Source organism: Bartonella sp. AP36NXGY (assembly GCF_042195865.1).
Lineage (GTDB): Bacteria > Pseudomonadota > Alphaproteobacteria > Rhizobiales > Rhizobiaceae > Bartonella.
In genome coordinates this window covers 1-57,671 of sequence record NZ_JBHIPD010000012.1, presented here as the reverse complement: position 1 = coordinate 57,671, position 57,671 = coordinate 1, and the positions used below count along the sequence as shown (strand labels likewise).

Here is a 57,671-nt window from a genome sequence, read left to right as displayed (position 1 = left end):
TATTTATTTTAAATCAACATGTAGCCAATTCAATCAGATTTTTGCAACAGTCTTAATCGAAAATGATGTAAGCACCCTGTTTGTTCACATTACAGCTTTTACATATTATGAAAAATTCACTGCCTTAATATTTATCATGATTGCCTATCATCTCAAGCGAACTTTCTCTCCATTATATAGAGGAATAATCTTTTAAAGTCTTCAACCGCAATTGTTGGTTGTATTGGATTATACAATTATAATAGAAAAACCAATTCTTGAAAAAACTTGAATAAACAGTAAATTTCCATGAATATCTACTAAAACCAAATAGATAAATTTTTATCTGTATCAAAAATACCGAAGCGCCATGATTACAGTGTGGTATAATTCCAAATCTTCAGTTAAAGCTCTTTATATAAAGTATATCCCTTCAACTTATCTTCATACGATTAACAACCTTTTATAATTGATTCTTAAAGTTTCTAAAAATATCCTATTGTAAAGGCCAAACCCACATAAGCATTGGAACAGCAATAATAACGATCAACACCGCCAATGGAGCACCTAAACGTGGATAATCACTAAAACGATATCCTCCTGGCGCCATCACGAGCATATTACTTTGATGTCCAATAGGTGTAAGAAACTCACAGCCCGCACCAATTGCAACAGCCATCAAAAAAGCTTCAGGCTTATAATGAAGGGAATGAGCAAAACTTGACGCAATTGGTGCTACCATCATCACTGTTGCTGCATTATTCAAAAATGGCGTAACCAACATAGCTGTCACCAACATAAGCGCTAAAGCACCGGATGGCGGGAAAAATATTGCCAATTGGCTCAGCCATTGACCAATGAGATCCGTACATCCTGTTTTCTCTAACGCTTCACTCACTGGAATAAGAGCCGCTAATAGCACTAATATTGAGCCATCTAATGCCTGATACAGATCACGCGCGGGCAAAACACGAAAGATCACCATTGCAGCAGCAGCAGAAAAGAAAGAAAAAGCAACTGGAACAATATGAAAAGCTGTAAAAATAATTGCTATAAATAAAACAGCTAAAGAGATGAAACCATGTCGTAAATTTCCAAACACAATATTTCGTTTTGCTAGGGGCAAGCATTTCAATTCTCTTAATAAATTTGGAATAACTGCATCCTGTCCTTGCAAAACAATCACATCTCCAAGATGGAAAATAATATCATCAAGTCTTCCCCGCACCCTTTCATGTTGACGACTTAACGCAAGCAAATTTACATTATAGCGATCAAATAAGGAAAACTCTTTCGCACTAATACCGATAAGAGGTGAATTATGGGTAATGACTGCTTCAATAATATCAATATCACTGTCCTTATCACCTGCAACAATAGTTCGCCCCTTAGAAAACTCTAAACGAGCAGAATTCATCACGCTATCTAACCCTGTATGTGATCCTTCCAGCAAAATAATATCATTTTCAGACAAAACAAAATCTGGTAATGGTGAAATAGATACTTTGTTTCTGATGATTTGAATCACCATAACATCACCACTTGATGGCTTAACCAAATCAACAATATTTTTTCCCACAATCGGTGAATTTATTGGAATATGTACTTCTGCAACATAATTACGAATATCAATGGCATCATCAAATGATACACCTGAACGCACACGCACAGGCAAAAGCCAATAAAAAAGAACCAAATATACAACACCAGCCGTCGCAACAACCGCACCAACTGGTGTAAAATCAAACATAGTAAAAGGTGTTCCTGCTAAACGTTCTTGCATCGCTGAAATAACAACATTGGGAGATGTTCCTATCTGTGTCATAAGCCCCCCCAACAAAGAACCAAAGGCCATGGGCATCAAAAAGACAGAAGGAGAAACCTGAGAACGACGTGCAAACTGAAAAGCTATCGGAAGCATAATCGCCAAAGCACCAATGTTTTTAACAAACATTGATAATACGACAACAGAAAGAACCAAAAACGCTAATTGAAGACGCACCGATTTCACGTCTGGCCATATCCGTTGAATAATAAATTCCATTATACCAGAGCGAGATACAGCCGTACTGACAACAAACACACTCCCCACGATAATAACGATATCATTACTAAAACCGCTAAAAGCTTCCTTCGGACTGACAAGACCAAGGGCACAAGCTATTAATAAAGTACAAATAGCAACAAGATCATAACGAAATCGATCCCAAATAAAAACAACCATCATGAGACCAATGATCGAAAAAGCCATTATTTGATTTTCTGTCATAACACTTACCTCTCCCCATTAAATTATAATGAACAAGAACATATTTTTTATGTTTTAAATATTCCTATAAACAGCAGCAAGATAAAAGCAGACATCGAAATATTTTAGGATAATTTTAAAGTGATAAAAAATTATGATGCGCATAAACTTGCCTCTCCTTATTATGCGTGCTTTTCTATAAAGTGCTGAACCCAAAGAAAATTGATAAAAGTTGATAAAGCTATATTGCAAAAAAGATGAGAATAACTCTAATATAGAGAGTAGATAATTGTTGAAACTGGTACACGCTATATTTAAACCTTTGTCGTTGCTTAAAAGAATTTATCTTCACTCTCAATTCAAAGAGTGATAAAAATGAAAGAAGAAAGAATGGTCAATCTTAATAGTGGGTATCAAAGTAACCTCAGATATTGGCTCACTTGCATTATTGGATTTGTTGCTATCTTGGCAATTATAATTGTTGGTGGATTTTATATTGCAAAACCCTATCTTGACAGTTTTGTAAGAAAAGAAATAGCCCGTCATTCCATAAAAGCCGAAACATCTGAAGTAAGCATTCTAGGTAAAATCAATTTGAAGAATGTGACAATACCTGTTCCAGCTGGTACATCACTTAAAATTGGTGCCATTTCTGCCCGTCCTCCTCTTTCCTTTATTCCCGGAACTTTTACATTTTATAATGTTGATTTAAAGTATAATAATATTCATGTGCAAATTCCCCAAATTTCTCTTCGGAATGTATCCTTAAAAGAAAAAGATAGAACGATAACATCACGTCTTTTACAATCAATGATGCGTATTGAGCTTTCCTCAATTATTGCTCCCAATATACAACTTTCTATAGAAAATAAAAATAACCGAACAGAAACGGTTGAAATCAAGAATTTCCAGCTTTCTGATTTTAGAAATAACCATATCCATTCAGTTAGTATCAAAAATATGGATCTTAAAACGATCGTAGCAAATGGTGCCAAACAGATGCAACTTATGGCTAAAAGTAATACAATAAAAGCCCATGATATCGACATCAACTATGCCTACTCTATCATTTTTGGAAAAAACAATGCTCTCAATCAAGGTAAAACCGTTACTGGCCCCATTTCTTTGAATAATATAAGTGTCGATATTTTTGAAGAAGCAGAAAAAAACAGCTCTTTCTTCCTTGGGCAGTTTAAAACATCTGGTTTAAAGATGAAACCGCTTGAGCAAACTCCTGAAAAATTAATCAAAGCTTATCTTAATGCAAGAAAAGAGAATAATAAAATCGCTGAAAAAGTAGCACAAAATGGTCTTCTTCTAAACATACTGCTCGCCATTACCTCAGCGGATGCCAAAGTTGATAATATCACCGTTGATATACCGCAGTTGAAAGCAACGCTCGAATCATTCCAATTCAAACCAAGTTTGTGGAAACAACCTATCCCTAAAAAGCTTTTTCTTTCTCTCAATAACCTTTCCGTTTTACCTAAAAAAATGAATGAAAAAGACTTAGAGTTCTTCAAAAATCTGAACTTTGAGCGCTTTAATGTTTCAGGAAAAATTGATATTTCTTACGATGAAAAAAAACGTATGCTCTTTCTTGATACAATGTCTTTCAATATGAAAAACGTTGGATCTGGGAACATCTCGGCTAAGGTTATTGATGTTGATGAAAAGCTTTTTTCTGGTCAGAAAAATATAATGATTGCTGCGTCTCAAGACCTTGGCATCAATGAAATTGATATACAATATACGGATGCAGGTTTCATTGATAAGCTTTTTTCTTATCTTGCGCAAAATCTTAATGACAGCCAACATGATCTAAAAAAGGAACTTTATGACGATTTCTATCTAATGATGACGCAGACCCCAAAAATTCTGCTAAAAAATCATGACGAAGCAGAAAAAATTTCAAAATCCTTAGGAGAATTTGCTAAAAATCCACAAACATTGATCGTTAAAATTAAAGCAAAAGATAATAAAGGTCTCGCAATAGTTGATCTCGAATCTGCTCTACAAAATGATCTATCTAAGGCTTTAAGCAAAGTACATCTCACTATTAAAAATGAAGCGTCGCGTTAAACATTTTGTGCTTTAAACATGATGATCTTGTCTATAAATTAAGAACTTTATTCCTCTTTTTTCTTTTGTATGATACAGAAGGTATCATACAAAGTCATTTATACAGAGAGTATAGAATCTAAAATTGACGATGCTTGGAGTTGTTCATGTCTGATTTATCTTCAAATCGCCTGCCTAATCGCGCTTCTCGTGTCACTAATCAAGCGCTTTCTGCTATCGAGCGTTTTCTCCATATTGAAGCTCTTAGTGGTGTTGTTCTTTTATTAGCTGCTGCTTCTGCACTTATTTTTGCCAATTCTAAATATGCTGCTTTCTATGAATCTTTTTGGCATACACCTCTTGGCTTTAATTTGGGTCATTTCACTCTTTCATGGGATTTACATTTCTGGGTTAATGATGCCCTTATGACTATTTTCTTTCTCGTCGCAGGAATGGAAATTCGACGCGAAATTCATGAAGGGGCTCTTGCCGATTTTAAACAAGCAATCTTACCAATTGTTGCTGCAATAGGGGGCGTTTGTGTTCCTGCAATTATTTACTTTATCTTCAATTTTAACGAGGGACATATCCGCGGTTGGGCTGTGCCAACAGCAACAGATATTGCCTTTGCTCTAGGTATTCTTGCTCTTCTAGGGAAAAAAATTCCCTCTAATCTTCATATTATTCTTCTATCATTAGCAATTATTGACGATATTATCGCTGTTCTTATTATTGCTTTTTTCTACTCAACAAACATTGATCCTAGCGGTTTAATGATTGCAGGAGCGGGTATTGCTTTGGTACTATTTTTTCAGTGGATCGGGCTTGCATCAGCATGGCTTTACATTTTACCTGGTGCAATCATTTGGTGGGGTTTAATGGTAACAGGCGTTCACCCATCGCTTGCTGGCGTAATCTTAGGGATGATGACTCCCGTTCTTCCTACCCGTACTCTTGTAGCGCCACTCACCATGCTCAGTAACGCTATGCAAATTCTTCAAGAAAAAAATACAAAAACAGATCTGCATCATATTTCAACAGCATTGAAAAAGATGCGCAAAGGACAACGGGCCATGATTGCCCCAGTAACACGTGTTCAAAAAGCATTGCATCCATGGGTTGCATACGGTATCATGCCAGTTTTTGCCTTCGCAAATGCAGGAGTAAGTTTTGCAAACTTTGATCTTTCTTCTGACAAATCATTCTTGATTGTTCTGGGTGTTGTCATTGGTCTTTTCATCGGTAAGCCTCTTGGTATTATCACTGCCAGTTATATAGCTGTAAAATCAGGACTATGCCGCCTACCCCCTCATATGACTTGGACAGGTGTTTTACTCATTGGTTTTTTAGCAGGAATTGGCTTTACAATGTCTATTTTTGTTTCAATGCTCGCTTTTAAAGATATTATTCTGCTTGATGCGGCAAAAATTGGGGTCCTTTGTGGCTCAGGTTTATCTGCCCTTATCGGTCTGGGATATGGATTTATTTATATTAAGCGCAATAAAGGAATTTCTCATAGTTCCTAACAAACTAACTGAAAATACATTTTTATGCAGAACTTTTAAAAAGCGATTTCGCTCATTTGTTGGGTTCGGACGATATTTAATGTAAAAGCTGTTGTCTCGCCTCATCTTTACACTTATGAAGGAGAAAACTAACATCATCATACTATTTACGAGCCTCTAATGTTACAACACCTTTGACTCTTAAAAAGACTTATAAGAGATATTTTTATTCCTTTCTTCAATATTCTTTTACTCATGCACCAGCTCCACTCATGATATGCACAGAAATGATTTTAATTGTTTCAATATAAAAGGCTTCGTGGTTTCAGAAAAGCTGCCTTTCGTCAGGACTATTATTCACTATAAAAAAATTAATTATTATGAATCAATATCTTATGTTTAATCATACGAAACAGATAAGAATAAGCAAAATTCAATAATCAGTTAAGTAATTCCATGGTTTATTTTTTTTCAATAAACCACCCTCCTCGTTACTGATTTTATTGCGGTATTCTAAATAACTTTAATTTTTATCTGCTTAAAAGCACATTATTTTTGGATAAAAAATATTTAATTTATCATTATAAATCTTGAATGGAGTCTAAATATCGTATGATTTCTTCATTTCAAATCTGTACATGATAAATCAATCAAGACTATTCTCTTACACGTCACAAGCCGGTGAGAAATATGGATTATTTGAAGAAAGAAGACTGCTTCACCATATCCATATAAGCGCTGTTCAACAGGAAAACTAAAAATTAAATGATGACGACCAGCTGACACCTTTGATCTAAGTAAAGGAGATGGTGGTCCCCCATAAACTTTACGTTACGCCATCCACAGGCGCCATAATGTGGGGGCTTGGGGAGAGAGATATTTTTTCAAAACAAGCACGTAAATTGGCACTATAATAGCGTTTTGTTTTACGTGAAAGGTATATACGATTTAAATAACGCAATAAACAAAAACGTGAACCAATGTGTAATATCCATTATTTAAAAGATATTGCTGTCAATACCTTTGAAAATTGTAAAGCAGAATTAAAAGGAAGTTGTAAAATGGAAGTTGGTTTTCACTTTTATGGCTTCATATTCTCACCCAATTAGGTTTTATCTCCATTTCAGAAATTACCCCACCAGGTATACGCAACATCCTTATTCCTATCTGGCATACAAAAACAGGAGTTGCTCGTAGGCCCCTTATCCGTCTCAATATACCATCAAATATGCATCTGCTCTGACATTAGATATTGATACAGGTAACAAAAAACAAAAGATTTATTTGGAATAACAACGTCATAACATCACTATTAAATTGACAATGGAGTGGAAAAATATTCCCGTTTTTTATCATCGACACATCGCTTGTCTCACTCCATGAAAGAATTAAACTTGAAGCATGCTTCCATAGGGAGCACTCTAGTTTACGTAATTAACTCGCGGAAAAAAAGAAAACCCTAGTCATTTAGACTATTCTAAAACATATGATTGGTGGAAAAATAGAGCATATATATCGTTGTTCTCCCCTTTTTCCGCTCTTATTTGATATTTATTTTCTTTTTGTTTAAAGAGCACGCTCTATATTTCTTAATATCATAAATACTCTTCATAGATAATTTAAAAAGCAATATTTCCGAGACTTTCAAATTGTACAACGCCACATAAAATACAAGAAGGGTAAAATAATATGGCTATATTTCTCACAAGAAGAGCTTTACTTACAAAGACCACCATTTGCAAAATATGTAAACATGATAAGAAACTAGCACAATATACTGCAAAAACGAAAGAATGTATTTCATGTGTGATTGGCAGTATGACACAGAAAATACTTATAATAGAGTAGTTAAGGGAAGAAAGTTAACCTAAAGAACATATGGAGGTATCAAAAACTTTGAAAATCTTAATCATAATTCAAAAAAGAGAAATAGACATGAAAAAAATTTAAGTAATAAAATCATAAAAGAAACACACTGTAACATTATCATTATTTTATGAAAAGTACTTCTGAAGAAGCTATAAACGCATAAGACATGGTAATTTTATAACTTATAGTGCAACATAAATATTATCTATAGAGATATATTTTTTATTGCCTCGTAATACGGAAAAAATTAAATTTTCAAGATATACATAAAGTCATAAACAATCATTTGATGACAAACTAAACATCTCTAGAAAATACATCATCAATTCTATTTTGGTAATTCCGTCACTAATCCAATGAGCTCCCATTTCTCTAAGATTTATAATATTAAATCTGTATTCACGAGGCTGTCCCTCATGTAACATGCATTCTTTGAATAAACGCAGTGCATTGTTCCTTAGTTCTATTAAGGCTTATCGTAAAGTCTTCTCCATCTCACTCTATAGGCTCTAAAACGTTTATAGACGGCATATTTTATATCCCTTCTTAAACAGTTTTTTACCCAAACATCTTTCTCTTGTAATGTATAAGTGACCATTTTAAATTCATCATGAACAAGTTTAAAATGAGAGAGTCCTGCTGTATTAAATATTCCATTTAAGTTAAAATATAAATATCCTTAACAAAAATTATTAATATATATTAAAGCTTTACGTTATTGAAACTCTGTTGAAACTAAAAAATACTTATCCCTTATCAAGTGCATAAACAGCATGTAATGTTCTAACCGCAAGTTCAGTGTAAGCACTATCAATCAAAATAGAAATTTTAATTTCTGAGGTCGTAATTGCTTGAATGTTAATACCCTTTTCAGCCAAAGCCTTAAATGCTGTAGCGGCAACACCTGCATGGCTACGCATTCCAATACCAATCACAGATACCTTGGCGAGATCGCTTTCAAACTGGAGAACATCAAATCCAATTTCTTTGCGATTCTTTTCAAGAAGTGTAACGGCTTTTTCTACATCTGATGATGGTACAGTAAAAGTCATATCAGTTTTTGAGCCATCTTCAGAAATATTTTGCACAATCATATCAACATTAATGCTTTCTTCAGCCAAGGGACCAAAAATTGCTGCCGAAATCCCTGGACGATCGGCAAGCCGACGAAGGGAAATTTGTGCTTCATCCTTAGCAAAAGCAATACCAGTAACATTTTGTTGTTCCACAATTTCATCCTCATCGCAAATAAGTGTTCCAGAAGAACTCATTGGATCCTCCATGCCTAACGCATCAGGATCCTCAAAACTTGAACGCACAAAGGTACGAACCTTATGAACCATTGCCAATTCAACAGAACGAACCTGTAAAACCTTTGCACCAAGAGAAGCCATTTCTAGCATTTCTTCAAAAGCTACTTTTGGTAAACGACGCGCTTTCGGCTCTATACGTGGATCCGTTGTATAAACACCATCCACATCCGTATAAATATCACAGCGATCAGCTTGTACAGCAGCGGCTATAGCAACAGCACTTGTATCTGATCCCCCACGCCCTAAGGTAGAAATCCGGTTATCCGGAGATAACCCCTGAAAACCAGCAATAACGGCAACCTGACCTTCCTGAAAACACTCGATTAAAAAAGATCCATCAATATTAGTAATACGTGCACGGCCATGCGCATTGTCTGTATGAATAGGAATTTGCCAACCAAGCCATGAACGTGCATTCACCCCCATTTCTTGAAGTGTCAAAGCCAACAAACCTGACGTAACCTGTTCACCAGAAGCAACCACAACATCATATTCACGAGCATCTCTATGCATAGAGGAAGCACCACTTGTCCACTGAACAAGTTCATTCGTTTTACCAGCCATCGCAGATACGACAACGGCAACCTCATTGCCTGCATCAACCTCTCTTTTGACATGCCTTGCAACATTATGAATACATTCAATGTTTGCTACAGACGTTCCACCAAATTTCATGACAATGCGCGCCATTAATAACACTCTTACCTTTACATCTCTTATCTCAAACAGTAATGAGAATTAGATGCTGTATCAACTAACCATTTTCTCGACATAGCGAATATCTATCATTTGTGCAAGTTTCATTATGATTATATTAATTTCTCTTGACTTTGTATAAAATCTACTTGACCTGATCATTAAAAATAAAGGAAGGCAACATGATCGATGAAACACAAACAACTATTGATCAAAGTGAAATTGATCATTTTTCACGTATTGCTACAGAATGGTGGAATCCACAAGGAAAATTTCGACCTCTTCACCAATTTAACCCAACACGCCTTGCTTACATCAGAGAAAAAATCTGTTTAGAGTTTAATCGTGACCCTTCTTCACTTACGCCCTTTCACAATTTGAAAATTCTTGATATTGGCTGTGGAGGAGGCTTGTTATCTGAACCAATGGCACGTCTTGGTGCTATAGTTGTAGGCGTTGATGCTGCACAAACAAATATTGAAGTCGCAAAAACCCATGCTGCTCAAAATGACCTTTCCATTGATTACCGTATCACTACGGCAGAAGTACTTGCCAATGAAGGAGAAAAATTTGATATCATCCTTAATATGGAAGTTGTTGAACATGTCGCTGACGTTAATCTCTTCATAGAAGCTACAGCAAAAATGCTGAAACCACAAGGGGTGATGTTTGTCTCAACACTCAACCGCACATGGAAAGCATGGGGGCTTGCTATTGTAGGCGCTGAATATATTCTACGTTGGCTTCCTAAAGGAACCCATGATTATAAAAAATTCCTAAAACCTCTAGAACTTAAAAATTTCTTATCAAAAAACGCTCTGACTGTCATTGATGAGATAGGTATTACTTATAACCCATTAAACGACAGCTGGAATCGCTCAAAAGACATGGGCGTTAACTATCTCCTTCTTGCAAAACGGTCTTAAGAATATGTAATTTACAAATATCATATGCCTTGTAATAAAGAATTGAGCTTTCCCTCAGCCTCTAAAGCATAAAGATCATCACAACCGCCAACGTGATAATCACCTATGAAAATTTGTGGAAATGTATTACGTCCATTTGCACGCTGTACCATTTCTTGGCGAAGGGATGTGGAAGCATCAATATCTGTATACTTTACGCCTTTTTTATTAAGCAAATCACGTGCTTTTGTACAATAAGGACAGTTAGGGCGTGTATAAATTATTACCTCTTTCATAGTATTATCCTCCAATATTTTTTAATAATATTCATTTTAAATTCCTCTTAAGAAGAGGGAAAAATAGAATCTTCTTTGAGAACACGCGAAAATGTTAGCACATCAACCTGTCGTGCACCTGCATCTTTTAATGCAGCAGCTGCTGCTGTAACTGTTGCACCCGTTGTAAATACATCATCAATCAGCAAAACAGAACATCCTTTGAGATATTTTTTAACTTTATGCGAAACCTTAAAAGCATTTTTTACGTTAAGTTTTCTCTCTCTCGAAGAAAGACTAACCTGCGGACGGGTATGCCGACAACGAACAAGCCAACTCGGTTTTAAAAGCTTTTTTTGTGATGCTGCAATGTAACGTGCAAGCTCAGCAGATTGATTATAACGCCTCTCCCAAAAACGACGAAAATGCAATGGAATGGGAATAATAACATCACAATCATCAATAACCTCGCGTCCAGCAAACATCATCCAATTGGCCATAAATGATGCCAATTCTATATGATCACCATATTTTAAGCGCGTTACTAAAGTTCGTGCAAGCCCTTTATGAACAATGACTGAGCGAACACGTGAAAAAGGATGGGAATTACGGAGTGCTTCACCACTAAGAAAACCATCCCCCATATCACAAACAAAAGGAGTCCCCATAACAGGACAATAAGGTTTTGTGATAAATTGAAGATCTTTCCAACATTCGGAGCAAATCGTACCATAAGTAAAAACATTTTGCTTACATCCAGGACAAATTGGTGGATAAAGTATCGTTTTCAAGCGTTCAACGAACTTACTTAGTATATCTCCGCTATTTAACGCCGCTTCTCGAAAATACAACATTATAAATTTAGGCTTTTACAAGTTTCCCTCAGAACAAAAGTTCCTTTGTATTTCCTAAACTTATAATTTTAATTCCTTTAAAAACTCTTACCTTCTATAAATTTATTTCTTTCATATTATAAACTTGACAGAGCTTGCACAAATAATGAACCTTTTCAAAATATATTCTTTCATAGATCGAAAGTGTTCTACAATATGTCGCATCCTTTAATTTTTGATCATAACCGCATTGAACAATTCCGAAAACGTGCCTTTCAAAAAGCAAAAAAAGGATGTGACTTTTTACTCTCTCACATGGCAGAAGATCTCTATAAACGCCTTAGCACTGTTGATCGCCTCTTTACATTAGCTCTCGATTTACACAGCCATACAGACCTTGCTGCGCAAGCTTTAATGAAATCTGGAAAAGTTTGTTCCATAGAACGCATTGAGACCGATCCGCTTTATCAAAGCCATGATAAAAAATTTCATTTACGTCATCGAGAATTTCTTGATTTACCTCAAAGTTACTGTGACCTTATTGTTTCACTTCTTTCATTACAATTGACCAATGATACCCCTGGTGTTCTAAGCCAGATAAAAAATACCCTTAAACCAGATGGCTTATTTCTTGCTGTTATGGCAGGAGCTGGTACATTAAGAGAATTGCGCGAAAGCCTGCTGCAAGCTGAAAGTGAAATTTATGATGGAGCAAGCCCTAGAATCTACCCTTTTGCCGACATTCGTGATGCAGGCGCTCTTTTACAGCGTATTGGCTTTGCCCTGCCTGTAGCAGACGTTGAAGATATCACAATACGTTATAATACAATGTTTGACCTTATGCACGATCTTAAAGCTATGGGAATGCAAAATGCACTCATCAATCGTTCACGACGCCCTGTATCCAAACGTTTTTTTCTCCGCGCAGCTGAAATCTATGCACAACGATTTAGTGATCCTGATGGACGTATTCGTGCACATTTTTCTTTCATCTGGCTCTCTGGTTGGGCTCCTCATCCCAATCAACAAAAACCGCTACAACCTGGTTCAGCGCAAATATCTCTTACAGATGTTTTACAGCCCCAAAAAATATAATCTAAAATTATTTTTTAAAAATACTTTTATCTGTTGTCCGTAATATTTGACTGGTGACCGTTCCAGCTATCATTGAATCGCTCACGTTTAGAGCAGTCCGTCCCATATCAATTAGCGGTTCAATAGAGATAAGTACAGCAACCAAAGTAACAGGAAGCCCCATAATTGGTAACACAATCAATGCAGCGAAAATAGCACCTCCCCCCACACCAGCAACACCAATAGAACTCAACGTTACAACACCAATAAGCGTAGCAATCCAAGTAGGATCAAGAGGATTAATACCCATAGAGGGTGCAATCATGGTCGCAAGCATCGCTGGATAAAGACCAGCACAACCATTTTGTCCAATTGTTGCCCCAAAAGAAGCTGCAAAACTCGCAATGGATTGTGGTACACCTATCCACTGTGTTTGCGCTTCAATATTCAAAGGAATACTTGCAGCACTTGAACGACTGCTAAAAGCAAATGTTAAAACTGGTAAAACCTTTTTGAAAAAACGAAAGGGATTAATCCCAGAAATACCAAGCAATACACCATGAATTCCAAAAATTAAAATAATACCGACATAAGAGGCAATGATAAAAACCAGTAAATTTAAAATATCTGTAATACGCGATATTGCTCCTACTTTCGTCATAAGTGCAAAAATACCATAAGGCGTCAAAGCAATCACAATACGGACTAACCGCATAATCCAAGCTTGTGCCACTTGAATAAATAAAAGCGCTTTTTCTCCTTTTTCTGGCTCATCTTTCTTTAAAAGAAGAACCGATGCACCTAAAAATGACGCAAAAATCACAACACTAATAATTGACGTACGTTTAGCTCCACTCAACTCAGCAAATGGATTTTTAGGAATCATAGACAAAATCATCTTTGGTATATTCATATCTCCAAGTTTAGAAATATGACCTTCAAGAAGAGCAGAAACATTTTGCCCTTCATGCACCAAACCATCGGTTGTTAATCCAAAAAAATTAACCACAAGCACACCAACCAATGCTGAAAGAGCCGTTGTAAAAAGCAATATTGAAATTGTTATTATACTCATCTTTCCAACAGCATAAACAGAATGTAAATGAGCAACTGCTGAAACGATAGAGATAAAAACCAATGGCATAACAATCATTTGCAACAATAAAATATAGCCCTCACCGACAATGTTAAACCATTCAACGGATTTCAATAAAGTGCTTTCACCCTCTCCATAAATAAACTGCAAAACACTTCCAAAAATCAAGCCAAGGATAAGCCATAGCATAACACGTAGTGAAAGACTCCATTGCATTTTCTTACTTTGAGAAACCAACAATAAAAAAATAACAAATAGAAATAAATTGACGAAAAAATTAAATGTCATTGTCTATGCTCACTATTATTATGGTTGACATAAATAATCTGCATAATTCAAAATCAATGCATGATATTTAAAATTAACCTATAAAGCTTACAAGGCTTTTACAAAATCATTATTTTTTTAATTTATAGATTAAAAGAGAATTTTTTATCTACTAATAACTGTTTAAAGAAAATAAATAAAATTATTTTCTTATTATTTAAATTTTCACTCTCATAAAATAGTTAAAAAAGAGAAATATAAGCAGCATTCATTGCATCTTAATACTGAATAATTCCAGCATATCTTATTCTATAAATCTCCTTACCTCTCTCTTTTTCTATTTGAACTGAAGCGAGCTTTCCAAGCAAGGATGAATTAACAATCGAACATTCATGATTTTTCTAGAAAATACACCAACAAGCTACTTCTGCTCATTTTATGGACTGCACTCTCAATAGCTTTGATCAGCACTTCAAATATAATTATTTTATTGAAAATACTTTTTATATATTCTTTCTTTGCTCTCAATGAAAGCTTTTTTATTTTTCAAAACTCTTTTTATAGTCATAAAAAGTCTTTGAAATACAACATGTTGATTTATAATCATAATTTACTGTTTTGCATATTAAATGAGAGTCCCGAATAACGTAAGATTCTCTCATTTCAAACCTGTTTATCTTGAATCAATCAAAATCATTTGCTTGCACGTCACAAGCAGGGCTGGCGTATGAGTAAAAATGTATAAGAAAGGAGTAGAAAGACCTCTTATGAAACATCTTAATGCAAGAGCTGCCGCAACATTGGAGGGCGGAGCTTGAGCAGAAAATATAAATAATATGATTGCTTTTTATAATAGCGCAGTAAAACGTTTTAACGATACCTATTCATATACTGATCGAACAACACGTGCACGTGCTATAGATAATTTTGTCACTTTAGATATAAAAAAGATAAGTTGGAGTTATAATGTTACGCAATAACTAATAAGAGGAAAGGTTTTTGAATTTGAAGAGGCATGCCTCACTCAGAGTTCATATCATCCTTTTACGCAACAGTGGTTTTATTATAATCGGAATCTCAACGATGGAATTTACCAAATGCCTCGTATAGTCCTGATAGGACAAAAAGTTGAAAATAGGATGATACAAATTACAGGCATAGGAGCACGAAGCGTTTTTTCTGTATTGATAGCTAAGAATTTGCCTAATCTAGATGCAATAGATACAGGTCAATGCTTTCCACGGTATCTTTATAAAAACGTTGAATCTCTGTAACTGTTCATGATGAAAAACAATCCCATTTGTTTGCAAATTCAATAAAGGAAAGAAAAACATCTGGTTTACAGAGGCGTGATGCCATTACGGATGAAGGACGAGCACATTTTAAAGCTGCTTATCCTAGTGGAGCATAACAAAGACGATTACAAATTTCTAGATAATGAAAACAATGGAAAAGACTGAGGATATATGATTACAATGAGAGGCTTTAAGCCTACAAATATTATAAATTTTATGAATAGTACAGTTTAAAGCATTAAAAGCAGTCTTACAGTAGATTTACAATGTATGGGGATAATTAATTGCCTATAATAAGTTGCGCTCATACTGATAAAGATTATTCTGCTATAGAAATGTTGTGCTTTTTTGAATTTTTGTGCGTATTCAAACACTCATTCGTTACAAGCTCAATCTCTTTATCTCGTGCCTCTTTATCAAGAGTAATAGTATTTTAATATAATACCCCTTTGCATACAAATAGTTATTTCTTATCTATGAATAGCTTATAATTTCATATAACTCTATGAAGATAATATTTTTTATTTATCAATATTTAATGATGTAATTAACACATTCATTATATATAATAATCTTTATTTCTATCTATTTACATAATATATTTCTTTTTTTTATAAAAATAAAATTGAGTTATACATACATAGATCTATCGGTATTTTTTCTACTGTCTTTTTAGCGCACTGAAAGATTGATATCGTAATTTTTGTATAATAAAATACTCTTTCATATAAGCATCGTATATTGAATTATAATAATTGACTATTAACCGCAAATTATATTTTTTATCCCTTTTAAAAGTAAAAAATATAATTTTCAGACCTATTCATAAGTAGGCTTAGCCAAGTGAATAAAAAATGTTTGATAATAAGCTTTATCTCTTATGAACTATCTTTTGTACAAAGGGACAACATTATGATTACAGAAATATCGTGATATTATTGGGTATAAAAATCACACTCCCCAAGAAATTTTTGTATTGTATCCTTTCCGTTATGAGAAATGTTAAAAGCAAGGTAGGATATGCTCTCTAGAGCAAATGAGTGAATGAACCACCACGGTTATATGCATTTTTAAAAAAGTAGGAAGTATCTTTACTTCAAATTTAATAGGCACATTCTAAAAATAAAGGTTCTACCGACTCATTCCAAATAGAATAGTAATGGGACAAAAATTTTTCAGCATCTGTTTGTCCCATTGCAACAACCTCTTCTAGAGGATTAAGAAAATTTGTTTCATCAAAACCATTCGTATCATACTGTTTGCGATTTTTTAAGCCTTTGCGAGCAATAGCGAGAGCTTGACGTGCTAACTCTAAAAGAATAGTTTGACGAAAAGGAGTTCTTAACCCTTCTTTAGGAACGCGTTGGCGCAACTCTAAAACTTCTTCAAAACACCAATCTTTTGTCAAAGCCTCTGCCTCATTAAGTGCTTCCCTATCATAAAGAAGCCCAACCCAAAAAGCCGACAACGCACAAATGCGCTTCCAAGAACCACAATCAGCTCCCCTCATTTCTAAAAATCTTTTTAAGCGGACTTCAGGAAATAACGTTGATAAGTGATTAATCCAATCTCCCATGTTTGGAATTGAATTTGCAACTTGTCCTTTTAATGCTCCATTCATAAACTGACGAAACGTTATGTGTGTACAATCATAATAACGACCATCACGCACAACAAAATACATTGGAACATCAAGGGCCCATTCAACATAATCAGCAAAACCAAAACGCTCAGAAAATACAAAGGGCAGAACGCCTGTCCTCTGATTATCAGTATTACGCCAAATTTCAGAACGCCACGATAAAAAGCCATTTGGGCGCCCTTCTGTAAAGGGCGAACTTGCAAATAATGCCGTTGCAATGGACTGTAACTTCATGGATACTTGCATTTTTCGCCGCATATCACTTTCAGATGAAAAATCAAGATTAACCTGAACTGTTGATGTGCGATACATCATATTAAGACCATTATACCCCACTTTAGGCATATAATCAGTCATAATCTGATAACGTGATTTAGGCATTCGCGGCGTTTCAGCTAAAGTCCACTTTGGACTAGCTCCAAGACCTAGAAAACCTATACCTAATGGTTCTGCAATTTTTTTGAGAAGAGTTAAATGCTCCATCAACTCGTAATATGTATGGCTTACTGATTTTAATGGTGCACCAGATAATTCAAATTGTCCCCCAGGTTCCAAAGAAATGGCTCCCTGATCAACTGATCCTACGAGCCCAATAATATTCTCTTCATCTAAAATAGGTTTCCATCCTAAGGCGCTTTGCATCCTCTCTAAAAGCGCTCGGATTCCCCTCTCTCCTTCATAAGGAACAGGGTGAAAACCATCTCTATAAAACGGAAATTTTTCATGTTCTGTACCAATGCGCCAATCATCTTCTGCTTTATACCCCCCTTGGAAATAGCTAACCAAAGAATCTAAGTTATAAATTTCACTTTCATCAGTTATATCAAGCGCCATAACTTACCGTATCCTATAATTGGTATCATCATCTTAAATAAATTGTTTAGAATGATTTTACAGATTTCTCAATCCATTGCCCAATCCCCCACGGTAGCATTAAGAAGAGCCAAAGCAGCAACAGCGGCAGTATCAGCGCGTAAAATACGCGGACCTAGTGATATTGGAACCACAAAAGGATGTTTTTTTAAAAAGCTCCGCTCTTCTTCACTAAAGCCACCTTCCGGTCCAATAAGAATACCAGGTGTTGTAACGTCACGCTTTTTAAAAGAAGGTAATGGATTATGCGATTTATGCTCTTCATCACAAAAGAATAAAGGCTGTGTCTCATCCCACTGTGCTAAAAGTTCTGCTAATGATAGAGCAGATACGCATTCAGGAAGAGATAAAATTCCACACTGTTCAGAAGCTTCAATAACATTGGCTTCCATACGCGCCATATTGATACGCGTAACCTGCGTATGATGCGTTATAACAGGCTGCAAAATCGATACCCCCATTTCAACAGCTTTCTGCACCATATAATCCAACCGCGCGTTTTTGAGTGGAGCAAAGCAATAAATAAGATTGGAATGCGTCGTTTGTAATCTTTCTTGATGGATAAGCTGAACCACAACAAATTTTTTCTTAACAGTGATAAGTTTAGCAAGCCACTCACCATCCTGTCCATTAAAAAGTAAAATTTCTGCTCCTTCTTTCATACGCAAAACATGCATAAGATAAGAAGCTTGTGCCCCCTCTATCTTTATTTCTTCATTCAAAGCCAATGTCTGTCGGATAAATAATCTTTTAAGTTTATAATTTATGCGCATAAAAATTTTGCCAATGCTCACTATCGTCATCGAGAAAATGAAGAAAAATATATAGCAAAAAGAAAAAATTATATCTATAGAACTATAATATATTAAAGAATTATAGAGTTTTTTTAGCTTTATGAGATAATAATAGGAACTTATAGATCCTTAAGTGATTCTGCTTTCATAAAAGTTTAAATAATGCACCATTCATCTTTGCATTCAGTCATTGATGCATCCGTGGAGGAAAAATATGTCTGCTAAAAAAGCTACAATTATTACGATTACAACCTTCTTAGCCTTTATTTTGATTACAGTGGGAATTGGTTCTGTTGGAGCCGACGGGAAGCATACAATTACCAAAGATGGCTATGGTATTTCTTCTGCGATTCAATAAGCACTGGCCAACATCCTCCTTAAAATTTTAATGTTTTTTAGCAATTTTTATAAGATTAGCACCGATATTATGAATCTCTTGTATTTGAAAGATTCCATAAGAAGGTTTTTTATTCCTCTCTTCAGTCATTTATCTATACCAACCTCACTTATTATGACGGTGAGGATGGTTTTTACTGCTTCACGACGAACGGATTTAAAATGAGAGAATCTTCCGATAATGGGAGCTCTGATTTAAATTTAAAAGACAATTTTAAGTTGCAAAAAGACGAATTACCATTATAGGATAGAATATTATACAGATGAAAAACGATACTCAATCTGCGTTAATATCTTTTGTAACCCAAAAATCACCATGATTTTGTCCTTTAGAGCTTAGAGAAAATGTAAAAGGCCATGCAAGGCTATTAGCAAGACATTGGACATCTTTACATAAAGTTTCTGATCTATAGTTTTTGCGTAGTTGTGCCTGTAATATCAGTTCATTTTCCTTCCCTTGCGCAATAGCAGTTGCAATGATTCCTTGAATGGATAAGCTCAAGTCTGCTGTACGCATTAATGACTCTGTTACCTTCATCATACCTTCTGAAAAGCTTGTCTGAATATCCCAGTGATCAAATGTTGTTGAAAAAGTATCATTATTCATTAAAAGAAATTGTTGTTTATTTGAAAGTCTTGTTTGTAATTCATTCAGATCATACCCTAATAGCCGACCAGAAGACATCTTCAGTGTTAACTCACCCTGCATTTTCGTAAAAATTTCTGGCCAAGAATCAGCAAGTGTTCGTACCGTTGCAGTAAAATTCGTTTTGCTTTGTATAAATGGAATAAATCCCAAGATTTCTAAAGTCTCCTGCATATCAATAGAAGCACCTGAAATATTTCCTCCAATACGCACTTTCTGTCCAGCTGAGGTAACTTCAATATTACTTTGCACAGATCCACCAAAAATATTCGCATGTCCAAGATCAAAAATACCATGACCATCTCTTATTTGTATTGCAGCAGCTAAATTTGTGAGTGAAATATTTCCTATTTTAGCTTGTGGCGCAGAAAGTCGTATATCCACGCCAATACAATCAAAAGTTCTCATGTCAAAGCAGGCATTTTTCTTTTTACCTGAAAAAAACATTGAACCCAAGAGGCTAAGGTCTAGATTATCAAAGGCTAAAGAGCCCATGACATTTGGTACATAATCTTGAAAATCGAGTTTTAAAGCTCCTCGCGCATTGGCTTTCCCCATCGTAAATGTAACATTGTTCATTTGGATATGCATTGGCTGCGCTAAAAAATGAGATTCCCATACAATGGGTATTTTTAATTTATGTCCCCAAAACTGATTTCCACCAACCCAAGACAATGTCTGATTCCATCCAGGAGAACGCATTGACACTTTTCCGTCAAAAATATAATATTCAGATAATCGAGCCTTTCCTGTAAAAGTTATTCCCCCACGTACAGAATTGAGACTTGCCCTAATATGACTTTTGCCTCCAGCAAGAAGCAGTAATGCTTGAGAAGCATCAAGTGATAATTTTGTAAACTCTCCGCGCCAACGCGCATCTGCACGTAACCGTACTTCCTGAGTTGATTCCGGCCAATCTAAAGTTGCATTTAATCCTGTTATTTTTTCTGCTACTCCTGAAAAACTATCGTGATACACAAGAACACCATTTTTAATGACAATCCGTCCAAAAGGTTGTTTTAAAAGGTGCTCTATCTCTGGATGCTCAGGATTATGTTTTAATATTTCACGCGTATTACGTATTGCCACCCCTAATGCACCTTGTGAGCGAGAAAACCGATCAAAAAAATCTGCTATTGTTTTAACAGGCTTTTCCATAACAAATTGAGGACGCATAATCCGCGTCTCTGAAAAAGAAATATGTCCCCAAAGAAGATCGACGACAGAAAGATCAACTTCTATTGATTCAGCTTCCATTAATGGCGCAACATCATCCATTTTTGATGTTAAAGTAACGCCAGAAAGAAATGCTTTAGGATAAGGAAAAAGATGTAACCGCGGTGGATCACGCAATTGCACATTGTAACCCGTCCATGCACTTAAATCCTGCGCTAAACGAATACGAATCGCATCTGTAGAAATAAGATAAGGTAAAACGAGAATCCCCACTCCAAATAAAAAGATAATTGTAATAAAAACTCCGCTCAAAAATTTTATTATTCTGATGCGCACATTATCCCTCTATACTTATCCCCCTATAACAGATTAAAAACAAACTTAAATGATCATAAAAAGTTTTTATAATCCTATAATTCACTATATCCACTTTGTATCTTCATTATTTTTGTTCTTTATCCAAAATTTATTCAAACAGCAATGTTGCTGCTTCTTTATAAAGCAATTATTTAAAAGTCTTCAAAACTATAAATCCACAACATTATAAAACCATTCTTACTGTTCTCATATGAATATTGCTATAAAACTCTATCGTATTATTAGAAAATGCTTTACAAAAAAAAACAAACAGCCTTACCGAAAGGATCTCTGAATGAATAATATTATCGACGGAAAAAAACTTGCTGAAGAGATTATTGTGAAAGTTAAGGCCGAAACAGCAAAGCTCCGCCATCACTATAATATACAACCTAGTATCGCTGTTATTATCGTTGGAGATGATCCTGCAAGTCAAGTATATGTCACCTCAAAAAATAAAAAAGCCGAAGAATGTGGGTTTCTTTCAATCAAACATGTCGTTTCCAAAGAAACGCAAGAAAAAGAACTCCTTCAACTTATTGCAACATTAAATTCTGATCCCAAAATTCATGGTATTTTGGTACAGCTGCCTCTCCCTGCTCATATGAATACAAATCGCATAACACAAGCCGTTGCTTTCCAAAAAGATGTTGATGGTTTTCATTATATTAATGTAGGAAAACTCGCGGCAAATGCACTTGAAGATGCAATTATTCCCTGCACTCCAGCTGGTGCCATGATGATGATTGAACAACACTGTGGACGAGATTTATCTGGACTTGATGCTGTCGTTGTTGGACGCTCTAATATTGTTGGAAAACCTATGGCTGCCCTTTTAACAGCAGCCAATGCCACTGTGACAATTGCCCATAGTCGTACCCGTGACCTTGATGATGTGTGTCGAAGCGCTGATATTCTAGTAGCAGCTGTAGGCCGCCCACAAATGATTAAAAAAGACTGGATAAAAGATGGTGCAATTGTTATTGATGTCGGTATTAACCGCGTTGCTGCACCAGAAAAAGGTATAGGGAAAACACGTCTTGTTGGTGATGTCGATTTTGAAAACGTAAAAGAAAAAGCTGCTGCGATCACCCCTGTTCCAGGAGGCGTTGGACCAATGACAATTGCCATGCTTATGGTTAATACACTCAAAGCCGCCGCGCGATCACACAATCTGCCGATACCAAAATTCTAAAAATTGTAACAATTCCTTGTATATGGTTTCATTGTATATGATTCAGCTTATTTATTTTTGCATTTTTCATGTCATAAAAACAGATGCCCCTTGATCTGCACGATTAACGGATTGACGAAAAACATGAAAAAGTTCGCGTCCAACACCATGTTCGTTTTTTGAAAGATCCGGAGGTATGATTTTTCGCGCGTTAAATTTTGCTAAATCCTCCAAAAGAGTTAATTTACCCTCATGAGCATCAAGAAAAACAATATCACCATCCTGCAAACGTGCAATGGGGCCATTATCCACTGCTTCTGGTGTCACATGGAGAGCAGCAGGAATTTTTCCTGACGCTCCTGACATACGCCCATCGGTTATCAATGCTACCTTTTGACCGCGATCTTGTAAAACGCCTAAAATGGTTGTTAATTTATGAAGCTCTGGCATACCATTGGCTTTTGGTCCTTGATAGCGAATGACAGCGATAAAGTCTTTATTATGCAACACTCCAGATTTAAAAGATTTTTGTAGTTCCTCTTGATCATTAAAAACAAAGACTGGTGCTTTAATCTGCCAATACTCTGGTTTAACAGAGGAAACTTTTATAATAGCTGTTCCCAAATCTCCTGATAAAACACGAAGACCACCATCAAGCTGAAATGGCTTTCTCCACCCCGCTAACACCTTATGATCACCACTTTCCTTAAGAGCCGCTTCACGCACCACATGACCATCAGCAGAAAGCTTTGCTTCAATTGCATAAGCATTGAGATCTTTACCAAAAACCGTAGAAACATCTTCATGTACCAAACCTGCCTCAATAAGCTCGCGGATAATAAATCCTATCCCCCCTGCTGCATAAAAATGATTAATATCTGCTAAACCGTTAGGATAAATGCGCGCTAAAAGAGGCACAACGGATGAAATTTCTGCAATATCATGCCATGTCAATTTAATACCGCAAACAGCAGCTATAGCAATCAAATGAATCGTATGATTGGTAGAACCTCCTGTTGCATTTAATCCTACAATAGCATTCACAAAAGAACGCTCATCAATGATCATTCCAAGTGGACTATAATGATCACCAAGATCTGTCATTTCAAGTACACGTTTCGTGGCTTCTTTTGTTAAAGCATCACGCAACGGTGTATTCGCATTAATAAAAGAAGCTCCCGGCATATGAAGCCCCATCATCTCCAGTATCACCTGATTAGAGTTAGCTGTTCCATAAAATGTACATGTTCCTGGCCCATGATAAGAACGTGCTTCCGATGCTAGAAGTGTTTGGCGATCTATTTTATTTTCCGCGTAAAGTTGACGTATCTTTGCTTTTTCATCATTACCTTGACCACTTGTCATAGGACCAGCAGCTATAAAAATTCCTGGTAAATGACCAAATGTTAGGGCACCAATCAATAAACCTGGCACAATTTTATCACACACCCCAAGATACAATGCTGCATCAAAGACATCGTGTGATAAGCTTATAGCTGTTGCCATTGCAATTACTTCACGCGAAAAAAGGGAAAGCTCCATCCCCGCATTTCCCTGCGTAACACCATCGCACATCGCGGGAACACCACCTGCAACCTGTGCAACACCACCAACCATACGGGCCGACTCTTTAATTAAGTGAGGAAATTTTTCAAAAGGTTGATGTGCTGAAAGTATATCATTATATGCCGTGATAATGCCAATATTCCCAACGATATTTCCCTTCAAACGCTCTTTATCTATTGCACCACAAGCAGCAAAGCCATGAGCCTGATTGGCGCATCCTAAAAAACTCCGTTTGGGGCGATGAACTTGTGCTTTCGCAATACGATCTAAGTAAATTTCTCGTGTTGATCGAGAACGTTCATAAATCCTTCGTGTAACTGTAGCAATTGTCTTGGAAAGTGCCATATTTCTCTCCCCCTTTCATTGTTTCTTCCCCTCATTCATTGAGAGAGATTACGTTTTATTCACCTTGTGTCGCATATTTTGATTCACTTATTTCATTTTCTGCAGGCGACCAATAAACCTGAACGAGATGAGGGGAATTACGCAAAATTGCCCGAATAGGCATTTCTGTTTCAGCCCCATCTTGACAAGCTTCCTCAAAACAATCGCGTTTCTGAAAACCCTCGAAATGGAGAATAATGCAACGAGATTGCATAATAACTGGCAAAGTTAGTGAGAGTCTTGGCTCAACAGCACTCTTAGCATGAAGGGGTAAAACAAGTGCTTGTGTTCGTAAATCAAGCGCTTGCTTTAAACGATCAGCATCAGGAAAAAAAGAAGCCGTATGTCCATCCTCCCCCATTCCTAAAACAACAACATCAAAGGGTTTAGGCAAAGTATTAACACGACTCGCCGCTGAAAAAGCAGCAAGTTCAGCAGTAATTGCTTTATGATAAAGCCCTACAAAACGTGCTTTTTCGGCAAAATTTTGTAACAAATGACACCGTACCATATGTTCATTTGAACGTTCATCGTGTGTAGGGACAAAACGTTCATCGACCAAAGTGATAATGATCTTTTGCCAATCAATATCTGCTTTTGACAAATAATGAAAAAACAATTCTGGTGTTTTACCACCAGACACCGCTAAAACTGCTCTCTTGCGCTCAAGAACAGATACACTAAGCTCTGCGGCTACTCGATCTGCTAATGCCAAAGCTAAAGTCTGAGGGGTTTCAAAGTCTAAACGATCAATATTCATTCTATACATACTTATTGCTCTAAACTAAATTGTTCCATATACGTCCATCACGTTCCATGAGGCTCATCGAAGCAGACGGACCCCACGAACCAGCGTTATAACTGTGAACAGGCTGTTTTATTGCTTCCCATCCCTCAATGATTGGATCAATCCAACGCCAAGCAGCCTCAACTTCATCACGACGCATAAACAGTGTTTGATCTCCACGAATAACATCCATTAATAAACGTTCATAAGCATCAGGATTACGTTCAGAAAATGCGGAAGCAAAACTCATGTCTAATGGAATGTGACGAAACCGCATACCGCCATAACTTGGATCCTTAATCATCAACCATTGTTTTACACCTTCATCAGGTTGGAGACGAATTACAAGCCGATTAGAAAAAATTTCATCTAAATCCACATTAAAAATATTATGAGGAATAGGTTTAAAAACCACAACAATTTCAGACATTCGCGTGAACATGCGCTTACCTGTTCGTAAATAAAAAGGCGTATTAGCCCAACGCCAGTTATCAATCTTAACCTTAAGTGCTACAAATGTTTCACTCTTACTCACTCTTCCTAGATCATCAAAATAAGACTCTACCGATATACCATTTGATAGACCAGAAAGATACTGCCCACGTACAGTATGCTGCCCTACATTATGGACATCAAGCGGTGTTAAAGAATGTAAAACTTTAAGTTTTTCATCGCGCACAGCATTAGCACTGTTGGTAAATGGTATTTCCATCGCAACCAAACAAAGTAACTGTAGCATATGGTTTTGAACCATATCGCGTAGAGCACCAGTGCTTTCATAGTATTCTGTACGCCCCTCTAACCCTAAAGATTCAGCAACGGTTATTTGAACATGATCAATATAATTGGAGTTCCATAGCGGTTCATAAAGTGTATTAACAAACCGCAATGCCATTAAATTTTGAACAGTTTCCTTCCCAAGATAATGATCAATGCGAAAGATCTGCTCTTCATTAAAGGCGCTTGCAAATACATCATTAAGTGAAATAGCTGTTTTTACATCGCAACCAATTGGTTTTTCAATGATAATCCGTGTTTGTGCTGTCACCAAATTATTTTTTCCCAACTTCATCGCAATATCAGCAAAAAGTGACGAACCAACAGCCAAATAAAAAGCTCGAATATCTGCTGAATCTTGTGACAGAAGGAGAGCTAAATCCTCCCACCCTCGATTTGAGGTAACATCAACAGAAACGTAAGTTAAACGTGCAAGAAAACGATTGAGTTCTGTTGAATTGAGATCTTTTGGATGGATATGTTTTTCTAAAGAAATGCGAACAAAATTTTGATATTCTTCACAACTTAAGGAAGTGCGCGAAACCCCAATAATACGTGTTGGCTCACTGAATTGCCCAGCACACTGACAATGATATAAAGCCGGCAAAAGCTTGCGCAACGCCAGATCACCATTGCCACCAAAAACAATACAATCAAAGGAAGAAACTGGAATAATTTTACGCACCATGAACTTGTTTATTTTTCTATTCGATTATGAAATCCCATATCACTTATAAAAGCTTTCATCATTAAAGCAGACAGATACTAAATAAGCCATTAATTTTCTTCATTTCAAGCAATGTTTACATTAAAGGCGATCCAATAAAGAAAACCAACGCATTGCTAAAAATATAAGCGGATAACGCAAAACGCGTCCCCCCGGAAAAGATGAAATCTTTAAGTCTTGGAAATAGGAAAAACGTTCATATTTTCCAGTTAACCATTCTGCGTATAATTTTCCCACGAAAGGAGCCAGCATAACGCCATGCCCTGAATAACCACCACAATAAGTCATCCTTGAGAAAAGTTGGCGAACATAGGGCATGCGTTCAACTGTGATGGCAACCGTTGCTCCCCACCGATGGCTTAAATTGATAGAATGTAATTGAGGATAAATTTCAACAATTTGCCGTTTTATACGTTCATCTAAATTTAGAGGATGCTTATTATCATAACTTTCTACACCACCAAATAAGAGACGATTATCAATGCTTTTGCGAAAATAGCGAACCATAAAACGGGAATCATCAACCGATTCCCCCCCTATAAGAATTGAACTATGCTTTGGTAATGGGTCCGTTGCTCCAATATAAGAGCGAATAGAAACAATATTTTTCTCAATAAAACGCTCCAGACCAAGTTTATACCCATTTGTTGCAAGTAAAACATGCTCTGCTGTTACACTGCCTTTTTCTGTTATTACTTTCCAATGTGCTCCCTTGCGCCTTATGGTCGTTACTTGTGACTTCTCATAAAGCTTAGCACCAGCATCTTGTGCTCTTTTTGCCAACCCAATAATCAATTTTAAGGGATTTATATGACCGGTATCCGCATCATAAATACCACCACAATAAAAAGTTGATCCAAGTCGCTCAAATGTTTCAGCCTTATCCATAAAAGTAAGCGCGTGATAGCCATAACGCTGCATCGCCTCAATATGCCGTTGATAAGAGAGAAGCTCACGCCTTTTATGAGTTACAGAAAGCTGTCCTCCTATCAAATCACACGGACAATTAGGCATTGCGCATAAAGCTAAAATATCTCTTTTAGCTTCTTCTGCCAAATCAAACAGAGCCTTACTCCGCTCAAAACCATACTTTTTTTCTAATGTTTCTACCCATTGCCGTTGCCCTGTTCCCAGCTGTCCACCATTGCGCCCTGAAGCACCATCACCAAAACGTGATGCTTCAAATAAAACAACATCTACTCCAGCCTTGGCTAAATGATAAGCAGCCGAAAGACCCGTAAATCCGCCTCCAATAATGACCACATCACACTGTCTGTTTTCACAAAAAGAAGGATACGATGGACGTTCTCTTAAAGCATCTTCATACCAAGAAATTCCTGGAGAAATTGAATTATAATCAATCATCGTCATAAAATTTAAACATTCAGCAGGAGATATTCACGCTCCCACGGACTGATTACTTCCATAAAAGTTTCAAACTCTTGGCGTTTGATTGCAGCATAAGTACTGACAAACACATCCCCTAAAATAGCACGTATCACTGTATCTTGTTCAAACAAATTGACTGCCTCAATGAGTCCACGCGGCAACTCAATATTATCAGCGTTTACATTATTTGTCGCTGGCTCATCCGGCTCAATTTTTTGTTGCAAACCAATAAGACCACACGCTAAAGAAGCTGCAAGAGCTAAATAAGGATTCGCATCTGATGAAGGAAGTCTATTCTCAACACGTCGCGCTTGAGGAGCAGAACGGGGAACTCGAAAAGCTGTAGTACGATTATCATATCCCCATCGCAAATTAACAGGAGCCGAATTATCAGGGACAAGACGTCGATAAGAATTCACATAAGGTGCAAGCATCACAAGTACCCCTGGCATATGTTTTTGCAATCCACCAATAAAATGGCGAAAACAGATACTTTCTTCACCATTTTCCTGTGTAAAAATATTCATACCGGTTTTCTTATCAACAACCGATTGGTGAATATGCATAGCAGAACCCGGCTGCCCTTGAATGGGTTTTGCCATAAAAGTTGCATACATATTATGTTTTAGTGCTGCTTCACGAATTGTTCGTTTAAACATAAAAACTTGATCCGCTAACTCAATAGGATCACCATGACGTAAATTAATTTCAAACTGACCTGCTCCTTCTTCATGAATGAGGGTATCAATTTCCAATCCTTGTGCCTCTGAAAATTGATAAATATCATCAATCAAATCATCAAATTCATTAACACCAGCAATGGAGTACCCCTGTCCACCACCAATTGAACGCCCAGAACGACCAACCGGTGGAACTAACGGATAATCAGGATCGGGATTTTTTTGTACCAAATAAAACTCAATTTCTGGTGAAACAACAGGGCTTAAACCCATTTTTGTGTAAAAGTGAACCACCGTTCGTAAAACATTGCGTGGTGTGTAATCTACAACCTGACCATTTTGATACACAAGATCACAAATCACCTGTGCCGTAGGAGCATCTTCCCATGGAACAATGCTTAACGTAGAAAGATCAGGCTCAAGGCGTAAATCACCATCTGCTTTAGGATATTCAAAACCATGACCATCTTCCGGATAATCCCCTGAAATTGTTGCCATAAAAACTGCTGAAGGCAATGCCAATGATGTTTCCGATGTAAATTTTTTAGAAAGCATCATCTTGCCCCGTGGTACCCCTGCTTGATCAGGCGTAATACATTCAATATCCTCTACCTTACGGAAAGCAAGCCATTGTGAAACTTGTTCCCAATTGTGCACACCACGTAAACTTTTGAGAAAACGAGAAACAGGTTTAAAATTCTTACTTTTCGTTTGTTTACCATTTTTTACATCCATAACATACCAACTTTAAAAACAATCAAGTCCTATTCTTATTGTATCAGCCCATGCATAAACGACACGAAAAAAAATTATCAACTGATATTTTTGAAGAATACTATAAGATCCATCAAGGTAAAAGAACTTTGCGCTCAAAAAGCTATCCTATCACCATAGTGAAAAAATTGATATTGCACGCGATACATCGGTGCGAACCTTCTCCTTATATAAAACAGCGAGAAATACCATATTGTACGTAACCTAATTCCGATTCAAATAATCATATATAAGCAAACATTGGCGAGAATAATAAAGGCGAGATATTTAATTTCCTTTTGGTTGTAGCAATGCTTAATTAAAAGAAAAGAAACTTTTCTTTTAATATGAAGCAAGTTTTGTAACTCTATTGTTATCCACGTAGAAGTAAACACCCTAAGATGGTGAATAGCCTTTACAGCTGTGCTTACAAATACTCACCCCGCCGTAATATGCGTAAATGTATTTTCAGGATAAGACATACGCTCAGCATTTCCAATATGAAACTTAACCATCGCCTGCATAATAGAGCTATCAACCTTGTTCTGAGCGGATGGTACAAACTCTGCACTTATATCAATTTCCACCGCTTGACATTGCTCTTCGCACACAATATTTAGAGCTGAGAATCCAGTAGAGCATACCAAATCCAATAGATAGGAATTTTTGCTAATTGCGCCATGCGGGATCCAACATCTGATAGTCTCCAGCCCACTAGGAGATGTGTTATTTATATCTAAAAAGCCAAAAAATCAGGATATGAGAACACAATAATATCAATTTCCTTTGAACTAAAGTCCTTCATCGTCGATCTTCCACCATCGTAAATTTTTTTTGTATCAGTTGCTTTCACATACTTTGACTTCTGACCTAGTGATACTGTGCAGATTGAGTACACATCCCCAGAGCCCAGATTGTAATTAAGTTCGTACCATTCTGCTCTTTTATAGAGCTAATATTTGAAAATAAATAACCATAATCTTTAGATATAACACGCCTAGGTTCAATAATTACCGTAAGCTTATGTAAACCACAACCCAATTGTGATAATGCCTCATAAATTTTACGAGGGTATTCGTCATTGATCGTCATGGCATCGCAGAACGCTGTGGAAGTCGGATATCCCCGCCTAAACTGATAAAACTTTTTTGATCCTTCAATGCGTAAATATCCTTTCCAGCCTTAGTTAAGGTGGATACTATTAACTCAGTCGAATTCAAATTAGAGCCCACATGAAAAGGCGCCCCATTAAGCCTAATCCTATTGGATTCTAGCAAAGATAATGCGGCACGTAACTCCGCCGCAGTCATACCAAAACGCGATCTATCCCCGTTTGCCAGTACATGGCACAATCTCAATGAGATTTTAGGTAGTATATCAAAATGGCGTGCAAGAGTGATGATGTCATGTAATTCGATAATATTATCACACTGGATATTTATATGTTTTCTAATAGGATAACTCTATCTCTTCTCGAAGTTTTACAGGGATATTAAAAAATGTATCTCTACCTTTAAAACCATCTTTTTGCGCTAATGATATCTCATAACCAGACGCAAATTCCAAGTCCCAGCAACATAACAATGATGCCCCGCACGTCCATTAAAATACCCTGCTTTTTCTCGCCCTAGGCATCCATAGCCCGACCACGTAAAACAGGATACCAATTGCAATATCAGACCATAAGGCTGCAAGAGAAAGTTCTTTTATATTTTTATCTTTACATTGCCTCTTAAACAAGCTCATCTGTTCATATAATGAGTTATATGTATAATACATATAACTTCTACAAAAGGAGGATTCATTATGTTCCGTGAAAATCTTTGGTAATACACTCGGATAATTGGATCACCAGTCGCCCGTCAATAATATAGTGCGCGTTAAGAAATTGGGGGAGATAAGCTATGCAACTCGTGGATCATCCTTTTGTGAAATTCGATCAACTCAAGCTGATTTACAACTTCACATATCCGTTATTTCGCACTATTTCAAATGAATTTTACGATTACCTAGACTTTAATAAACTAGCGCACAGTAAGCAGATTCCACAAGCGCATACTATTTCTCTTTATTTGCATATTCCCTTTTGTGAAACCATCTGTTCCTTCTGTCCCTTTCAGAAAGGGGCCTACAAGCACGTTAAGCAAATCGAATCTTATATGTCAGCGCTTACCACAGAGATCAGAAACAAAGGAAATTTCATTCGCTCGCTTAGAGGGCCCATCCGCAGCATCTATATAGGGGGCGGCACACCGTCGCTTTTGTCTGCAGATAATATCCGCCACATCGGAAAAGTATTGCATGCCGAATTTGAGCTCTCTTCCTTAACTGAGCTTACACTGGAAAGCGAACCGAAGAGCGTCACACGTGATAAACTTTATGCTGCCCGTGAGATCGGCGTTAACCGGATCAGCTTCGGTATACAGAGTTTCATTGAGCGTTTCCGATCATTGTTTAACCTCACCTCAACACGTGAACAAATCAACAATACCGTAGCTTGGTCACAAGAGATAATTGGACATGTCGGTTTAGACCTACTATATGGCATGCACAGCCAGCAAGCCGAAGAACTATTATACGATTTGAAGCAAGCCAGCGAGCTTCACCCTGAAACCATCAACCTCTATGCAATTAACAATCTGGCTATCACGTCGCAACTGCATAAGTCTTACGCACAAAAAGGGCTAAAGCCATCCAGCCTACAGCATCGACAGATGCTTCGCTTATTTAGCGACATCGTTATGCGCAGCTGCGGCTATGCGCCGTGTAATGGGCATTCCTATATCAAAATTGCCAATAACACTCCTCTAACGCTCGCTAAAACGAGTTCAGCTAATTATTTCCGCTATCACAAATATTTGCATGGTTATCATGACGATTATGTGGTTGGCTTCGGGGCGTCAGCAATGTCGATTCTCGGCTCACTCGTCACACGAGCCAATCCCAGTCGAAGCGGATACATTACCGACATACAACTTAAAGGCAAATCCAAAGTATACTACAATTGGGTATCAGCAGAGCAACAAGCCTCCAAGGCTTTGTGTATGAGGCTACCTTATAACGGTTATGCCAAAAAAGAAAGAATTGACTGGACCGCACTCCCCTCTTTCGTATACAATAACCTACAACAGCTCATAGGTGCAGGTCTCATCGCAGAAAGTGATAACAATCTCCAGCTGACTCAGCGTGGTTGGCAATGGTATTCCAACCTTATGTATTTTCTTCTACCTCAGGCAGATAGGAATATCTTGGACGGCTATGTCGCAAACATGCTGAATACAACCGCCGTACTTGATGGAACAGTGGAAACCTGTGTGGCATCTTAAGGAGAACAGAATGTTCACGCTTTTTTCCAACAAGAACATACGCTATTTTTGCCTAACCGTTAGTCTGCTCGCCTTACTCAGCGGTGCTTTGCGCACTGCCATCCCGCTATTAGCAAGACAATCTGGATATGGCGTAGTCGGAGTAAGTTGGGCGCAAGGTCTCTTCTCATTAGCGTGGCCAATTTTCGGCATCCTTGCAGGCGTTTTACTTGATCGCTGCGACAAAATAAAACTTGCCACCTCAGCTCTCTTCATCTTCATGCTACTGCATATTGTCCTGTTCATACTACTTATGATACAGATTACTCCAGCCGAACAAATTTTCTTCTATGCAACCATTGCTGGATTCATCGTCGTTTCTGCCGAAGCTTATATAATGACGATTCCACCACTTATCATGGAGGGAGAGCGATTGATGACCTTCTACTCTATTGTCTTGTTTTTAGATTTCGGGGTCTCCTATTTTCTTGCCCCTGTCATAACAAGCAGCATTTTAGCGCATAGCACCCTGCTATTTCTCGGCCTTTTAATCGTGCTTTTTATCGTATTGATTTTTACCGCTCGCCGTGCTGTTCCGACATCGCCAGCACTTGATAAAGAAAACATCACTTTCCGTTATATCATTGCCGGCTTTCGTTTCATTTTTTCAAATCGGCATCTTACCTCCCTTACATTACTCACATTCTTTCTATCGGTGGTATTTGGAGCATTCCTAACCTCATTCATCTTCTTCGTTACCGACAGTCGGTATCTGGGCCTACATAGCAGCCAATATGGCGTGATGTTTGCGGCCTACGCGCTTGGAACAATGGCAGGCGCCCTATTTGCACCGCGTATACGCTATGCACCGGTGCGCCTAGCTGTTCTCACTGACGGTTTAGGAACGGTTGTCTTGCTGCTGATTCCAGCCTTTTCAAAAAGTGCTGTCGTCGTATGGGGCGTCACCTTTATCGCTGGCGTTGGAGCAAGCTTATGGTTTATTGGTGTTACCGCCTTCAGGCAGCGCCTCACACCAAAGCAACTTCTCGGGCGAGCTAATTCTGCTTTTCGAGTGATAGGCTATGCTGGAACGCCGGTCGGAAGCTTTTTGGTCGGCGTCCTTGGTTCTTTTATATCATTGCAGTTTGCTGCCACCTTTATCGCTGGACTACTATTGGTGGCTATCGCGATAACGCTTCCATTTCTTTGGCAGGCTGATCATATAAACACCCCCAACCCTGCCACGAGGTAACAGCTGCTTTTAAAAAAAGACACGGTCAAAAAAGGCACACATACCCTATTACGCAATCGATTGATTTATTCTTTGGACGAGAAAATTATCACCATAATGGCTGATAGAGCCAGCGGCACTATAGAAGCAGCCAAACAAGCGCTAAAGACAAAACAGCCCCTTTACGTTGCATTGGGCGATGATCCAACGCCTATATGAAGGATGCAGAGAGCTTATAGCGCACAGAGCGCAATTCTTAACTAAAAACTCCGCCCTAGCAATGCCTACTTATACTCCAGTTAATCCGTCACCCGCTGGACATCAAATGCCTCACCCCTTTACCGCTCCTCAAAATACATTTTGTTGCACTTACGCGCCGTATTCTTCCTTTGTAATTAAAAGACCAGCCCTCCTTTCCTAATCTAGGATCTCTGCCTACACAACGAGCAACAGATGCGACCATATATGCAATCACGCCTTAGGGCCTGCATAGTAGGAAGCTTAGTTCGAGAGATTCATAAAGCCTATATCCCAATAAATTTTCCACCCAATCCACCTTTTAAAAGGGCGGCTTTATATAAACCGTTAGAGCAAGCTATGAAATCCTTAGGTGTATTAGAAATAATTGACGGTTTTTACCTCAGACCAATGTTGATTGACTTTTACTCGTGCATATACGCAAGCGGTGCTACTCTTTTCTTAGATAGAAAGGACATAATCGTTACCATCTGACCTATTATTGTTTGAAAATAAAGAAAAAGTATCAGTGCAACTGATGATATTGAAGAGCTATCTCATTATGTAGCTGTACTTAATTACGGCATTGGGAAGCTAGTCACGTAATCACCCCCTTCTGCGCGCGCCTTCTGCATGATATTCATAAGATTTTATTACGCGGTAAACGCGGTACGTCCAAAAGCCTTGGCGAATTTCGCAAAGCACAAAATTAGCTTGGTGGTACACAACTAAAGACAGCGTCATTCGTGCCGCCCACTCTTACCACAGCCCCCACTCTCTCTACCACCATCCCCCCCGCTTAGAATCGCGCCAACTCATCACCAGTGCCTCGTTAAACACCACACCAGTCTCAAGGGCGGTAAAATGCGCCTTGCCGCATTTAATCTTCAGCATTTCTTTAAGGCGCAAATCAAAATCGCTATTCGTTCCTTTTGTTTCCAGTACAAAATAAAGCTTTTGCGCGCCATCCCTCTCTAAAAAAACCGCCCAATCAGACGTATAAGAACCAATGGGAATGGTTATTTTAAAACTTCTTGGCAGTTTAAAAAACAATCTTATATCAGAGTCATTATCGAGATTTTGCGCAAACTCTTTCTCAATACGGCTCTCACAAATCACATGATCATAAACACTTTTCTCATTGACCACCGCCGGCCATATGATAGCCTTTTCCGACCTAATTTTACAGATGTGGGATCAATCTTATTATGATGCGCACATCCAGAGATTATTTTATCCTCTGCATTAGAACCAAAAACATGAACAATACGCAGAGGCTTCGGTAAGAAGGCCAACCGCTCAATCTCAATCTACACGAAAATGCATGTGCAGGCGAATGCCCCCCATAATATGCAATATTTCAAGCCCGTCCATAGTGGTACCCCTTTTAAAAATTGTGCCTATGGCTTATAATAATCTCCAAAATATACATTTAGCCCTTGTCTGAAATAACTCAATTTTGGATTGATGAGAACGAAAACGCGCTGCGATAATCACGTTGTTCAGCCCTCATGACCGGCAAAAGGGCGCCAATATTCCTGTACCACCAACGACTAACTAACGGTATTTCTTATCATTTTTGATCATATCCTCCACCCTTATTGTACATTTTATCAGCAAGATGTGCGCAGCAAGCCCGTACATTTACGCTGCTAAGTCTCCGTGTACGGTTTTCATTCTCAAACGCAAAATCATCTTTAGCCGAAGCAACTTGATATTGCAGCGCCGGTCCATAAAGCGTATGCACAATTGGTACCAAATATACACAGGGCAGTGCGCATTTTGGGTTATATTGTCATGAGAGAGATGACCAAAAACTTTATCCCAAAAGCATTATACTCTAAATTATCAAGAGCATTCTTCAATCCCCCTGAATAAGACCCGTGATAAACAGGGCTTGCAAGAATAACATCGTTAGCGTCTGCGATTGTTTTGACAAATGCATGCGTTTTAGCATCACAATGGTAATGACTTATAAAAACAACAACTTTTTTAAATGCCTCCTCAACGGCGTATGAATATAAGCACGTTTTTTCTCGTCATTTTTTAAGGTATTAAACTCTTCCAATCTACCGAACTTACTCTTAAATTGTAGCCGAATGATTTTAATAAACCCATATTATTTTAAAAACTCAACAAATAATATTGAGGCTACAATCAAAGACACTTCTTTTCAATATTAAGCAAGTTTTGTAACCTATATTGTTATCTCCATAGAAGTAAAACAGCCTCTATGGACGATAAGTAGCTAAGCCTTCACAGCTAGTGCTTTACAAGCGCTTTTATAACACTCACTCTGCCCCAAACATAGGATTGCATTTTATTAAATAACCCACGCGCATATAATTAAAGATAGAAACGATTAAGCTTGCACCAATCATGCCAAGCCAATAGCCAATAAAGCCATATTCAAAAAAATGCGCCATTAGCGCTCCCCCAAATAGGCCTAACCCCCAATAACTTATTGCTACAACAATTGTTGACCAAAACGTATCAAGCAAGCCCACAAGTATGCCATTGAGCATAGCTCCTAAAGTGCCAAAAGAAAAAGACAATAAGATGAACGGAAGCAACTTCCAAGAGAAAACAATAACGCGTTCTGAAGAAATATTAAAGATGGTTGTAAGGATGAATCCATAAGAGAGATAAACAATCCCTGATAAAAACAAGACATAAGCTACAGCAAAAACAGTGACACTCATACGCAATTGTTTTAGAGCCATATTATTCCTATCTGCTCTATACCACGCTGCTATTGTCGCGGCTGCGCTGGAAATCCCCAAAGCCACCACAGAAATAAGCATATCGAGACGCATCCCTATCGTATGCGCGGCCAAAGATTCGACCCCATAAACCGTAATCATGAATGCAATGAACGAAGGAAAGCCCTCCGCAATAAGAATACGTATACCAATGGGTAGCCCTACTCGCAGCAATTTTATTATTCGTGAAATCTCTAACTTTGGTCTCAAATAATTAAAGCGAAAAGAATGAAAAGCAGAATTGCGGGACAAAATTATTGCTGCTGCAATAACAATTAAAATACGGATCAAACTGCTCGCAATTCCTGCACCAAAGACACCTAATCCGCTTACAGAACCTATACCAAAAATAAGCGGCCAAGAGATAAGAAAATTCACAAGGATAGCCGCAAGCATAACCCAGGTTAACGGCTTTGGATTACCAATTGCTGACAGTAATCCCCGGCTATTCACATAAAGATAAAAAAACACCACCCCTATAGCAGCACCACTATTATATTCCTGCGCTATATTGGCAATTGTCCCATCTTGGCCGAGAAAACACAAAATATTTCTCGTGTTGAGTAAAATGATCGCACTCATCATTCCAATCACAAGGGAAAGCCATATTCCTTGATCAAACCATGCCTTCAATGCATATCTATCTTGTCTACGAAAACTTTCCGCAAGTTTTGGTGCAACCGCGGTAATAATACCTAGCCCAAACAACATAACAAAACTAAATATACTCAGAGCTAACATTGTACCACTCAAGACTTGCACGCCTAAATGCGCTACAAGCGCTGCATCTGTGAAGGAAATCATCATCTGAGAGATAAACCCAACAGCCAGTGGCATGCCAAGAGAGAGCAATTGCTTCATCACAACAAACATTGTGAAATACCCTTCCATATTGAAGGGCATATTAAGCTCGGATCTTTTAAACAAAACACATTGATTTTTTCCGTAAAGTCTTTCCATCACAAGTCTTGTGTAAAGGATGCATAATGAGAACGCATTAAGGTAAGAGGAGATGCCCAGTTCTTAAAAAAGAAGCGCAATGCCCCTTTATTGGTTTTTTGGACTTTATGCCATGCGTTTTTTTTGTACAATATTATGCCCCCAAGCAACTACAGTCATTGATAAAAGATCCTCAGCGAGCCGTTTGTTCGTCTTGTATATCCATTTTCAGTATTTTCAATAAAATTTTTTGGTACGGTTGGTGGGATTTGAACCTACGACCTCTGGTGCCACAAACCAGCGCTCTAACCAACTGAGCTACAACCGCATAAAATCAAATGTATCATAACTGTTCACGATTTCGTAAACATTTATTCTTTGCTTATGTGACATAAGGAAGATCAACAAAGTTTGCAAGCCCCTTTAAAAAAATCTCGCAATTTTTTGTGAAGAAAAAAGCGTTTTTTACAAAGGAAATTTTGCCCAATGCTCAAGACTATGATCACGATAGCCTTTTATGTTATCAACTCCATCTTGTTGCATCATCTGCAAAACCTCTTGCAGAATAGTTATGACAAGATTTGGACCTTCATAAACCATCCCACTATATAATTGAATCAAATCTGCACCAGCTTTTACTTTTTCCAAAGCAGTCTGTGCATCCTTTATACCGCCAACACCGATAATTGCAATCTCCTTCCCTAATTTTTGACGCATTTTTGCAAGCATAATAGTAGAACGCTCAAAGAGTGGACGTCCAGAAAGCCCACCCTCTTCATTACGGAAGTGACTATTGTTAAGACCTTGGCGTGAAAGAGTTGTGTTAGAAACAATGAGTCCATCAAAATCAGAAAGTTTTATTTCTTCAGCAACATCATCTAATTCTTTCTCTGATAAATCAGGAGAAATTTTTAAAAAAATGGGAATGGAGAATCCATGCTTGTTCTCTTGCTCATTTCGCGCTTGCGAAATTGCACTCAACAAAAGATGCAAACTGTCACGGGCCTGTAAATCACGTAAACCTGGTGTATTAGGAGAAGAAATATTAACCGTAAAATAATCAGCAACATCATAAAAATGAGCAATACCAACAGTATAATCATCAATCTTATCGACCGTATCCTTATTGGCTCCAATGTTGACTCCTATAACACCAGTTTTTTTACACGCATGCAATCTATTGTAAACAACTTGATGTCCGTCATTATTAAAGCCCATTCTATTAATAATCGCTTCATCTTCTTTTAAACGAAAAAGCCGTGGTTTAGGATTTCCAATCTGAGGCTTTGGTGTCACTGTCCCAATTTCAGTAAAACCAAATCCTAACCGAAAAATACCATCTACAACCTCTGCATTTTTATCAAACCCCGCTGCAAGACCAATAAAATTTTCAAACTCAAGACCAGCAACAGTTACACACAAACGTTTGTCGATAACCTTTTGACAACCATTTAATCCACTTTTCAGCCCAAGAATCGCTAAACCGTGTGCTTGCTCTGGATCCAACATAAATAAGGCAGAACGGCCAATACAACGAAAAAAACTCATCAATTCTTCTCCACAACATAAAAATGATCCATCGCACCTCACCTCTACCTTTTAACACAAAAGATTTCCAATCAAAGCAAGCATATTATCCAAATAATATTCCCCTTCTAGAAGAAAACTCATCACATAATAGCCATACATGTTTATATTGGTTATACTATGTAAAGAACTTTTTATTCTTAAAAAATGTTTCTCTTTTTCGACATTTTTTAAAGATTAAAATATGAATCCTAATCTTATAAAATTCAGCATGAATTGGAACATCAATGGCTCTTACCATAGTCATGGTTTTATGACGCCTTATGCAGGCACGCTCATAATTTTCTTAAAAATGCAGGCAAATTATCTCTATTCCCAAAGTTCCTTTGTGTAATATTGTTTTCAATAGAAACAAAGCTTGTTCTATAAAGCTATTTTTTCCTAGCATTTATAGGATACATAGTTCATAAAATCATCTAAATTCATACTATTGTTGCACTATTTATGAGCAACAGAATGTTCAATCAATTTGTACTCTATTGATAATCTGCGTTGTTTTCTTTGCCATTTCTGATGTATTAAATACAATTTTGCATCTATTAAGTGCTCTGCCTAACATATATTTTAAGTAATGACAGTTGATTATTGAACTCAAACATCATACCAACGACTTCCAAACCAAAATGATCTTGCAAACCCTAGAGCTCTGCTATTTATAAACTGATACAATCTTCCAGCAGATGAAATGTGTTTCTTCCATCCGAATTATCGCCATTTTAGCTCATGTAACCCAATACAAATAGCTTTTAGATAAGCCATAATGCCCTCCTAATTGCTATTATCTCTTACTAAATTAAGAGGAATTAAATTATAAGTTTTACTCCTGTCTCATCTATCTATTTCTTCTATCAGTGCTGAAATATATTTTTTATTCCTAAATTCTCTTTTTATGACAAAATGTTATGCTAATATATGTACTTCATTTGAAAAGCTTTCTGATAGCTCAACTTTCTACACTACTTATTTTGTGGTATTGTGTAAAAACCTCTCTTTTTAATGTTAACATAAAAATCTTGAGGCAATTATATAAATTAAGCTACAGTTTTCTACTTTCTGTTGAAAAAGCAGATATAGTTTTTATCAAAAAAGCTTTTTTCTAGGAAATATTCTATGTACATTCAAATAGAGCCCTAAAGCTCTTTATTAAACCTTATAAAGTTCTTTGAAAATAATATTAATATCGTAATATAATCCTAAAAATAAAATCTGCCCTTTCCTTTTTCATCAAAAGCGGTAAGTAAATTACCGTATATCGCTTATATAAAGGGGAAAATGCAATGCTTAAAGAATTCAAAGAATTTGCCCTAAAAGGTAATATGATTGATCTTGCTATCGGTGTGATTATAGGGGGTGCTTTTGGTAGCTTGGTCAACTCAATTGTCAATGATATTTTTATGCCAATCATTGGGCTGATTACAGGTGGGATTGATTTTTCTAATATGTTTATTCAACTTGCTGGCGAAAAACAAGCAACATTGAGTGCCGCCAAAGCAGCTGGAGCAACCATTAGCTATGGACACTTTATTACTTTACTTATCAATTTTCTCATTATTGCTTGGGTTCTTTTTTTATTCGTTAAGGCTATGAATAAAATTCGTAGAAAAGAAGAAGAAAGCCCCAAAAAAACGTCTTCAGAAGAACAACTTTTAACAGAAATTAGAGATCTTTTGGCTAAGAAAAAATAATTTTATGCAAGATTTACATCATGGAACACGAGGAAAAAACATTTCCACAGTTGTTCCATGATTGGGTTTTGAGAACAGTAAAAATTGTCCCCCTCTTTCTTCCACCATTGCTTTACACATTGGGAGGCCTAAACCTGTTCCCATAAAAGCGCTATCACCAGATCGTCCATCTTTGCGCTCTACTTGACCATAAGGTTGCAGTGCCTGTATAATCTCTTCTTCGTTCATCCCTATACCATTATCACTCACTGAAATTTTTACACGTTCTTTTCTATAAGAAACGTGAACAATAATCTGTCCACCCAAAGGTGTAAAACGAATAGCATTGGAAAGAAGATTCCATATAATCTGGCGAAACACTTGTTGTGATACAGGAATAAATGGAACGTGAGGTGGAGCAACAATACGCATGATAATGCCGTTCTGATTGGCTTGAGTTTCAAGAAAAGCTATCGTCGCACGTAAACAAGATATTACATCAAATGTTTCAGAAATAAGGGAAGAATCAATCTGGTTATCGGAACCAGAATAATTTATCTTCGAGCACTCTAGTAATTGATTAATCAGCAATAATATATGTTTTCCAGAGGAAATAATATCGCGTAAATATCCATGATAGCGCTCATTTTCTATCGAACCAAAACGGCCTTCTCTCATAATTTCTGCAAAACCAATAAGAGCATTCAAAGGTGTTCGTATTTCATGAACAACTCCAACGATTTTATCCTCTTCTGCTTTTTTTTCTCCTGATGGAACTGTTTGTGTCCTATCACGCAACATAACAGCATAATTGCCTTGCTTTGCCAAAAATACAATCGTTATCAAAACGGTTATATTTTTATGATTTTTTGTCATTAAATCAGCGGTTTCACTGCGATTTAAAACCTGATTTTTTTCCTCCATACGGATTGATTTAAAATACTTTTCAACCAAAAGTCGGCTTTGCAAAGTAAATAATGAAGAGAATGGTTGTCCTCGTAGTTCATTTATTTCATAACCCATTAATGCTAAGGCTGCCCTACTCGCTGATTGAACAAAGCCCTCTTCATCCAACCATAAAACACCATCTGTTGCTGTATCCAACAATGATAAAACTGCAGCGGGCTCTTTTACGAGAGCTTGTTCTATAGCATTTACCGGCAATGTTTGTGCATATGGTAACTGAATAGCTGTTTCTTCAACTAAATTTTCTTCTTTTACCGATGAATTCAATTCATCACGCAATTGCTCTGCAATTTCACGAAAAGCTGAGCGTTCTATCTCCGTAAGACATAGCATTTCTGTTTCTAGCTTTTCATTTCTTTTTTCTTGGACTTTTTTTTGTATTTTTAAAACACCAAAGCCACGAAACCCCTTAAGCTGCTTTTTAACATCAAAAATTGGCAAAGCCGACAATTCAACATCAAGCCATTGTAAGCAACCATCAACAGGCCATTGAACAATCTCTTTACTCCAAGGCATAGCCGCTTCAATAAAACGACTGAGAACCAGATATCGATCATCATTAAATTGATGAGCAAGCTCATGAAAACTACACCCTAAAATAGAAGAAGAGAGAGGGCCAACAACTTCAGCTAGCTCTTTTGAGACTTCACAAAACAAACCATTGTGATCGATTTCCCACGTAAAAGGCCGTGGCAAAAGCTCTGGTGTAAAACGAAAAGCTTCTTGCTGACATTTTAATTCATTTGTATTTAACTTTAACTCATCTGCTTTTAATGGCATAACTAAAACTAAAAAGTGTTGAATTTACTCTCAAATGAATAATGCTAATTTGTTTACAATTATCTATTCTGGTTAAAATAACTTGATATCTCATATCAATTGTCTGTAGCAAAATTTTGACTGTTTCATCAACAAAACAAGAATAAAAAGAAGCTTCCAGCTCTTGTTGCTTATTCACCCATTATGTAATAAATCTTGTTACAATAATGGTAACATCTCCCTCGCATAAATAGTACTCAAAAAGAATACACTTATTTTACACATTCATGCGCCTTTTTTGAAAAGATATCTCCCAAGATCCCCAAGCTTATTTTACGACGTCATCTGTAAATGGTGTAATGTAAAAGTCCCTATAGAGGATATCAAGGCATTGTGCATTACCATTTTTATACTTATAAAAGAGCTGGTTAGCACCATCATTATACTAATTTCAGCCCCTAATGTTATCAATAGTTCTCGGCATTTGAAGGCGTTCATAAGCAGCCTTTTTATTTTTTAACTTTTTTACTCCTACATTATTATGATACGCAAGAAAACGGTTTTAATTGTTTCAACAGAAACAGATTTGAAATGAGAAAATCTTACAATGTTTGAGACTTTTATTCACTGTGAATAATGATAAATTACTATAAATCAATATACTGCATTATCAAAATCTCTTTTTCAAATAAAGCTTCTCGTAAGAACATCTTTCTTGAGCCAATAATATCAAATGATAATAAATTCAGCGTGACGCTTTAAAGTATCCTATGCAACAGAACTTGCATATTGGGCATTTTTCTTATGATGCTCTCAATAATCTCCCAAAGATCTTTCTTTCATTAGAATCGCTACAAAAGAAAAAACAAAAAATATGCCACCGCACTATTTTATTAAAAAATTTCTCTGTAAAAAAGAGAACACAAATTATCTGTTTTCATATAAAGATTTGTTTAATTTCTTTATATTCCAGATCATTTAGAAATGTTAAAAACATCTCATAATCTCCTTTGATATCAGCTTGTTTACCTCATCAGAAGTCTTAATACAAAAGATCGCTTTTGCTTTATTACTCTCCATTTAAATTTTTAATATTATATAAAAAAATAAAACAAGCACATTTAAATAATAACTGTCAGATATTTAAAAAATTGCATATTTTTAAATGCGTTTGTTTATTTTCCTTCATTGAGTAAAATTTCACGTTTTCCAACATGATTAGCGGCTCCAACAATGCCTTTTTCTTCCATTCGCTCGACGAGAGAAGCTGCTTTATTATAGCCGATTGAAAGTCGGCGCTGAATATAAGATGTTGAACATTTTTTATCACGCATAACAATTTTTACAGCTTGGTTATAAAGTTCCTCACCCTCTTCATCAAAATTTTCTTCCTCAGAAATTTCAGCAGCTGAATCAGCAGAAGTATCCTCTTTGTTATCGTCTTCATTATCTGTTACCGTTGCTAAATAATCAGGTTTTCCTTGCATTTTAAGATGTGCAACGATGGATTCAACTTCTTCATCTGAGACAAAAGGTCCATGAACGCGCACAATGCGTCCACCACCTGCCATATGAAGCATATCCCCCTGACCTAAAAGCGTTTCAGCACCTTGTTCACCCAAGATCGTACGACTATCAATTTTTGATGTTACTTGAAAAGAAATGCGGGTAGGAAAGTTCGCTTTAATTGTACCTGTGATAACATCAACAGAAGGACGTTGTGTTGCCATAATAAGATGAATACCTGCCGCACGCGCCATTTGCGCTAAGCGCTGAATGGCATTCTCTATCTCTTTCCCTGCCACCATCATAAGATCAGCCATCTCATCAACAATCACAACAATATAAGGAAGCTGCGTGAGATCCATGGCTTCTTCATGATAAAGCATTTCCCCTGTTTCCTTATCAAAACCCGACTGAACAGTACACATGATTGTTTCGCCTTTTTGAGCTGCAAGTGCAACGCGTGCATTAAAACCATCAATATTACGCACACCTAACTTAGCCATTTTGCGATAACGCTCTTCCATTTCACGAACCGCCCATTTTAAAGCTGTTACTGCTTTTTTGGGATCTGTGACAACGGGTGTTAAAAGATGTGGAATGCCATCATAAACAGAGAGCTCTAACATTTTAGGATCAACCATGATCAAACGACACTGCTTTGGTGTCATACGATAAAGAATCGACAAAATCATTGTATTAATTGCAACAGACTTGCCTGATCCTGTTGTTCCTGCAACCAATAAATGAGGCATTTTTGCTAATTCTGCAATGACCGGTTCACCATTAATCCCCTTCCCCAAAGCAAGAGCAAGTTTAAATTCACTTTCACGAAAAGAACGTGTTTGGATTAATTCTCGTAAATAAACGGTTTCACGAACCGCATTGGGTAACTCAATCCCGATAACATTACGTCCAGGAATTACAGCAACGCGTGTAGAAATAGCAGACATAGAACGCGCAATATCATCAGAAAGATTAATAACGCGCGATGACTTTACGCCCGCGGCGGGTTCAAATTCATACATTGTTACCACTGGCCCTGGATGAACATGGATAACTTCACCCTTAATGCCAAAATCTTCCAAAACACTTTCCAAAAGTCCAGCACCACGTTCTAATGTTTCTTGAGGAATCATCGTACCTTCATGAAAAACAGGTTCCTGTAATAAGTTGATCGGAGGAAATTCATAAACATCACAGTCAATAGATTGAATATTTTGCATAAAAGCAGAATCATAATTACCTAATGGCATACGAGTAGATTGCAATGTTTTAGTTTTACTGTTTGCTTGCACCACAGAAAAATCTTTTGAATTCTTTATGACGGCTTTGTTTATACAATCAACAGTATTATTGGCGACAATATTATTGGTATTTTCAGTCTCTATACTAGCCCCTGCATCACTTAACGCCCCTGTATTACTTAACGTATGAGCAAAATCTTCAACAGAAAGCTTAGAATGACACTCTTTAGTAGTATCATTATTTGTATGCATTAAATCAGAAATTTTCTCAACACCTCGCATCCTTTCCGCTGGAGATTCTGATGTAATTGAATCATAGAGTTGTGGAAAGCGGTATTCAAGAACACGGTAAAGAGCCGTTATTGACTCATCAAAGGCTGTGGGAATATCCGGTGTAATTTCATTTGTCGTGTCAATTGATGTTCCATCCTCTTTTGATGTTTGAGTCTCCACATGTTCAAATATCAAAGATTCACACTCAAAAAATGCATCGTCGGAAAGATGCAACGCAGGTTTTATTTTTTGTAGCACATTTTCCACTTGTAATTTATGTTCTTGTTTATCCTCCTCAAGTGGAATATTTGCTGACGGCATATGAATAGCTTGTCGTGACAACTGCTTCAGAACCGTTGAATGACAAACTGATGTTTTATTCTCTATTGATTGAGGATTAATGACTTTTTTTGTCGAAAGAATATTTGTTGTTTTCTTGTTACAACGTACAATATCTGTATCTGTAATTTTTTTTTGATCTTGCTTCGTAAAAATTTTAAACTGTTTTGCAAAAACTGGATCTGTTTCTATACGACGACGCAAAATCTCAACTTCTGGGGTTCTCGTGAAACGGACGTTTTTTCCGAGGGCAAATGCCTTTTTCCACACTTCCGGATAAGGAAATATCTCAGTAATCTTAACAGATAAATCTTCTCTTGATGCACCTTTTGTACCATCATCAGAAAAAGAAGACGTAGAAATAGATTTTGTTTTCGAATTATGCATGGCACCCAACAAATTTATAGCAATGAGAAAAATAACCTTTTCAAAAAGAATTCGTAGAAACTATCATACGAAGGTTAATAACCTTTTGCTGATGGTTACTTTTTAATGAAAAAAATAATGCCATAATGCATATTCATAATCTGCCTTTTGCATATTTACGATATAAATTGCCCAGTTTATGGTGTCATAGAGCTCGTATTTCATTTGTTTTGAAGAAAACTTCATGATAAAAAAGCTTCAAGAAAATTGTCTATGCCTCTCTTTCTCTCCCTTTTCATAAAAGAAACTAGTCTCAATAATACAATAAGCATTGCTCTATTGAATTCTCCATGCTCAATTATCACGATATAATCTAATTTCTCACGTTTTTATAAGATTATCCTTGTTATCCTCGTTTAAAAAGGCTTAGACTAAGACAATCATAATTACATAAATATAAATAGAAAAAAGGGAGTGAATTATGTTTAATAAACGGAAATTTTATATCAATGGTCTATGGGATGAGCCAAGCACTCCTCACGATTTTGACGTCATTAATCCATCAACAGAGGAGGCTTGTGCTGTCATTAGCCTTGGAAGTACAAAAGATGCTGATAAAGCAATTAATGCGGCTAAAGAAGCCTTTCAAAAATGGAAAACAACATCACCAAATGAGCGTCTTGGATTTGTTGAAAAAATTCTAGAGATCTACGAAAAACGTTCCAAAGACATGGCAAAAACCATTTCAATGGAAATGGGAGCACCAATTGATATGGCGCTTAATGCGCAAACTGCAACCGGAAGTTCCCATATTCGCAATTTTATCGAAGCTTATAAAGAGTTTTCGTTCCAAGAAACTTTAATAAAGGGAAATGAGCAAGCAATCCTTCACTACGATCCTATCGGCGTCGTAGGATTAATTACGCCATGGAATTGGCCCATGAATCAAGTAACTCTTAAAGTTATTCCTGCTCTCTTGGCTGGCTGTACCATGGTGTTAAAGCCCTCTGAAATTGCGCCTCTTTCTGCTATGCTTTTTGCTGAATTTTTAGATGAAGCCGCACTTCCAGCCGGTGTTTTTAATTTAATCAATGGTGATGGTGCGACTGTCGGCTCTTACCTCTCTGCACATCCAGATTTAGAAATGATCAGCTTTACTGGTTCAACTAGAGCAGGAAAAGATATTTCTAAAAATGCCAGCGCTACTTTAAAAAGAGTCTGTCTGGAACTTGGTGGAAAAGGAGCGAATATTATCTTTGCTGATGCCGACTCAGATGCTATTCAACGTGGTGCACGACATTGCTTTTATAATAGTGGACAAAGTTGTAATGCACCAACTCGTATGCTTGTGGAACAGAGCATCTATGACAAAGCCATAAAAATAGCCAAAGATATTGCAGAAACAACAAAAGTAGGACCAAACTGCCAAGAAGGAAATCATATTGGACCTGTCGTTTCAAAAAAACAATATGATAAAATTCAGGATCTTATCCAATCGGGAATTGATGAAGGTGCAACTCTTGTTGCAGGCGGGACTGGTTTACCGAAAGGAATGGAACGCGGTTATTATGTCCGTCCAACAGTCTTTGCTGATGTAAAACCTCATATGCGTATTTTTAAAGAAGAAATCTTTGGTCCAGTTCTCTCGATTCTTTCTTTTAGTACAGAAGAAGAAGCCATCGCTTTAGCGAATGAGACTGAGTATGGTCTTACAAACTATATTCAATCGCAAGATCGCAACAAATGTCGTCGTATTGCGGCACAAGTACGCTCTGGTATGGTAGAAGTTAATGGACATGGATTACCCAGTGGAAGCTACTTTGGAGGTGTAAAATTTTCTGGGCGCGCTCGTGAAGGAGGACATTGGGGAATTAAAGAATTTCTCGATAGTAAAGCAATTTCGTACTGGTAAAATCTTATTAAAAACTTAATAGGAATCGTATGGTAATACAGAAAATAACGGATGAAGGTGCTCTTGGGCAACGTCTTGATCAGTGGCTCGCAAAACAATATCATGATGTGCTCTCACGTTCGCGTTTGCAAACTCTCATCCGTGAAGGCTGTCTTAAAATTGATGGTCAATTCATAAAGGAACCCAAAATAAAATTAAAACCTAACCAAATAATTGAATTGGAAATGCCGGACCTTCGTGATGCAGAACCTAGCGCTGAAGCCATTGCATTGGACATTCTTTTTGAAGATGATCATGTCATTGTTATTAACAAACCAGCCGGTCTTGTTGTTCATCCTGGGAATGGCAATTGGACCGGTACATTGGTTAATGCCCTTATTTACCACTGTGGGAATAGTTTATCTGGTATAGGTGGTGTTAAACGCCCTGGTATTGTCCATCGTCTTGATAAAAATACAAGCGGTGTTATGGTTGTTGCAAAAAATGATCTAGCTCATAAAAGTCTCAGTGCTCAATTTTCTGATCATGGACGTACCTGCGCATTAGATCGACGCTACCATGCCTTGATTTGGGGAACACCTCAGCGCAATGTCTGGACAATTGATGCATCACTTGGCCGTTCGCCCCATAACCGGACAAAGCAAGCTGTCATCCATAACCAAAACCCTTATGCTCGTCATGCTGTTACACATGTTTCTCTGCTTGAAAAATATGGCTCTCATGCAGACTCAACATCTTTTGCTAGCCTTCTGGAATGTCGCTTGGAAACTGGACGCACCCATCAAATCCGTGTTCATATGACTCATATTGGGCATCCACTCATAGGCGATACAGTTTATGGAAACGCTTTTAAAACAAAATCAAACACATTCAACTCCACTATTAGAAATGCAATCGATCAATTCAACCGACATGCACTCCATGCTGCAAGTCTTACTTTTGAACATCCTTCTACCGGTAAAGTTATGTCGTTTTCCGCACCACTGCCTCAAGATATGGCTAAACTTATTAAACTTTTTAAAAAAATGAATTGAAACTTTTCCCCTTCTCAAGATTTCACAATAAAATATCTTTTTTTGAACAAAATTGAAAAATATGCTAGAGTGAGATTATGAGGATAGTTAGCTATCTAAAACATAGAATTTGCCTTATCAGGGAATTCAAACAAAAGGAGGGTGCTATATGGCCCATATGAATTTATTATCAGTAATGACAGGTGATGGTGGTTTAAACCGTTACTTGGAAGAAGTGCGTCGTTTTCCAATGCTTGAGCCAAAAGAAGAATATATGTTAGCTCAGCGTTACCGTGAGCATAATGATCTAAAAGCTGCGCATAGGCTAGTAACCAGCCATTTGCGTCTCGTAGCTAAAATCGCGATGGGATATCGGGGCTACGGACTTCCCATTGGGGAAGTCATTTCAGAAGGCAATGTTGGACTCATGCAAGCTGTTAAACGTTTCGAACCAGAGCGGGGTTTTCGTCTTGCAACCTATGCAATATGGTGGATTAAAGCATCAATCCAAGAATATGTATTGCGCTCTTGGAGTTTGGTGAAAATGGGGACAACAGCTAATCAAAAGCGTTTGTTTTTCAACCTTCGTAAGTTAAAAAGTAAACTTCAAGCACTTGATAGTGGCGATCTCAATGCAGAACAAGTGAAAAAAATTGCAATCCAGTTGAATGTCACAGAAGATGAAGTTGTATCAATGAATCGTAGGCTTGGTGGTGATACTTCACTCAACGCACCAATTCGAACAAAAGAAGGGGAAAACAGTGAGTTGCAAGATTGGTTGGTGGATGAATCTAACGATCAAGAACAAATTTTAATTGAAAAAAGTGAATTAGAAAATCGCCGTTCCATGCTCATAAATGCCATGGACAATCTCAATGAACGCGAAAAGCGTATATTTAAAGCGCGTCGTTTAAACGATGTACCACTAACCCTAGAAGAACTCTCTGGTGAATTTAATATTAGTCGAGAACGAGTAAGACAAATTGAAATGCGTGCATTTGAAAAAGTGCAAAACTCTATCAAAGATTCTACTTTATCTCAAAGTCAAGTATAAAACCTAGAGTTAAGTATAAAGCCAATGGTTTGCACATTCTTTAAATGTGAAAATGAAAAAAAGCATGCCTTGGCTTTATACTTGTAAATCAGCCTATAGAATTCTTTAACTTATTGATATGTAAAGCTTTATTTAATATATTTGGTATATAATTGATAAAGACGGTCGTAGAAAATTCTTCACAGCCGTTTATTTTTTTGCATCTATGTTTTATTTTGTTGACCAAGAACTGTTAACTTATCTTGTTGTGCAAGCCATTGTCCAATAACTTCATTAAAAATAGACTTACCTGTTGGTCCTTTTGCAAAGGTTAATTCACTTATACGCCCGTTTTTATCCGTTAACACCAAACGCATCCAATCTAATTCTCGCATCAATTGTAAATTTCGATCAAGAAATGGATGATTTCCACTCAATGCGACAAGAAAAAAGTCATCGTTAATCTTTGCAGCAATGGTTCTTGTTAAAGCCTGTCCAATGGATTGTTCACTTGCTTTAAAGGTTAATGCTTGAACATTGCTTATAGCTTTACCTGAAAATTTATCCGAAAGAATAAAAATAAGGTCCATAATATATGAAGCAGGAAATGACTGATCGGTATTACGACGTAAAATTAACCGTAATGATATCCCTTCATCAGGAATTGTTATATCACCTTGTATAGTTGTTTCTTCTGGAGACCCCTTCACTTGAGACTCTTTTATAAGTGTCCAGCGAGCACTTCCCGTTGCTATCTTTTCTGCATCATAATTTGTACGTGCTTGATAGAAAACAGCTTCACCTGATGTTTCAAGCGATTGCAAATTGCTATCAACAACTGTTGAGAATACTTCTTCATCCGAAGAATCTATCGCTTGTTTTAAACCAACATCAATTTCACTTCCATCCTCTAATAAGCGTTGTGTTAACTTTCTCTTAATTGGAAATGCCTTTGGTACTCTGTGAGAAGCTTGAAGATTTTCTTCTAAAAACTGATGATCATTTGATACAAATACACGCTCACCAACAAAAAAAATACCAACAAGTAAAACAACAAAACTAACAACAGAAACAGCACTTATCACAATACGCCTTTGCACTAACGATTTATTAGCACGACGTAAAGCCTGAGAAAAAATGTGCGAAACAATATGCGGATTATCTTCCTGCGAAGGAGAAATCTTTAACACACTGCTATTAACATGCTGAGAAGGCACATCAGCCTCCATATTAACAGGCTCTGCATCTGGTATATCTGATACACAAAGCTCAACAAATACCTTGTTATCCTTTGAACGTGTAACAAAATCTTGCTTTCTTTTTATGTTTACCTCTGACAATTCATTATTCTTTGGTAATATAGTTTTTTTTGTATATTTCTTATCTTCATTTATATTTGTGGGATTCCAACCAATAACTGAAGAAAGCCGTTTCTTTTCAACTGCTAAATATTCTCCTTCAACAGTTGCAATAGAACTTTGAAGAATCTTTCTTTGTTCATCCGCTATTGCTTGTGGTATTTTTGCTGTTACAAATTGATGTTCTAGTGTTTCGGTAGCCCGCTTATAAATCCGCTTACGCACTTGTGGTGTAATATTATTTTGTGCATTAATTGTCTTTTTTAAGATTCCAACGAAATCTACCATTTCCTCTATAATCTCTCTTAAACTGAGAAAAAATCAATAGTAAAGCCAAAAAACTTTATTTTAGCCTTCTAAATTGGTTGCCATTTAATATTGGTACAACTATTGCAATAATGTAAAATGAATATGAAAAATAAACAATGCTATTTTGCACCTTTCTTTTACGTGCTCTTAAAAACTTTTTTTGTAAAAAGATACAAAAACGAACAGAGAACATATATAGAAATCTAAAAACAATAATCAATTAACAAAGGGATCCGTAATAAGAATAGTATCTTCACGCTCTGGACTTGTAGATAATAAAGCCACTTTTGTATTAATCAGTTCTTCAATATAGCGTATATATTTAATAGCCTGCACTGGTAAATCTTCCCACCTCAATGCATGTGCTGTTTCTTCCTTCCAACCTTCTAATGTTGCATAAATAGGCTTCACCCGATCCTGAGCTCCCATGGAAGAAGGTAAATAATCAATCCTTTTACCATCAAGCTCATAACCAATACAAATTTTTATTTCATCCAAACCATCTAAAACATCAAGTTTTGTCAATGCTATACCTTGAACACCGCAAATTGTTACCATCTGACGTACTAAGACAGCATCAAACCAACCACATCGACGCTTTCGACCCGTTACAACACCAAATTCATGTCCACGCACTCCCAGAAATTCACCAATATCATTTATCTGCTCTGTCGGGAACGGCCCTTCTCCAACGCGTGTAGTATAAGCTTTTGCAATACCCAAAACATAATGGATTGCATCAGGTCCCATCCCCGAACCTGTACATGCTTGCCCAGCAACTGTATTAGATGACGTTACATAAGGATAAGTTCCAAAATCATTATCTAATAAAGCACCTTGCGCACCTTCAAAAAGAATGTGTTTCCCTCCTCGATAACCTTCATCTAAAAGACGCCACGTACAATCCATAAAGGGCAAAATTTTATCCGCAACTTGCATCAATTCATCATAAAGTGCTCGAGAATCAATCTCTGCAACACCCATCCCACGACGCAAAGCATTATGATGCCTCAAAAGCCGCTCAATCTTAACCATAAGTGTATCTTTTTCTGCTAAATCCATCACTCGGATAGCACGACGTCCCACCTTATCTTCATAAGCCGGTCCAATACCGCGCTTTGTTGTACCAATCTTTAAACCAGATAAACCGCTTTCTCGAATTGCATCAAGATCACGATGCAAAGAAAGAATCAAAGGAGCATTTTCAGCAATACGCAAAATTTCTGGTGTGATTTTTACACCCTGATTACATAGTTTTTTTACTTCTGCAACAAAATGATGAGGGTCAACAACAACACCATTACCAATAATTGATAACTTGCCACGCACTAAACCAGACGGTAAAAGTGATAATTTATAACTGACTCCATCAACAACCAATGTATGGCCAGCATTATGCCCCCCCTGATATCTCACCACGATATCTGCTCGCTCAGACAACCAATCTACAATTTTACCTTTGCCTTCATCACCCCATTGTGTACCGACAACAACTACATTGGCCATAACTTTCTCCGTCGTGTTTGGTCAAAAAAACCAGCATTCAAAAACAAACTCTTCTTTATAACGAAACCTTAGAGCAAGTGCGACTCCTCATTTCAGATTTTTCTCAATCTTCAAGTGATTAAATTTTCAAATTTATGATAATAAAGATAAGCAAATACCCAAATATTTTAAATCTGTCATTTTCGCTACAAAAAGTAAAAACATTAGAGATTTTAATTTGTGCGTATCCAACACCTGACAAAGCATTCATTCCCCGTCTTAATCTTTTACAATTCATGTAATATTTAGAGGCTGTTTGTCTGATACAAGAATACGAAAGATCATCATAATCTCTCGTATCCTTTTTTGTTTAAAAACACGTTGTGAAAATCAACAGTAATTATTTAAAGCTGTGCTTTTTCAACTTGGAACGCCCACTCAAGCCATTGTGTTAAAATTTCAAGATCGGAAGCCTCAATTGTTATACCCGCCCAAATTCGAAGCCCAGGAGGAGCATCGCGATACGAACCGATATCATAAGCAACCCCTTCCTCATCAAGACGCTTCACAACCGCTTTTATAAAAGATACTCGCTTTTCCGTATCCAAAGCAGTAATCACTGGATCCACAATATCTAAACAAATAGCGGTGTTAGAACGCACTTCAGGATCTTTTGCCAAATATTCTAACCATGGCGTTTTGCGAACAAAAGCATCAAGTACAGAAAAATTTTTCTCAACCCTTGCTCTTAATGCCGCTGCACCTCCTAGAGATTTTGCCCACTTCAACCCATCAAGAAAATCCTCAACACAAAGCATAGAAGGTGTATTGATGATCTTTCCTTTAAAAATATCTTCGTTCAATTTTCCATTTTTTGTCATATAGAAAAGTTGGGGCATAGGCCAAGCTGGAACATGATTCTCAAGCCTCTCAACAGCACGAGGACTTAAAATCACCATACCATGTGCAGCCTCACCTCCCAAAACTTTCTGCCATGAAAAAGTAACAACATCTAATTTTGAAAAATCAAGATATTGCGCAAAAGCTGCCGATGTTGCATCACAAATGGTCAATCCAGCCCGCTTATGCGGAATGAAATCCGCATTAGGAATACGCACACCAGAAGTTGTCCCATTCCATGTAAAAACAACATCCCGATCAAAGTCAAGTTGTGTTAAATCTGGTATTTCACCATAAGGAGCTTCAAAACGACGCACATCAGAAAGCTTTAATTGCTCGACAACATCTTTATTCCACCCAAACCCAAAACTTTCCCACGCTGCCATATCAATGCCACGCTCACCTAATAGAGACCATAGAGCAGCCTCAACAGCACCGGTATCTGATCCTGGCATAATTCCTATACGATGATCAGAAGGAACCTCAAGAATCTCACGGGTTAAATTAACAACTTCAGCAAGTTTTAATTCTGCTTCTCTAGATCTATGTGAACGCCCAACTAATGCATTTTTAAGAACATCAAGAGTCCAACCAGGCCGTTTGCTACAAGGGCCTGAAGAAAAATTAGTATTATTGGGACGATTACTTGGTTTTTGTAACATTATCATTATTTCTCCCCTTTTAGATGTTTTTCTTTCTTTATAAAGAAAAACAAATTATTATAAAGACTAATCAATAATCTTTTTAGAAAAAAGTCAAAAATGTTGTCTCTTATTTCGTATGCTTAAAATTTAGGGAAACTTTATAAAAAAATCTTTCTTAATCATTCTTCTCGATTGATTCTCTTAACTTTTTTTCGTATCACCACCACGATAAGACAGCATTCTAATAACAATACACTAAAGTGTCCAATATACCTATCAAATTTATTTTATGATAAAGATTCATTGATAACGCTCTAGAATAGGGAGATAAACTTATCAAAAAATCAATTATTTTTCTTTTGATGACTGGACAGAGAAAATTTTAATGTTATAACCGCAAACGCTTTATATTTTTTATGAAGCATGCCCAGATAGCTCAGTTGGTAGAGCAGCGGACTGAAAATCCGCGTGTCCGTGGTTCGAATCCGCGTCTGGGCACCACTTTTTGTGTTTAAAATATTGAAATATACAGTTTTTTTCTTTAAATAACCATTTTTAGACCACCTTCTACAGTTTATATAATTTTATCTAATTTGCTCCTTATTTTTCTTTGGAGTGAAGGCTAAGATCTTTTTCTTTCTCCACCTCACTGCTCTCCCTAGCTTATATGGCTCCGGAAACAAACCCTGAAGCACCCAATTGCGAATCGTTGTTGTGGATACACTAAAAAGCTGTGCACACTCACGTGTCGTTACATATCTATCTCCATCATCAAATATCATCTCATTACCTTTCTCTTTTTTATGTTACTTAATCCCCTCCTCGTCCTATAGGACGAGGAGATGAAATCAATTGTTTAAAACTAAGCCGCTTTCGTGACGGGCTTCTGCAAACTCGGATCATAAGCTCGCAACAAAGAATCCATTCTATGGGGCAGCTCTGAATCTCCAAAATCCGTTAAAACTGCTAGAATCTTTGTAATATTTGGAATTTCATCTTGAAGTTTTAAAATCAAAGCTTTTTCTACTATGCTCATGATGTCAACCAAGTCACTACAGTCTTTGTCATCTACGTATTCACAATTGATAAACTGAGACAACGCTATCCACAAATCACATAAAAAGTCGATACTGGTATTCATTGCACACCCCCAAAGATCTGTTCTCTCAAACAAGCCAATCCTCTGGATGTGATTTTTGTTGAAGGGAGTACCTTTTCTGTACCATCTGGTCTTTGGATAGTGATAGCAGGACAGTCCATGAAACCTTTTTTGATTTTATCCTGATAAGGTAACAGAGGCGCCCCTGGAGCCCGTCGATACACCCAATCATGTTTACGCAAGTAATTGGTTAAGTCCTTTGGGCGCACCTCCAACATCTTCGCTGCTTCGATAAGACCGAATAAACCATCAGAGCGTTTTAAACCTTCCAAAGCTTCTGCTTTAGGCTTGAGTGTACTCACCTCATTTCTTAAGTCTTCTAATTGATTGATACTCTCTAAAAGGAGCTGTTTAATCGTAAGAGGATTTTCCAAAGCATTGGCAAGATTTATTTGTGGTGTTGCTACTTGTCTTTCCAATTCTTGCCAGCGGTCAATAATCTTTGCTCGTAAAGCAGTGCTGTAACCCGAAACAAGAATTAAACACTCACGTTTGGGAAGATTGTAGCAAGGAAGAGTACGACCTATTGAATCTCTGTAGAATCCTGCAAATTCACTCAGCTCAATTTTGAGCTCAGTGAGTATTTGCCGAATATCCCGCATAACATTCCGATGTTCTTTACCACATAATTCTGCAATTTCACGACTCGACATAGTCTGAGTGGTAGCACTATTAGCAGTGCTTTCTTTAATTTCTATAAGTGTGTTCACTGTGAACTCCTTGGTAATAGAGGTTTTCTATTGACACTCTAAAAGAGTGCCGGGTGCTAGAAAACACGGTACCAAGTCCGTCGTCACACCTTTCCCGTGAGGGTATTGTATAGTGTAACTACACCCGACAAGACCGTTATATGCTACAGCATATAATGAGTCAAAATCTTTAATGTTCAGAAGACTGATTATTTCGGCAACCAATCCGCTTGGTATTTTAAGGTGTTTTCTAGGCACCTGATTCGACAATAGACATACTGATAGTATTTTGTCAAATAAAAAATTAAAAAATCGGCGCTTATAAACTATATCGATTTTATCAGTAAATTCGTATTTCTTTTCCATAATTGTTGCTTTTAATGCATGCTTTGTCTTTTAAGCTCTTGAGACAGCACACCAATTCCTTTTGCTGTGACTTTTGCGCAAGGAATGA

General features: G+C 37.1%; 40 protein-coding genes, 2 tRNA genes and 2 pseudogenes. 14 read left to right on the top strand and 30 right to left on the bottom strand.

Going from position 1 to position 57,671, the window contains the following annotated elements; genetic code table 11:
* Positions 1-475: 475 nt before the first annotated feature.
* Positions 476-2,248, bottom strand: coding sequence for an SLC13 family permease (locus ACFINX_RS06405; protein WP_375613534.1), 1,773 nt, complete (start codon positions 2,246-2,248; stop codon positions 476-478).
* Positions 2,249-2,602: 354 nt separating this feature from the next.
* On the opposite strand from ACFINX_RS06405, the gene ACFINX_RS06400 reads away from it, so the two are divergent.
* The gene (locus ACFINX_RS06400; RefSeq protein WP_375668505.1) at positions 2,603-4,309 is read left to right on the top strand and encodes a hypothetical protein; all 1,707 of its coding nucleotides are present in this window, start codon (positions 2,603-2,605) and stop codon (positions 4,307-4,309) included.
* Positions 4,310-4,455: 146 nt separating this feature from the next.
* Positions 4,456-5,814: a Na+/H+ antiporter NhaA gene (nhaA, locus tag ACFINX_RS06395; protein WP_375618444.1), complete on the top strand. Its 1,359-nt coding sequence runs from the start codon at positions 4,456-4,458 to the stop codon at positions 5,812-5,814.
* 2,594 nt (positions 5,815-8,408) lie between these two features.
* Here nhaA and ACFINX_RS06390 read toward each other — a convergent pair.
* Positions 8,409-9,665 (bottom strand): aspartate kinase, encoded by a 1,257-nt coding sequence (locus ACFINX_RS06390; protein ID WP_375638031.1) that lies wholly within the window; start codon positions 9,663-9,665, stop codon positions 8,409-8,411.
* Positions 9,666-9,853: 188 nt separating this feature from the next.
* Here ACFINX_RS06390 and ubiG point away from each other — a divergent pair, with 188 nt between their 5' ends.
* The gene (gene ubiG / locus ACFINX_RS06385; protein WP_375668504.1) at positions 9,854-10,597 is read left to right on the top strand and encodes a bifunctional 2-polyprenyl-6-hydroxyphenol methylase/3-demethylubiquinol 3-O-methyltransferase UbiG; all 744 of its coding nucleotides are present in this window, start codon (positions 9,854-9,856) and stop codon (positions 10,595-10,597) included.
* Positions 10,598-10,617: 20 nt separating this feature from the next.
* Here ubiG and grxC read toward each other — a convergent pair whose 3' ends face one another.
* Both grxC and ACFINX_RS06375 read right to left on the bottom strand, forming a co-directional pair.
* Positions 10,618-10,872 carry a glutaredoxin 3 gene (gene grxC / locus ACFINX_RS06380; RefSeq protein WP_375612081.1) on the bottom strand — a complete coding sequence of 85 codons (255 nt, stop codon included), beginning with the start codon at positions 10,870-10,872 and terminating at the stop codon, positions 10,618-10,620.
* A gap of 47 nt (positions 10,873-10,919) precedes the next feature.
* Positions 10,920-11,705: a ComF family protein gene (locus ACFINX_RS06375; RefSeq protein WP_375668503.1), complete on the bottom strand. Its 786-nt coding sequence runs from the start codon at positions 11,703-11,705 to the stop codon at positions 10,920-10,922.
* A gap of 195 nt (positions 11,706-11,900) precedes the next feature.
* Here ACFINX_RS06375 and ACFINX_RS06370 point away from each other — a divergent pair, with 195 nt between their 5' ends.
* Entirely contained in the window at positions 11,901-12,779 is an 879-nt protein-coding gene (locus ACFINX_RS06370) for a methyltransferase (RefSeq protein ID WP_375613540.1), read from the top strand.
* A gap of 7 nt (positions 12,780-12,786) precedes the next feature.
* Here the strand turns inward: ACFINX_RS06370 and ACFINX_RS06365 are convergent, their stop codons facing one another.
* Positions 12,787-14,142, bottom strand: coding sequence for an L-cystine transporter (locus ACFINX_RS06365; RefSeq protein WP_375612078.1), 1,356 nt, complete (start codon positions 14,140-14,142; stop codon positions 12,787-12,789).
* A 797-nt stretch (positions 14,143-14,939) separates the two neighbouring features.
* On the opposite strand from ACFINX_RS06365, the pseudogene ACFINX_RS06360 reads away from it, so the two are divergent.
* Positions 14,940-15,523: pseudogene (locus ACFINX_RS06360) on the top strand (type ISP restriction/modification enzyme); the annotation flags it as partial.
* A 995-nt stretch (positions 15,524-16,518) separates the two neighbouring features.
* On the opposite strand, the gene ACFINX_RS06355 reads toward ACFINX_RS06360, so the two are convergent.
* Positions 16,519-17,892, bottom strand: a complete 1,374-nt coding sequence (locus tag ACFINX_RS06355) for a glutamate--cysteine ligase (protein WP_375612076.1) — start codon at positions 17,890-17,892, stop codon at positions 16,519-16,521.
* A 68-nt stretch (positions 17,893-17,960) separates the two neighbouring features.
* The gene (locus ACFINX_RS06350) at positions 17,961-18,704 is read right to left on the bottom strand and encodes a 16S rRNA (uracil(1498)-N(3))-methyltransferase (protein ID WP_375613542.1); all 744 of its coding nucleotides are present in this window, start codon (positions 18,702-18,704) and stop codon (positions 17,961-17,963) included.
* Positions 18,705-18,939: 235 nt separating this feature from the next.
* On the opposite strand from ACFINX_RS06350, the gene ACFINX_RS06345 reads away from it, so the two are divergent.
* Positions 18,940-19,083: a hypothetical protein gene (locus ACFINX_RS06345; RefSeq protein WP_375668502.1), complete on the top strand. Its 144-nt coding sequence runs from the start codon at positions 18,940-18,942 to the stop codon at positions 19,081-19,083.
* Positions 19,084-19,398: 315 nt separating this feature from the next.
* On the opposite strand, the gene ACFINX_RS06340 is transcribed toward ACFINX_RS06345, so the two are convergent.
* A complete protein-coding gene (locus ACFINX_RS06340) occupies positions 19,399-21,279 on the bottom strand; it encodes an AsmA family protein (protein WP_375638023.1) in 1,881 nt (626 codons plus the stop codon).
* 316 nt (positions 21,280-21,595) lie between these two features.
* Here ACFINX_RS06340 and folD point away from each other — a divergent pair, with 316 nt between their 5' ends.
* Positions 21,596-22,495: a bifunctional methylenetetrahydrofolate dehydrogenase/methenyltetrahydrofolate cyclohydrolase FolD gene (gene folD, locus ACFINX_RS06335; protein ID WP_375629801.1), complete on the top strand. Its 900-nt coding sequence runs from the start codon at positions 21,596-21,598 to the stop codon at positions 22,493-22,495.
* Between the two features lie 66 nt (positions 22,496-22,561).
* Here folD and edd read toward each other — a convergent pair whose 3' ends face one another.
* The 7 genes from edd to ACFINX_RS06300 form a co-directional block, all read right to left on the bottom strand.
* A complete protein-coding gene (gene edd / locus ACFINX_RS06330; RefSeq protein ID WP_375668501.1) occupies positions 22,562-24,385 on the bottom strand; it encodes a phosphogluconate dehydratase in 1,824 nt (607 codons plus the stop codon).
* Positions 24,386-24,440: 55 nt separating this feature from the next.
* Positions 24,441-25,193 (bottom strand): 6-phosphogluconolactonase, encoded by a 753-nt coding sequence (gene pgl, locus ACFINX_RS06325; RefSeq protein WP_375668500.1) that lies wholly within the window; start codon positions 25,191-25,193, stop codon positions 24,441-24,443.
* Between the two features lie 10 nt (positions 25,194-25,203).
* Positions 25,204-26,676: a glucose-6-phosphate dehydrogenase gene (gene zwf, locus ACFINX_RS06320; protein WP_375668499.1), complete on the bottom strand. Its 1,473-nt coding sequence runs from the start codon at positions 26,674-26,676 to the stop codon at positions 25,204-25,206.
* A gap of 120 nt (positions 26,677-26,796) precedes the next feature.
* Positions 26,797-28,080 (bottom strand): NAD(P)/FAD-dependent oxidoreductase, encoded by a 1,284-nt coding sequence (locus ACFINX_RS06315; protein WP_375668517.1) that lies wholly within the window; start codon positions 28,078-28,080, stop codon positions 26,797-26,799.
* A gap of 11 nt (positions 28,081-28,091) precedes the next feature.
* Positions 28,092-29,519, bottom strand: a complete 1,428-nt coding sequence (locus ACFINX_RS06310) for a glutamine synthetase family protein (RefSeq protein WP_273790377.1) — start codon at positions 29,517-29,519, stop codon at positions 28,092-28,094.
* Positions 29,520-29,974: 455 nt separating this feature from the next.
* Positions 29,975-30,211 (bottom strand): class I SAM-dependent methyltransferase, encoded by a 237-nt coding sequence (locus ACFINX_RS06305; RefSeq protein WP_375668516.1) that lies wholly within the window; start codon positions 30,209-30,211, stop codon positions 29,975-29,977.
* A 414-nt stretch (positions 30,212-30,625) separates the two neighbouring features.
* Positions 30,626-30,973 (bottom strand): hypothetical protein, encoded by a 348-nt coding sequence (locus tag ACFINX_RS06300; RefSeq protein ID WP_375668515.1) that lies wholly within the window; start codon positions 30,971-30,973, stop codon positions 30,626-30,628.
* Positions 30,974-31,441: 468 nt separating this feature from the next.
* On the opposite strand from ACFINX_RS06300, the gene ACFINX_RS06295 reads away from it, so the two are divergent.
* Entirely contained in the window at positions 31,442-32,863 is a 1,422-nt protein-coding gene (locus ACFINX_RS06295; RefSeq protein WP_375668498.1) for a coproporphyrinogen-III oxidase family protein, read from the top strand.
* A 10-nt stretch (positions 32,864-32,873) separates the two neighbouring features.
* Positions 32,874-34,094: an MFS transporter gene (locus ACFINX_RS06290; protein WP_375668497.1), complete on the top strand. Its 1,221-nt coding sequence runs from the start codon at positions 32,874-32,876 to the stop codon at positions 34,092-34,094.
* A 996-nt stretch (positions 34,095-35,090) separates the two neighbouring features.
* Here the strand turns inward: ACFINX_RS06290 and ACFINX_RS06285 are convergent.
* The 6 genes from ACFINX_RS06285 to ACFINX_RS06260 form a co-directional block, all read right to left on the bottom strand.
* On the bottom strand, positions 35,091-35,429 hold the full coding sequence (locus ACFINX_RS06285; protein ID WP_375668496.1) for a hypothetical protein: 339 nt from the start codon (positions 35,427-35,429) through the stop codon (positions 35,091-35,093).
* Positions 35,430-35,883: 454 nt separating this feature from the next.
* Positions 35,884-36,069, bottom strand: a complete 186-nt coding sequence (locus ACFINX_RS06280; RefSeq protein ID WP_375668495.1) for a hypothetical protein — start codon at positions 36,067-36,069, stop codon at positions 35,884-35,886.
* Between the two features lie 28 nt (positions 36,070-36,097).
* Positions 36,098-36,286, bottom strand: a complete 189-nt coding sequence (locus ACFINX_RS06275) for an NADPH-dependent FMN reductase (protein ID WP_375612108.1) — start codon at positions 36,284-36,286, stop codon at positions 36,098-36,100.
* A gap of 315 nt (positions 36,287-36,601) precedes the next feature.
* On the bottom strand, positions 36,602-37,945 hold the full coding sequence (locus ACFINX_RS06270; RefSeq protein WP_375668494.1) for an MATE family efflux transporter: 1,344 nt from the start codon (positions 37,943-37,945) through the stop codon (positions 36,602-36,604).
* 317 nt (positions 37,946-38,262) lie between these two features.
* Positions 38,263-38,339 (bottom strand) — tRNA-His (locus ACFINX_RS06265).
* Between the two features lie 137 nt (positions 38,340-38,476).
* A complete protein-coding gene (locus ACFINX_RS06260) occupies positions 38,477-39,559 on the bottom strand; it encodes a quinone-dependent dihydroorotate dehydrogenase (RefSeq protein ID WP_375627812.1) in 1,083 nt (360 codons plus the stop codon).
* Positions 39,560-40,875: 1,316 nt separating this feature from the next.
* Here ACFINX_RS06260 and mscL point away from each other — a divergent pair.
* Complete coding sequence (gene mscL, locus ACFINX_RS06255; RefSeq protein WP_026500234.1) at positions 40,876-41,283, top strand: large conductance mechanosensitive channel protein MscL; 408 nt, start codon at positions 40,876-40,878, stop codon at positions 41,281-41,283.
* Between the two features lie 18 nt (positions 41,284-41,301).
* Here mscL and ACFINX_RS06250 read toward each other — a convergent pair whose 3' ends face one another.
* Both ACFINX_RS06250 and ACFINX_RS06245 read right to left on the bottom strand, forming a co-directional pair.
* Positions 41,302-43,008, bottom strand: coding sequence for an ATP-binding protein (locus ACFINX_RS06250; RefSeq protein ID WP_375652351.1), 1,707 nt, complete (start codon positions 43,006-43,008; stop codon positions 41,302-41,304).
* Between the two features lie 1,154 nt (positions 43,009-44,162).
* Complete coding sequence (locus ACFINX_RS06245; RefSeq protein WP_375612059.1) at positions 44,163-46,736, bottom strand: DNA translocase FtsK; 2,574 nt, start codon at positions 46,734-46,736, stop codon at positions 44,163-44,165.
* A gap of 460 nt (positions 46,737-47,196) precedes the next feature.
* Between ACFINX_RS06245 and ACFINX_RS06240 the strand changes: the two genes are divergently transcribed.
* From ACFINX_RS06240 to rpoH, 3 genes are all read left to right on the top strand, one after another.
* Entirely contained in the window at positions 47,197-48,627 is a 1,431-nt protein-coding gene (locus ACFINX_RS06240; protein WP_375650658.1) for an aldehyde dehydrogenase family protein, read from the top strand.
* Between the two features lie 29 nt (positions 48,628-48,656).
* On the top strand, positions 48,657-49,661 hold the full coding sequence (locus ACFINX_RS06235; RefSeq protein WP_375613714.1) for an RluA family pseudouridine synthase: 1,005 nt from the start codon (positions 48,657-48,659) through the stop codon (positions 49,659-49,661).
* A gap of 148 nt (positions 49,662-49,809) precedes the next feature.
* Positions 49,810-50,694, top strand: a complete 885-nt coding sequence (rpoH, locus tag ACFINX_RS06230) for an RNA polymerase sigma factor RpoH (protein ID WP_273790355.1) — start codon at positions 49,810-49,812, stop codon at positions 50,692-50,694.
* A gap of 203 nt (positions 50,695-50,897) precedes the next feature.
* Here the strand turns inward: rpoH and ACFINX_RS06225 are convergent, their stop codons facing one another.
* From ACFINX_RS06225 to ACFINX_RS06215, 3 genes are all read right to left on the bottom strand, one after another.
* The gene (locus ACFINX_RS06225; RefSeq protein WP_375613715.1) at positions 50,898-52,319 is read right to left on the bottom strand and encodes a hypothetical protein; all 1,422 of its coding nucleotides are present in this window, start codon (positions 52,317-52,319) and stop codon (positions 50,898-50,900) included.
* A gap of 237 nt (positions 52,320-52,556) precedes the next feature.
* Positions 52,557-53,846, bottom strand: a complete 1,290-nt coding sequence (locus ACFINX_RS06220; protein ID WP_375668493.1) for an adenylosuccinate synthase — start codon at positions 53,844-53,846, stop codon at positions 52,557-52,559.
* A 383-nt stretch (positions 53,847-54,229) separates the two neighbouring features.
* Positions 54,230-55,393, bottom strand: a complete 1,164-nt coding sequence (locus tag ACFINX_RS06215) for a phosphoserine transaminase (protein WP_375613717.1) — start codon at positions 55,391-55,393, stop codon at positions 54,230-54,232.
* Positions 55,394-55,794: 401 nt separating this feature from the next.
* Between ACFINX_RS06215 and ACFINX_RS06210 the strand changes: the two genes are divergently transcribed.
* A tRNA-Phe gene (locus ACFINX_RS06210) sits at positions 55,795-55,870 on the top strand.
* Positions 55,871-55,953: 83 nt separating this feature from the next.
* On the opposite strand, the gene ACFINX_RS06205 is transcribed toward ACFINX_RS06210, so the two are convergent.
* The 4 genes and pseudogenes from ACFINX_RS06205 to ACFINX_RS06190 form a co-directional block, all read right to left on the bottom strand.
* On the bottom strand, positions 55,954-56,151 hold the full coding sequence (locus tag ACFINX_RS06205; RefSeq protein ID WP_375612052.1) for a helix-turn-helix transcriptional regulator: 198 nt from the start codon (positions 56,149-56,151) through the stop codon (positions 55,954-55,956).
* 80 nt (positions 56,152-56,231) lie between these two features.
* Positions 56,232-56,510, bottom strand: a complete 279-nt coding sequence (locus ACFINX_RS06200; RefSeq protein WP_375612051.1) for a hypothetical protein — start codon at positions 56,508-56,510, stop codon at positions 56,232-56,234.
* Positions 56,507-57,238, bottom strand: coding sequence for a phage antirepressor KilAC domain-containing protein (locus ACFINX_RS06195; RefSeq protein ID WP_375612050.1), 732 nt, complete (start codon positions 57,236-57,238; stop codon positions 56,507-56,509). The genes ACFINX_RS06200 and ACFINX_RS06195 overlap by 4 nt, the downstream gene beginning before the upstream one ends.
* 356 nt (positions 57,239-57,594) lie before the next feature.
* A pseudogene (locus ACFINX_RS06190) lies at positions 57,595-57,671 on the bottom strand (phage antirepressor Ant); the annotation flags it as partial.

What these genes read in the sequence shown, in the direction of transcription:
- ACFINX_RS06405 (WP_375613534.1), bottom strand. Translation starts at nt 2,248, where the DNA reads ATGACAGAAAATCAAATAATGGCTTTTTCGATCATTGGTCTCATGATG.
- ACFINX_RS06260 (WP_375627812.1), bottom strand. Translation starts at nt 39,559, where the DNA reads ATGAGTTTTTTTCGTTGTATTGGCCGTTCTGCCTTATTTATGTTGGAT.
- ACFINX_RS06245 (WP_375612059.1), bottom strand. Translation starts at nt 46,736, where the DNA reads ATGCATAATTCGAAAACAAAATCTATTTCTACGTCTTCTTTTTCTGAT.
- ACFINX_RS06220 (WP_375668493.1), bottom strand. Translation starts at nt 53,846, where the DNA reads ATGGCCAATGTAGTTGTTGTCGGTACACAATGGGGTGATGAAGGCAAA.
- ACFINX_RS06390 (WP_375638031.1), bottom strand. Translation starts at nt 9,665, where the DNA reads ATGGCGCGCATTGTCATGAAATTTGGTGGAACGTCTGTAGCAAACATT.
- ACFINX_RS06225 (WP_375613715.1), bottom strand. Translation starts at nt 52,319, where the DNA reads ATGGTAGATTTCGTTGGAATCTTAAAAAAGACAATTAATGCACAAAAT.
- pgl (WP_375668500.1), bottom strand. Translation starts at nt 25,193, where the DNA reads ATGTATAGAATGAATATTGATCGTTTAGACTTTGAAACCCCTCAGACT.
- ACFINX_RS06270 (WP_375668494.1), bottom strand. Translation starts at nt 37,945, where the DNA reads ATGTTTGTTGTGATGAAGCAATTGCTCTCTCTTGGCATGCCACTGGCT.
- ACFINX_RS06205 (WP_375612052.1), bottom strand. Translation starts at nt 56,151, where the DNA reads ATGATATTTGATGATGGAGATAGATATGTAACGACACGTGAGTGTGCA.
- folD (WP_375629801.1), top strand. Translation starts at nt 21,596, where the DNA reads ATGAATAATATTATCGACGGAAAAAAACTTGCTGAAGAGATTATTGTG.
- ubiG (WP_375668504.1), top strand. Translation starts at nt 9,854, where the DNA reads ATGATCGATGAAACACAAACAACTATTGATCAAAGTGAAATTGATCAT.
- ACFINX_RS06250 (WP_375652351.1), bottom strand. Translation starts at nt 43,008, where the DNA reads ATGCCATTAAAAGCAGATGAGTTAAAGTTAAATACAAATGAATTAAAA.
- ACFINX_RS06345 (WP_375668502.1), top strand. Translation starts at nt 18,940, where the DNA reads ATGTCTGCTAAAAAAGCTACAATTATTACGATTACAACCTTCTTAGCC.
- ACFINX_RS06200 (WP_375612051.1), bottom strand. Translation starts at nt 56,510, where the DNA reads ATGAATACCAGTATCGACTTTTTATGTGATTTGTGGATAGCGTTGTCT.
- ACFINX_RS06355 (WP_375612076.1), bottom strand. Translation starts at nt 17,892, where the DNA reads ATGGCGCTTGATATAACTGATGAAAGTGAAATTTATAACTTAGATTCT.
- mscL (WP_026500234.1), top strand. Translation starts at nt 40,876, where the DNA reads ATGCTTAAAGAATTCAAAGAATTTGCCCTAAAAGGTAATATGATTGAT.
- ACFINX_RS06295 (WP_375668498.1), top strand. Translation starts at nt 31,442, where the DNA reads ATGCAACTCGTGGATCATCCTTTTGTGAAATTCGATCAACTCAAGCTG.
- ACFINX_RS06310 (WP_273790377.1), bottom strand. Translation starts at nt 29,519, where the DNA reads ATGGATGTAAAAAATGGTAAACAAACGAAAAGTAAGAATTTTAAACCT.
- ACFINX_RS06375 (WP_375668503.1), bottom strand. Translation starts at nt 11,705, where the DNA reads ATGTTGTATTTTCGAGAAGCGGCGTTAAATAGCGGAGATATACTAAGT.
- ACFINX_RS06350 (WP_375613542.1), bottom strand. Translation starts at nt 18,704, where the DNA reads ATGCGCATAAATTATAAACTTAAAAGATTATTTATCCGACAGACATTG.
- ACFINX_RS06315 (WP_375668517.1), bottom strand. Translation starts at nt 28,080, where the DNA reads ATGATTGATTATAATTCAATTTCTCCAGGAATTTCTTGGTATGAAGAT.
- grxC (WP_375612081.1), bottom strand. Translation starts at nt 10,872, where the DNA reads ATGAAAGAGGTAATAATTTATACACGCCCTAACTGTCCTTATTGTACA.
- ACFINX_RS06365 (WP_375612078.1), bottom strand. Translation starts at nt 14,142, where the DNA reads ATGACATTTAATTTTTTCGTCAATTTATTTCTATTTGTTATTTTTTTA.
- edd (WP_375668501.1), bottom strand. Translation starts at nt 24,385, where the DNA reads ATGGCACTTTCCAAGACAATTGCTACAGTTACACGAAGGATTTATGAA.
- ACFINX_RS06400 (WP_375668505.1), top strand. Translation starts at nt 2,603, where the DNA reads ATGAAAGAAGAAAGAATGGTCAATCTTAATAGTGGGTATCAAAGTAAC.
- ACFINX_RS06215 (WP_375613717.1), bottom strand. Translation starts at nt 55,393, where the DNA reads ATGATAATGTTACAAAAACCAAGTAATCGTCCCAATAATACTAATTTT.
- rpoH (WP_273790355.1), top strand. Translation starts at nt 49,810, where the DNA reads ATGGCCCATATGAATTTATTATCAGTAATGACAGGTGATGGTGGTTTA.
- ACFINX_RS06370 (WP_375613540.1), top strand. Translation starts at nt 11,901, where the DNA reads ATGTCGCATCCTTTAATTTTTGATCATAACCGCATTGAACAATTCCGA.
- ACFINX_RS06240 (WP_375650658.1), top strand. Translation starts at nt 47,197, where the DNA reads ATGTTTAATAAACGGAAATTTTATATCAATGGTCTATGGGATGAGCCA.
- ACFINX_RS06235 (WP_375613714.1), top strand. Translation starts at nt 48,657, where the DNA reads ATGGTAATACAGAAAATAACGGATGAAGGTGCTCTTGGGCAACGTCTT.
- nhaA (WP_375618444.1), top strand. Translation starts at nt 4,456, where the DNA reads ATGTCTGATTTATCTTCAAATCGCCTGCCTAATCGCGCTTCTCGTGTC.
- zwf (WP_375668499.1), bottom strand. Translation starts at nt 26,676, where the DNA reads ATGGTGCGTAAAATTATTCCAGTTTCTTCCTTTGATTGTATTGTTTTT.
- ACFINX_RS06290 (WP_375668497.1), top strand. Translation starts at nt 32,874, where the DNA reads ATGTTCACGCTTTTTTCCAACAAGAACATACGCTATTTTTGCCTAACC.